Origin of the sequence: Paenibacillus sp. (genome assembly GCF_048976745.1) — a bacterium.
Classification (GTDB): domain Bacteria; phylum Bacillota; class Bacilli; order Paenibacillales; family Paenibacillaceae; genus Paenibacillus.
Genome location: NZ_JBHGUU010000012.1, coordinates 230,686 through 288,356 on the forward strand (window position 1 = coordinate 230,686; position 57,671 = coordinate 288,356).

Below are 57,671 nucleotides of genomic sequence, written 5' to 3' on the forward strand. Positions count from 1 at the left end.
TGAATAGGTTAGTGTATACAGGACATCCTTTGACGAAGTGATCAAAGGATGTTTTTTTTTCGTTTATAAATGGAGTATTCCTGTATTTTGACCGGTGGGTCATTTTTTGGTTTACAAGGTCGTATAATATTTGTATTATATTTGTATAATGTTTTTGCTAGTTACCGCTTAAAGTGTTCTTGGGCGGTTTAATAATAGGTTAGGGGCTAGAGAACTATAGGAATTCCCTACATAGAGAGGTGAGTGGCATGATACCGAATCAACAACGCAAACGTGCAGCTGTTATTGGCGCAGGTCCGGGTGGACTTGCAGCAGCGATGTTATTGTCCGGTCAGGGGTACGAAGTAGATGTGTATGAGAAACAGCCAGTCATCGGGGGGCGTTCTGCCAGATTGGAACTGGGTGAATATCGATTCGACCGGGGTGCTACATTTTTGATGATGCCTCAGCTGATTGAAGAGATGTTCGACGTGGTAGGACGCAAGTTATCCGATTATGTGCATATGAAAGAACTAACCCCACTGTACGCACTGAACTTTGGTGATAAGGTGTTCACGCCTTCTCGGAATCGGGAAGATACAGCTGCACAGATTAAGGAATTGTTTCCAGGCAATGAAGACAATTACCTTCGGTTCATGCAAGAAGAAGAAGTGAAATTTGGCAAAGTCATGCCTTTGCTCCGCCGTCCTTTTGGCAAGCTGACAGACTATTTGCGCAAAGATGCGGTAACAGCTCTACCCAAGCTTGATGTCCATAATACGGTCTACGGGATCTTGTCCCGCTATTTTACAGATGAGCGTCTACGCTGGGCATTTACATTCCAATCCAAATACCTCGGCATGTCTGCCTGGGATTGTCCGGGTACCTTTACCATACTATCGTTCATCGAGCATCACTACGGGTTGTTCCACCCCATTGGCGGTGTGAATCGGATCTTCCAGGCCATGGCTGATGTCGTGGAAGAATACGGTGGACGCATACATACGTCCACCCCGGTGAAACAGGTTATCGTTCGCAATGGTCGTGCAGAAGGTGTATTGCTGGAAAACGGTGAACGCATCGAAGCGGACCATGTGGTTGTGAACGCCGACTTCGCACATGCGGTGAACCATCTGTTCGAACCGGGCGTACTTAAGAAATATACCCCGGAGAAAATGAAACGCAAAAAGTACTCCTGCTCTACAGCGATGCTGTATCTGGGTGTGGATGGTGAAGTGGACCTGCCGCATCACTCGATTTATTTTCCAGAAGACTATCGGTTGAACGTTGATGAGATTACAAAGCACAAAATGTTGTCAGCCGATCCATCTCTATATATTCATAACCCTTCCAGACTTGATTCGACGCTGGCACCGGAAGGGAAATCGGCTCTATATGTTCTCATGCCTACACCTAACCTTACCGCAGACATTGATTGGGATGCAGAACGGGAGAATGTGCAGGAGGCCATGATGAAACGCATGGAGGGCATTCCTGAGCTGGCAGACATTCGCAGCCGGATTGAAGAATGTATGCTGTTCACCCCGCTAGATTGGGAGACTGAACTGGATGTGTACCGCGGAGCCACATTTAATATGGCACATAACTTGGGTCAGATGATGTACTTGCGTCCTCATAACCAGTTTGAAGAATTGAAAAGTGTATGGCTGGTGGGCGGCGGAACACATCCGGGCAGCGGGTTGCCAACGATCTTTGAGTCGGCTCGAATTAGCGTGAGGCTGATCCAGGAAGAGGACGCGCGCACACGCTCCAAACCATCCTCGTATGTGAAGACGGCAGAAGCTGGAGGACATTCATGAAGCGGGCCGCTATTGTAGGTGCAGGGATTGGCGGACTTACTTCTGCACTGTTGTTGAATCGTCAAGGGTGGGATGTCACTGTGTATGAACGGGGGTCCCGTGTTGGCGGACGCATTGGTTATGAGCAGGAAGGGGAGTATCGAATCGATCAGGGACCAACCATTGTGCTTTTGCCGGAGATGTTACTTGGCATATTGGAGGAAGCAGGCGTAGATCGTTCGAAGATTGAGTTGCTTCGCTGTGATCCGTTATACAGAGTGCATTACCACAGTGGTCGGGTCATGACCAAGATGACGTCACGTGAAGAGCAGACGGCGGAGATTGAACGTTTGTTCCCGGGAGAGAGCCGGGGATTCACACGATTCATGAAAGATATGGACACGTTGTTTCCGGCAGGACGTGCAGCGTTCCTGGAAAGGTCTTTTCCGCGCAAAAGAGATTTCTTCACACCATCTCTCATGTCACTCATGGGTAGATTGCGTGCACACAAAAGTGTCCGGAAAGCGGTAGGCGATTATTTTCAGCACGAGGAACTGCTCGACGCTTATTCTCTGCAAAGTCTATACATCGGTGGGTCACCGTTCGGGACCCCAGGCATCTATTCCCTTTTGCCTTATGCGGAGCATGAATATGGTATCTGGATGGTCAAAGGTGGATACGCAGCATTGCCGGCTATTCTGGAGCAGGAACTGATATCACGTGGTGGACGGGTCGTGTTGAATGCGGAAGTTACCGGGCTCACGATTAAAAATGGTGTATGTGAAGGTATAGAAACGGCAGCAGGCGCAGAAAATGTGGATGCAGTTATCTACAATGGTGATTTCCCCCATCTGTCAGGTTTGCTTGGACAGTCATCAGAGGTAGCGCGCAAAAGAAAGCCGTATCGTCCCTCCTCCGGATGTGTATTGCTCTATGTGGGCGTAGACAAAACCTGGGAAGACGCAACGACGCACCAGTTCTTCCTGCCACCGAGTCTTGAAGGCAGTTTACAGGAAGTGTTTAATCAGCGAAGCATTCCGGCAAAGTCGTCATTTTACGTATTTAATCCGGTCGCATTGGATGAAACTGCAGCCCCTCAAGGGCAGAGTGTATTATATTTCCTCATTCCGGTGCCCGATGCTCAAGGTGTCGACTGGGACCAAGAGAGCGAAGCATTGGCAGAACGAGTACTGGAAGAAGCGGAGCAACGTGGATTCCCGGGACTTCGGGCAGCGATCAAATGGAAAAAGGTGCGTACACCCGCTGACGCAGAGCGAGACGGGCTCTATGGGGGCGGAAGCTTCGGAATTGCGCCAGTATTGTTCCAATCCGGTGTATATCGACCACAACCCAAACCATTCCCCAATATACAGGGATTATATGCCGCAGGAGCATCTGTACATCCTGGAGGCGGAGTGCCAATTGTGATGCAGAGTGCACGTATGGCTGTCAATCAACTCATGAAGGAGATGGGAACATGAATGAAGCGATTTTGAGCAGGTGTGAAGAATTGATGCAAAAGGGTTCTTCCTCTTTTTATCAGGCTTTTAGAGGGCTGCCTAGTCCACGTCGGGAAGCGGTATATGTCATTTATGCTTTCTGCCGCATGATTGATGACAGTGTGGATGAACCGGAACAATCGGCTTATACGATTCACGAGATCCATGACTTATTTGATCGTCTGGATGAAGCGGAAGGACACTTTATCTGGCCAGCACTGAGATGGTTGTTCAGCAGTTTCCCTCATCTGGATAAGGGACCATTCTTCCGTCAGATGGAAGGTCAGCTCACGGATCTTAAAGTGACGCATTATGCAACGATGCAGGAACTGGAGCATTATTGTTATCTGGTAGCGGGCACTGTAGGCGAGATGTTGTTGCCTGTATTGCGGGATGACAACGGCGCGGAAGTAGCCGTAAACGGGATCGCGTTGGGTAAAGGGATGCAGATCGTTAATATTATTCGGGATGTTGGTGAAGATCGGGCCAGAGTGCGCCGGTATGTTCCGCTGGAAATCATGGAGAAGCATGGTTACTCCGAGCAAGATTTTGAAGACGGGGTCGTGGACGAACGTTTTATTGCCATTATTCATGAATTAAAAGCTGCAGCATTGAACTGGTTCCGTATTGGCATGGATCGTCTGGATACGTACCCAACGGAAAGTGCGTTTTCCATCGAGCTGGCAGCAGCCTTTTACTCCACCATTCTCCACGCGGTTGAACGCAACGACTATGACGTATATACCAAACGGGCATATGTTAGTGATGAATTGAAACTGGAGATGCTGGGTGCGATTATGAAACGTTACCCGATGCTGGCCTATCAAGCCTCCCGAACGGCGGTATCCTGATGATCCAGTGGCTCTACTGGGCGTGGTATGTCATTGGAGCAACCTTGATGCTGACAATCGGCGTGCCGGACGTGTTGTCCTTTTCCAATGGTTTATTCTTAATTTTCTATGCGTTGTATGTGCTGGATCTGATCTATCAGGGGCGTAATCGGACAGTTCTGTCCGACCAGTCAGTCATCTGGATGAAACCCGGACTCTGGATTTCTTCCGTAATTATCTGGCTGGGAGGCATGGGCGTGGAGTGGGTAGGGGTTCATACGCATTGGCCTTTTGGTGAGTATGCCTACTCTGACTTCTTCGGAATACATCTGTTCAGTGTACCAGTTACGCTAGGGTTTGCCTGGATCGCAGTGGTTGGTAACTCGGCACTGTTAAGTGGTGGTGGTTCAACCTGGACTGGCAAATTGCTTCGAGCAGTGAAGACCGGGTTCTGGTCGATTGTACTCGATCTGGTACTTGATCCTGTTGCACATGCGAGAGGATTCTGGGAGTGGCAGGCTCCAGGTGGATTCTACGGTGTTCCGTGGACCAATTACATAAGCTGGTTTATCATGGGTGCATTCCTGTCCCTCTTCCTTCCGGCCATGCCTAATGACCGTAGCTCATTACTGCGTGCAAAATGGCTGTATCAGCTGTTTATTCTCCTGTTCGGCCTGCTTGCCCTAAAGGAAGGGATTACGGGCAGCTTTATCATCGCTATTGCTGGTGTGCTTCTTGCCGAAGGGAGCTGGCTCTATGATTCGCGCCGTAAAATCAAAACCGTTTAATCGTATTTTTGCCTTATACAATCATTATTATCTGCTGCGTCGGCGCTTCCGCTCCTTCACGCTCACGGGTTCACTGGACCCGCAGGCGGACATCAGGGACAACTCCCCGATTGATCCGGCTCGTCCGGTGATCTACTTCATGAACCACAGCTCCTGGTGGGACGGTCTGCTGCTCTATCATGCGGCCAGGCAGACATCGCGGGGGGATCATTATGTGATGATGGAGGAGCAGCAGCTTCAGCAATATGCTTTTTTTCGTAAATTGGGTGCGTATTCGATCAATAAGGAGAGTGCGTCCGGTATTCGGACCTCTCTACAGTACACCAGTGAATTATTGGATTCAGGCAAAAGGGTATGGATTTTTCCGCAAGGAGAAATTCTGCATCAGGAGGCCAGACCGATTCAGTTCCGTTCAGGCATCGGATTGTTGCTTCGACGTTCCCCAAATGCCATCGCCGTACCCGTAACCTTGTGCCATGGGATGGTCCAGCATGATCTGCCGGAAATATCGATGCAGGCAGGCCCGCCTGTGATAGAAGATTGGAAAGCGTTGAAGAGTGAAGAGATTGCCTCCAGACTCGGCCTTATGTTGGAAAAGCAGTTAGACGATCACAGATCAGCGCTTGTACGGATGGGGCAGGGAAGTTTGCCAGATGCGCTTCCGCTAATTCGTCATGTACGTTCAACAAGTGAAAAATACGATGCCACGCGAAAGCGGGTGAACCGTTAGGATGAATGCATCTGAAATATTCTGGATTGTGCTTACATGCATACTGGGCATACAGTTGCTGTTCGCTCTATGGAACGTCTCCTGTCTGCCCAAAGTACGTTCATTCCGACCAGACAAGATACAACCACCGGACCTGCTGGTCTCGGTGCTGATTCCGGCCAGAAATGAAAGACTACATATCGAAGGATGTCTGGAAAGTGTGCTCGCGAGTGATACAACGGGATTCCGGATGGAAGTACTGGTGCTGGATGATCGCTCCGAAGATGAGACAGCGGCCATGGTACAAGCGATTGCGGATCGAGATGCACGTGTTCGTCTGCTGCATGGCGTCGATCTTCCCGAGGGCTGGATGGGGAAATCACATGCGTGTCACAGGCTGGTTCAGGAGGCCAAGGGAGAATGGTTTATGTTTGTGGATGCGGATGTGCGTCTCGAGCCAAGTGCCATTAGGCAGACTCTTGCGGCAGGATGTGAGCAGAGCGGGGGTCTGGTAACCGGTTTTCCTTATCAGGTAACGAAGACATGGATGGAAAAGCTTGTCGTACCGATGATGGTCTTTACCATCATCAGTCATCTGCCCATTTTCATGATCCGCAGATCATCCAGTCCGATGTTTGTGGCCGCTACGGGGGCTTTTTTGCTGATTCATCGCTCCAGTTACGAGGCTTCCGGCGGTCATGCTGCCATTCAGGCGCATCTGGTGGATGACATGAGTCTCGCCAAAGCAGTCAAGCGTGCAGGTCATCCGGTCATGCTGACCGATGTGCATGACGTAACAAATACCCGCATGTATCAGAACGGGGCAGAAGTATGGAACGGATATAAGAAAAACATGTACGAAGGTATGGGACGCAAAGACGTACTGCTGCTTGGTACGATGTTGATCTATACACTGATGTATATTGTGCCTCCGCTTGGCTTGATTATTGGACTCATAACGGGAAGTACGATGTCCATTCTGTATGGATTGTTAGGCACATTATTGGGTATGGCTGTGAAAAGAGTAGCGGATCATGCTGGCGGACAACCCTGGTGGCTTGCCCTTCTGCAACCGGTCAGCATGGCCTGTGTCATTGCCATCGGACTTGCTTCCTGGCAGGCAGGCCGCTCCGGCAAGGGGTATGTATGGAAAGGTAGGCGGTACAGTTGAGAGGTAACGTCATTATTATCGGTGCAGGATTTGGAGGTCTGTCGTGTGCAATAAGACTGGCTTCACAAGGTGTGCAGGTGACCATTCTGGAACGGCAGCAACATGTAGGTGGCAAGCTGCAGCAGATTGAGCGGAGCGGGTATCATTTTGACCGGGGACCAAGCACGATCACAATGCCATCGACCTTTCGTTCAGTCTTCGACCATGCGGGAGTAACGATGGAAGACTACGTACAGCTATATGAGTTAGAGCCGCGCACGCGTAATGTATTCGCAGATGGCACAGTGGTAGATTTGTCAGGTGATCGCGGGTGGATGAAAGAGCAGATCGCGGCGTACAGTCCAGAGGATGCGGCTCGTTATGATGCATTTATGGATGAGTCTGCTGCACTGTATGCGGAAGCCAATCGTCATTTTCTCGGTAAGTTGCTGCTATCTCCTTCTGACAAATACAATCTTCAGATGCTGCGCAGTCTGCTCCGCGTGCGGCCAACGGTGAAGCTGGATAAACTGCTGCGTTCGTATTTCCAACATCCGCATACGCTGGCTATGTTCGGACGGTACGCAACCTATGTGGGATCATCGCCGTATCAGTCGCCTTCGATCTTTGCCATGATGGGGCATGTGGAAGCGGAGGTGGGCATCTACGGAGTTAAAGGTGGAACCTATCAACTGATCGAAGGCATGACTCGGCTGGCACAGGAAAAAGGCGTACAGATCATTACCGGCGTAGAGGTCCGGCAGATTGTTGTGCGGAATGGGAAAGTGGCAGGCGTGGATACGGATCAGGGGTTCCGTGAAGCCGATCAGGTGGTTGCCAATGGAGATGTGCTTAGTGTGAACCGACTGCTGCTCGCACCGGAACACCGGAAAGAGATGAGCGATGCCCGCATACGGAAGTATGAGCCATCCATTTCGGGATTTGTGACGCTGGCAGGTGTGCGAAGACAATATGATGCACTGCTGCACCATACCGTCTTTTTTCCGGAACGGTATGAACCGGAGTTTGACCATATTTTCCGTGAACGTAAAATGCCCGACGATCCGACGATCTACATCTGTTATTCCGGTTATTCCGAAGCAGGCATGGCCCCGGCGGGAGCCAGTAATCTGTTCATTCTGGTTAATGCCCCCTACTTGTCGGATTCATGGGAATGGGAGCAGCAGACGGAGCGTTACGGGGAGTTTGTGTTGGAACAGTTAGCGGCCCGAGGGATTACCGGATTGAACCAATCCGATGTGCTGATCCGGTACACGCCGCGAGATATCGAACGGGATACGTTAGCGCATCAAGGTTCGATCTACGGCATCTCGTCCAACTCCGTGAAGCAGACCTTCATGCGACCGGGCAACCGAAGCAAAGATGTACAAGGACTCTGGTACGTCGGCGGAACCACGCACCCAGGAGGCGGAACCCCGATAGTGACGTTGTCCGGACAGCTTGTTGGTGAGCAATTGGCATCGGAAATTTTGAGATAAGCTCGTTGTGCAGGATGATGGAGTGAAATGTATTCTGTTGATCCATCTGCGTGTGCATCGTCTGTGCTAACCAGCTTTGAAGGTGCGACGGAAGATCCGTGTTTTTGAGTAGGCATGAATAGCGGTGCCCTGAGGATTAAGTGAGACATTTGGTAGCAGGGCATCCTTTCAATAGCTGGATTGGAACGTTATACTGGATAGAGTTATGCTGTAATGCTTATAGGATTAATGTTTTTGTCTTTTGCAAAAAGACGTATACATAGAAGTAAGGGACGGGCAGGTTATCCTGTCGATCCGCACGATTCTCACATAGGAGGTCTCATCATGAATGAACAAGAGCGAGCCGGCGAACGGCTGCTTCCCGAAGTGGCTACGGGAGAACGGAAGCTGGAACACGTGCGCCTCTGTCTTGAGGAGAATGTGGCAGGAGAAGGGGTAACCAGCGGCATGGAGCGGTATGCGTTTCGTCATCACCCACTGCCGGAACTGGATTTTGAAGAGGTGCATCTGGAGACTTCGTTTATTGGCAAAAAAGTACGTACACCCTTGCTCATCAGTTCGATGACGGGTGGAAGCAAAACAACGGGCGCCATCAATGAGCGCCTCGCGCGAGTAGCAAACGCCAGAGGCTGGGCGCTCGGCGTAGGTTCAATCCGGGCTGCCGTAGAACAGCCGGTACTGGCAAGTACCTTCGATGTGCGGCGCTGGGCACCGGACATCCCGGTCATTGCCAACCTGGGCGCGGTGCAGCTGAACTATGGCTTCACCACGGCTGATTTCCAGCGTGCCGTAGACATTGCGGGAGCGGACATGCTCGTGCTTCATCTGAACACGTTGCAGGAAGTTTTCCAGCCGGAGGGCAACACCAACTTTAGCGGACTATTTCAGCGGATTGAGAACTTGTGTCGTGAGTTAGACGTGCCTGTTGGCGTAAAAGAAGTAGGTTTTGGTATCGATGGCGTGACGGCTCAACGCCTATATGAAGCAGGTGTCGCGTTTATCGATGTGGCTGGTGCAGGCGGTACAAGTTGGGTACAGGTAGAGAAGTACCGCAACAATAACCCTGTACGCCGGGCAGCTGCTGAAGCTTTTGCAGACTGGGGCATTCCGACAGCGGAGTGTATTCAGGAAGTACGAGCGCTGAACCCTACTGGTGCCTTGATCGGCAGCGGTGGACTGTACACGGGTGTGGATGCAGCCAAAGCCCTCGCGCTCGGTGCCGACCTGGCAGGTTTTGGGCGATCTCTGCTCGAATCCGCAGTCGCTTCCGACGATGCGCTGAATGAGCGGTTGGAACAGGTGGAGTTTGAACTTCGTACCGTGATGTTTGGTATTGGCGCAGGGCGGATTGAGGATTTGAAGCAGACGGAGCGACTGGTGGAGCGGCGTTAGGCGCGGGGTTAAAATGAAGATGATATAAACTTCATTGGAATTATTTAATTATATAATTTGAGTCGACTCATATTACTTCCTATATAATCTGGAACAAAAATAGAGTAGAGGATACTTCATTAAGAAATATCCTCTACTCTATTTATTATATTAGAATTTTCGAGCGCTGATACTCATATCCATTTTATGACCTGTTGAACTGTAGATATAAAGTTTGACTTTGGTTGTACCTATGACACCTATTCTTGTTGTTTTATGAGTCCCTTTTTTGATTGGAATATCAATTGGAGAAAGATTGCCTACAGTAATCTTGACATAAATAGTATCCGTACTAGTGTTGTTAATCCAAAGATTAGAAGTCTCTCCGTTCTCAGAATTCAATGTGAATGATTTTTCATATGCATTGTAACTACTGTAGTTGAATGGTTCTATAAGTTGTATATCCAATGGAGTAACAATTGGATCATTAATGTTCTCCACAGTGATTGGAGGATTAATATAAGCATTTTTCACTCTATCCTCTAATTCAACAACACTAGCTGAATTTGCAGAAAGTAATATAGACAGAGCTAACCCTGCACCTAAAATTACGTTGAAGATCAATTTGATTCCCTCCTCTATGATAGTCGTATGTAATTATATTCCAATTTCTTACATAATCGTGTTTCTAAATTATTACATACATTCCTCTTTCACGGTGACATTCTCATTGGTTACAGTAACGTAGGAGTTACCAGACAAATATTCCGTATAACCGCAAACCGTTTTATTATAGGTTTTTCCGCGGCTGTCCGTAAACGTTAAGGAGACTGCGCCCTCCCCGGAAAGTTTCAGCTGCGGGGCGAATTTCACGTTTGATCCGCTGGAAACATCCTTATCGAATATGTAGGTGGAGCCACTCTCGTTGGTGTTATACGATTCGCCTTGAACGAGGCTAGCCTGAATATCGGTGAGATTATAGTCGGACTGATTGTGGATTGTGATTCTCAAGTGACGATAGGGATCGACTGCATTCAGCAAGCTCTTAAAGGCGACGATACCTATGACGAGTACGATGGCGGACAAGATAATGATTTTCTTTTTTGAGAATCGGCGATGTGTGTTCAATATGATCCACTCCTTTCCTTCATGAGGTATAAACGATGGGAAGAGATCAAAAGTTATAATTAAAATGGTTAAACACGAAAATTGAATTTTGAATTGTCAGAATTACTTCATGCGCCAAGCGGGAGAACAGGATACAATAATATACTAGCAGTGCAAAAAGGACTGCACAGAGATCCTACATAATGAAGATCACTCAAAATAAGGAGGGGATTAGATTGAAACTATCTCCAATGAATCAGGAAGATTATGCGAGTTTCCGCATTCGATCCATTAAGGATTTTGCACAGGAAAAAGTAGAAGCAGGCACTTGGGCGGAGGAAGAGGCGCAGCAACTGGCGGAGGAATCTTATGAACGTTATCTGCCAGAAGGCTTGGATACACCCGGAGCGTATCTCTACAATCTGGCGCATCCTGTGGATGGCAATGTGGGGTATATCTGGTTTAATATCACGGATAATCGCCGTGGGAAGGATGCCTTTTTGCTGGATATTGTAGTTGAAGAAGCGCATCGTGGTAAGGGATACGGCACAGAGACGATGGAGGCGCTGGAACAGACGGCCTTGAGTCTTGGCGTGGATCGCATTGGTTTGCATGTGTTTGGACATAATGTGCGGGCGAGCAGCCTGTATCGCAAGATGGGATATGAGGTAACGGATCTGACGATGTACAAGGAAATCAAAGGGTAAACCAATAGCGGATGGGACGCTGGTCGAATTGGCGAAGTTCCTTGATGCCTTGAGGTTTGTCATATATAATGTATAGGATTATCCATACCGAACAAGTAATCAATGAGGAGTTGTCATATACATGGCTTTGAAAGCTGGAATCGTGGGTCTGCCGAACGTTGGTAAATCTACATTGTTTAATGCAATTACACAAGCAGGTGCCGAATCGGCAAACTATCCGTTCTGTACGATTGACCCTAACGTGGGGATCGTTGAAGTACCCGATGAGCGTTTGGACAAATTGACAGAACTCGTTGTACCTAAGAAAACAGTACCAACTGCGTTTGAGTTTGTAGATATCGCTGGTCTGGTTCGCGGTGCGAGCAAAGGCGAAGGTCTGGGTAACAAGTTCCTTGCCCACATTCGTGAAGTAGATGCAATTGTACACGTGGTACGTTGCTTTGTAGATGAGAACATCACACACGTCGATGGCAAAATTGACCCGGTAAGTGATATCCAGACGATCAATCTGGAGCTGATCCTGGCCGATATCGAGAGTGTTGAGAAGAAAATCGATCGCTCCAAGAAAAACATGAAGGGCGGCAACAAGTCTGCCTCTCAAGAAGTAGAAGTGTTGGAGAGAGTGAAGGCTGTTCTGTACGATGACAAGCCAGCACGCAGCATGGAACTTACGGATGACGAGCTTCTGATTATACGCGATCTGCACTTGCTTACCCTGAAGCCTGTTCTGTACGCAGCCAATGTAGCTGAGGATGAAATCGGTGACGTGGCGAACAATGCTTACGTGCAAAAAGTAAGAGAATTCGCAGCTGCTGAAAATGCAGAAGTGGTGCCGATCAGCGCGAAGGTTGAAGAAGAGATTTCCGAGCTGGAAGGCGAAGATAAACAAATGTTCCTGGAAGAACTCGGTATTGAGGATTCCGGTCTGAACTTGTTGATCAAAGCAGCCTACAAATTGCTCGGTCTGTACACATACTTCACAGCAGGTGTGCAGGAAGTTCGTGCGTGGACGATCCGTAAAGGAACCAAAGCGCCTGGCGCAGCGGGTGTTATCCACACAGACTTTGAGCGCGGATTCATCCGGGCAGAGGTTGTTTCTTACGACGATCTGGTTGCAGCGGGTTCCATGAACGGTGCCAAAGAGCGCGGACAACTTCGTCTTGAAGGTAAAGAGTACGTTGTAAATGACGGCGACGTTATGCACTTCCGTTTCAACGTATAATTCCTAAATCATTCACTATGTTTAAATAATGGTTATAGCGGCCCTGTTATCTTCTTTGGAAGATGATGGGGCTTTTTATGTTTTTGATCGCTGTATAATGTGTACAAGTACTAGATTGATCACACGTAGTGGATATAATAAAGGAAAAGGCACAATCCGATATATGTAAAATAGAAATATTTTTGTGTTGTGCGTCGATCAGTTACTATTCAGAACCATAAGAATATGCTATAATTAAGAGTCGTATACCATGTTAAAATTCGCGATGTAACAGATGAGCTGAAGCGGGTTTCACACAGGGTACACGATTTCTTGATATCACTTTAAAAGTAAAGGATTTGATGACGTTGTAGCGATGTTATACGTCGATCATACATGAATGTGAATACATGCTGCGGTCAGGGGATTCAATGAGAATCCTGTGCGTTGTGGAATATAGATTATAGATGCAATTAATGATGAATTGAAATATTAATTGAGAATGTGATGTGTTTGGACAAAATAATGCGTGAGGTGACTATACATGTTGGATAAATTACAGGCGTTAGCCGACCGTTATGACAAATTGAGCGAGCTTTTGTGTGACCCGGATGTGGCAAGTGACAACAAAAAGCTGCGGGAATACTCCAAAGAACAATCCGATCTCCAACCAACTTATGAAGCGTACAATGAATATAAACAGGTAAGTCAGGATCTCGAAGCTGCGAAGGAAATGCAGGGGGAGAAACTGGATGATGAGATGCGCGAAATGGTCAAAATGGAAATTGACGAACTGAGCACTCGCCAGAAGGAACTGGACGAATTGATTCGTGTACTCATGCTGCCAAAAGATCCGAATGACGATAAAAACGTTATTGTGGAGATTCGCGGAGCAGCTGGTGGAGATGAAGCAGCATTGTTTGCGGCAGATCTGTATCGGATGTACACACGTTATGCAGATGCACAAGGCTGGCGTGTAGAGCTGATGGATGTTAACACCAATGATCTCGGTGGATTCAAAGAGGTTGTTTTCCTGATCAACGGACGTGGCGCTTACAGCAAAATGAAATACGAAAGCGGCGCACACCGTGTGCAGCGTATCCCAACAACCGAATCGGGCGGACGTATCCATACGTCAACTTCAACGGTTGCGGTTATGCCTGAAGCCGAAGATTTTGATATCGAAATTCATGACAAAGACATCCGTGTGGATACGTTCTGTTCCAGTGGTGCCGGTGGACAATCGGTTAATACCACAAAATCCGCAGTACGGGTAACACACGTTCCAACGGGTATCGTGGCGACGTGTCAGGATGGAAAATCACAGAACTCCAACAAGGAAAAAGCGTTGCAGGTTCTGCGTACACGTATCTTCGATATGAAACGTATGGAAGAAGAAGCAAAGATCTCTGTTGAACGGAAGAGCAAAGTGGGAACGGGTGACCGCAGTGAGCGGATTCGTACGTACAACTTCCCGCAAAGTCGTGTGACGGATCACCGTATCGGCCTGACAATGCACAAGCTGGACCAGGTGATGAACGGAGAGATTGAAGATATCTTGTCTGCACTGACCATTGCTCAGCAGACTGAAATGATGGATAGAGGAGAATAATCTGTGACCCGCGCGCAGTTTGTCATGACGCCGGAACAGAGCTGTCGGGAAGCCTTCGTGGAGGCTTCCTCTTTTTTGGAGAAGTGCGGCGTGTACGAGCCGCACAACAATGCCCGGCTGCTGCTGGAACATGTACTCGGCGTTTATGGCGCCGCGTACTACATGATGCAGCCGGAGCCTTTTCCCAGCGAGCATCGCAGCCGCTGGGAGGACGCCGTTACGCGCAAGGCTGCGGGTGAGCCGGCGCAATACATTATCGGCAGCCAGGAATTCTATGGGCTGCCGTTCGAGGTCACACCGGCCGTGCTGATTCCGCGGCCGGAGACGGAGCTGTTGGTCGAGGCTGTGCTGCGCGAAGCCGACCGCGTGTTTCCTGACGGCGCTCCGCTCGCCGTCGATATCGGCACGGGCAGTGGTGCCATCGCGGTGACGATGGCTTCACTGCGCCCGCGCTGGCAGGTCGGCGCCGGAGATCTCTCGGCGGCTGCCCTGCAAGTGGCCGCGCGGAACGCGGCCGCGAACGGGGTACAGATCGACTTCCGTGAAGGCGATCTGCTGGCCCCGTTCGCCGGGGCACGGGTGGACATCCTGGTGTCCAACCCGCCCTACATCCCGGCGGCAGATATCGCCGGGTTACAGCAAGAGGTGCGCGATCATGAGCCGCGCATGGCACTGGACGGCGGCCCGGACGGACTTGCACCGTACGGTGTTATGCTGGAGCAATTGGCGCTGCTGCCTGCGCCGCCGCAGATTATTGGTTTTGAGCTGGGCCAGGGGCAGGCTCGCGACATCGCGGCTCTGCTTGAATCGGCGGGACATTGGCCGGAAATAATCATTGTACCGGACCTTGCCGGAATCGAGCGGCATGTCCTGGGTGTTCGTACTTCGGAACAGGTGACGAAAATGTAAGGTTCCGCGGGTTTTCTTTTTACCGTGAAATCCTCTACAATGAGATATACCGAAGATTTCTGAATGCTTGGGGGAACATAATTACATGCTGCACAAATTTAAAAAGATAGACTATTCTATCGTGTTTATACTGGTTATTCTGATGGTTATCAGTATTTTGTCGATTTACAGTACAACGTTTGGTCGTCCAAAGCTGGAGGGACTCCCGAAAAGTGCAGTTATCTTTTATATTTTGGGATTCGTAGTCTTTTTTGGGATGTCGATGATCAACTATAAATTCATAATCAAAAATTATTTATATATCTATGGCGTGGGTATGCTGCTGCTCATTTTCGTAATGTTCTTTGGTAAAGAGTACTACGGGGCAAAAGGCTGGCTGTCCATCTTCGGGGTCAGTTTGCAGCCTGCTGAGTTGTTCAAGTTATGCCTGATTGTGTTTTTATCGGCCTTTTTGGCCCGAAAGAAGAATCGTCCGCTCTATTTTGGACGTGATGTTATTCCGATCTCACTCTGTGTTCTGCCGCCATTACTACTTGTATTACTTCAAAATGACTTGGGAAATGCGTTGAGTTATGTTGTCATTCTTGTGGGCCTATTATGGATCGGCAACATTAAATTTACGCATGCCCTCATTGGCTTTATTATTGCTGTGGCTACCTTTATCGGCGGTACACAGGCATATATTCATTATCATGATGAGATTGTTAAATTCCTGAATGACATTGGACGTTCGCACTGGGCGGATCGTTTTGACCCTTGGCTTGTACCAGAGCTGACCTCAAGAGATGTGCTCTGGCAGACGTATAATGCAAAACTTGCGATTGGTTCTGGCGGGATTACGGGCAAAGGGTATATGGAGGGTACGACGATTCAGTCGAATCGGGTGCCTCTGGCCTACGCTGACTCCATCTTTGTACAGATTGGGGAGGAATTTGGCTTCATCGGTGCCTCAGTATTGCTTCTCCTGTACTTTATCCTCATTCACAGGCTGGTGCTGATTGCACTGGAGTGTAAGGATCGTGCTGGCCCATATCTAATTGTGGGTATTATAGCGATGCTGCTCTACCAGATCTTTGTTAATATCGGCCCATTCATTGGTCTGATGCCGTTGACAGGGATTACGCTGCCGTTTATCAGTTCGGGTGGTACCTCCATTATGCTCAACATGATCAGTATGGGGATTGTGATGAGTATCAAGGTTCATACGGAAGAGAACGAGGATATTCTCGGCTCTGCGGAACAACCGAGTATTACCGATCTGGTGAGGAAATTGCTGAGACGCAAGCCAACCCAGCAGGAGCAGTAACGTTCTCGAATCGGAAAATCTGGGGATAACAGCGATTGGAAGGTTACTCTGTCATCGAAGTGTCAGTGTAAATAATCTGTAGTTCAACTTATATAGCTAACGATAGAACCCTGGAACAGATCAGCCCTATTCACTTAGGGATGAATGTTTTGGGGTTTTTATTGTTTTAACGGTGGGAGACAGGTCGTTGAATGATTTAATAGTCACCAGTCACCCTTAAGTGATCCGGATTTCCATTTTATTATCCAATTATATACAATGGTAATATTGAGTTCAATTGGAAATCATAGAATGTTAGATTCAGGGGGATGGACGGAATCATGGTGAGAATGTTGAAAAAGATGGACGGTGTGATTCTCTTCGTCATGCTGTTGCTTATGATTATTAGTGTATTTGCGATTTACAGCGGAACGCAGACAGATGCCAATCTGGCAAATCACCATGTCAAAACGATTTGTTTTTATGTGGCCGGGTTCATTGCGGTGCTTGTGATCGGGCTTGTGAATTACAAGTTGTACGTGAAATATGCGTTTTATTTGTATGGGTTGGGAATTATATTGCTGATTCTGGCTAATGTTCTGGGCAGTTCGATTAATAATGCTAACGGTTGGCTGAAGCTGAGCGAGAACTTTTCTTTTCAACCGGCAGAGCTGTTCAAGATGATTCTGATTCTGTTCCTCGCCCATTTAATTGTGAAGAGACAACGAGGCACGCTGCAATTTTGGAGAGATATTGTGCCGATTGGCTGCTGGGCGTTTATTCCGTTTGCCCTTGTGATGGCTCAGAATGACCTGGGAAATGCGCTGGGGTATGTGGTGATTCTGGCTGCGGTATTCTGGATCGGAAATATGAGGCTGAAGCACGTATTGATTACGATGGCGATTGTAGGAGTGGCGTTCTTTGGTTTTATTAAAGCCTATACGTTCTACCATGATGAAATATTTACTTTTCTTGAAAAGATAAAACGGGAGCATTGGGCCGAGCGAATTGATCCTTGGCTTGTACCGGAAAAGGCTACTTCCAAAGCTTCCTGGCATACCAAAAATGCAGGTTTAGCCATCGGATCAGGGGGCATCATTGGCAAAGGTTATATGCAAGGAACATCCGTTCAAAGTGGACGAGTTCCCTATACGTATTCTGATTCCATTTTTGTTGTGATCGCAGAGGAGTTTGGCTTTGTTGGTGCATCCGTACTGATTCTGCTGTACTTTATTCTGATCCACCGTATGGTGCTGATTGCTCTGAACTGCAGAGATCGCGCGGGACCCGTCATCATTGTAGGGATTATCGGAATGTTGTTGTATCAGGTATTTGAAAATGTAGGGGCTTTCCTTGGTCTGATGCCACTCACAGGTATTACGTTACCGTTCATCAGTTACGGCGGCACCTCTTTGCTCATTAATATGGCTTGTATTGGAGTGGTCATGAGCATTAAGTTGTATGGACAGGAAGAGGAGGATGAACTTCTCTTGGGGGAGCAGCAACCCCGGTTATCGGAACGTTTATGGAATATGCTCAAGAAAGAGAAAAGTGTTATGTAACGGTTGAGTTGGTGTTGTGAAAAGCATAGAGTTGGAGCGTCTAACGTAATCGTTTGTAGGAATGAAGAGGTTGATTTGCCCTGTAACCAGGTGCAGATCAGCCTTTTTAACATGATGGGTGAGAAATTATGAATGAGAGAATCGATTTAGTAGATTTATTGCAAATGCTAGGTTTACTTCCGGTTCTCCCGGGCATACTGATAGACATGAGAGAGTTGCAGGTAGCGTGATCAGAGAGCCGAGGGGGAGAATGGAATGAGCAGACGAATTGTAAAACAAATTGGACTTATTATTGTATGTCTTATGATGATTATCATGATGTGGGAAGGTCAGAAAACGGATGCAGCTGTGGCCGCCACAGCCATTCCTGAACAATCCATTCGCTTGCGTATTCTGGCAAACTCGGATGCACCGGGAGATCAATTGGTGAAACGCGAGATTCGGGATGCTGTTGTTGCTCAGATGGGCGATTGGGTAGCCGAACTGGAGAATCCGCAAAGTCTGGATGAAGCGCGCCAGGTCATTCGTGAACATTTGTCCGAGATTGAGAATAGAGTAGGAGAAGAGCTGGCGAGTCGTGGCTTGCATTATGCTTATCAGGTGGAACTGGGTTCTGTTCCGTTCCCGACCAAACTATATGGGGGTACCGTCTATCCTGCGGGAGATTATGAAGCGGTTCGGATTACACTGGGTGAGGGCAAGGGTCAGAACTGGTGGTGTGTGTTGTTCCCGCCGCTGTGTTTCATTGATGCAGGGACCGGGGATGCACTGGCGAAACCTTCAACCGTATCGGCCGCAGCCGCTGAACCCGGAGATGCAGAGGCATCTGTACAGGGAGGTACACCAGAGGCAAGATTCTTTCTGTGGGATATGGCTGTGAAACTGTGGAGTTGGGTAACTGGATTATTCGTATAACAACGTAATTATACTATATTTTAGGGCAACTTCGATTCAGGAAGCTGCCCTTTTGATATGAATGGGTGGCGAAGTTACAGTGAGACTCATGCGTAGAGCGAAGTGTGAAGGGCATCCGAAGCGAGACAGGTATGTTATAATTACTTATATTGAATATGGATATGAAGCGAAGTAAACATGGATGTGTATGGAGTGTGGGGTAGGGTCTATTTCTTACGTGCACAAGCAACCTATTATGAAGTTTAGGAATGATGGATATATGAATAGAGAGAACGAACAAGTGCAATTCACCTCAGCAATGGGAAATGACATGGAGCTTCACGACAAGGGAACTCTAGCAGAGATGGTTACAGCCAATTGGGATGTGCGCGTTTTGGTGAACGCTGATCATCATCATGAATTGGGTAATATTGAATTAGCAGATGTGAAAAAGGGGAGCGCCCACCAAAGGGCGCTCGACGACTTGCAGGCTGCTGCAGCCTGCCTTCGTCAAGGTCAGACGGTGGCCTTTCCGACCGAGACGGTCTACGGCCTGGGTGCTGATGCGCGTAGCACAGCAGCCGTGGAGGCTGTATTTGTCGCCAAAGGCCGACCTTCCGACAATCCACTGATCGTGCACATCGCGCATCGTGACCAGTTGGATGCTTTGGTCACGGAAGTGAACGAAACAGCCGAAGCGCTGATGGCGGCCTTTTGGCCGGGACCGCTGACGCTGGTGCTGCCGGTTAGGCCGGGGGCGGTGTCCCCGCGGGTCACCGCCGGTCTGGACACGGTGGCCGTGCGCATGCCGGACCATCCGGTGGCCTTGCAGTTGATCGCGGCGGCGGCATGCCCTGTGGCTGCGCCAAGCGCCAACCGCTCCGGGCGGCCAAGCCCGACACTCGCGTCTCATGTGCGCGAGGATCTGGATGGCCGCATCGGCGGCATCGTGGACGGCGGCCCCACCGGGGTGGGCGTCGAGTCCACGGTCGTGCAGGTCGGTGACGACGGTACCGTCACCATCCTGCGCCCTGGCGGCATTACGGCGGAACAGCTGTCCGCCGTTGCCGCCCGTGTCGCCACGGACCCCGCGCTACTCGCGGAGGGGGCCGATGGCGTGGGCAGCCCGGCGCCGCGCTCGCCGGGCATGAAGTACACGCACTACGCACCCGCAGGGGCGCTGTGCGTGGTGGAAGGGCCGCCCGCAGCGGTGGCGGCCTGGATCAGCGCCGCCCTCGCAGAGGCGGCGCAGCGCGGAGAGCGCACCGCCGTGCTGGCATTCGCCAAGCACGCGGAGCAGTACCGCGCCGATGCCGTGTTCTCGCTGGGAGACGCCAGCGAGCTGGAAGAAGCAGCGCGCCGGCTATACGCCGCGCTGCGCAGCTGCGATGAGCAAGGCGCCACATATATTGTGGCTGAAGCCTGCTCTCGCGAAGGAATGGGCGCAGCCGTCATGAATCGGCTGCTCAAGGCTGCGGGTAACCAACTCATACAAGTTGGCAACCAGCAGTCATCGTAACCTCTCCTGATCATACAGTCAGGAGAGCTACGTACTCTTTTCCGAAACAAACAATTAATTAAGTACCATATCGACTTACACGCCAATCTAGCTTTATGCACCTCAGATATCGAGTAGGTTCGTCGCCGTTTACCTTTCATCGGTCATGTTTGGGTCCTTGTCCGCATATCGTGTACAAGAACCTTTACGTGACTTGGGGGTATGGGGATGTGGGATGTGTCTGCCCATGTAGGGCAGTTGGTAACCATTTTGATCATGGCTGTTGCGCTGGGCCTCGATGCGTTCTCGCTCGGAATCGGAATAGGCATGAAGGGCATCCGGCTGAGGGATGTATTGCGAATCAGTACAGTAACGGCGCTATTTCATATCATCATGCCGCTCATCGGCATGTATATGGGCAAATACGTCAGCTCGCTGCTTGGTGACATTACGACGTATGCGGCAGGTGGATTGCTTGTTCTGTTGGGTGCTCATATGATTCTGAATGCATTCCGTGAAGGCGATACCAAGCTGGTGGACCACCGTTCCCTGCTCGGCGTTATTTTGTTCTCTCTCAGCGTAAGTGTCGATTCGTTCTCCGTTGGTGTTTCCTTGGGGATGTTTAGCAGTGATCTAATCATAACTGTACTTGCCTTTGGTATTTGTGGCGGGGTGATGTCGGTGATGGGTCTGCTATTAGGCCGCCGGGTGAGCCAGAATCTAGGGGATTACGGCGAAGCTATTGGTGGCGCAATCTTGCTTGCGTTTGGACTTTTGTTTATATTTTAAAATAAAACTTGAGATATCATATCATTCGCATCATATGTAAAATGGGGAGGCTATCACAATGAAACATATTTTATTCGTATGTACAGGAAATACGTGCCGCAGCCCCATGGCAGAGGGGCTTTTGAGAAAACTGGCATCGGAGCGCGGCATTCAGGTGGAGGTTCGTTCCGCAGGTGTGGCAGCAACGTCGGGTATGCCGATCTCTCGTCATGCGGAAGCGGTTTTGAGAGATCATAACGTTGAAGGTCCACCTCATTCCACGCAGCTTAGCTCTAACCTGGTAGGTTGGGCCGATCTGGTTCTTACATTAACACGGAGTCATAAGCAGCATGTCATGCAGGTATTTCCCGACTCCATCCACAAAACCTATACTCTAAAAGAGTATGTGGAAGACGACGAGCAGGTATTAAGAGATGTTCAGGAATTGGACAGCCTGTTTGCAACGCTGGAGATGAAACGTGCCCTTGGTCAAGAGATCCTGGCATCGGAGCGTGAGCGAGCCATCGAGATCAGACAACGAATTCCAAGTTTCGACATCTCTGACCCGTTTGGGGGAAGTCGTGATGATTACAATATCGCTGCGGCTGAGATTCGGACTGCGTTGGATCGGCTTTTGGATAAGCTGGGATAATTCTGATCGTGCGGGGCAGGTTATAGAAACAGGACATGTGATGTAAATTAACCGTTGATTTTAGACGCAGGTTGTTTTATGATGAAGGGGAAAACAGGGATCCGGTGTAACTGGCGACGAAGTGGGCATAACCACGATGGAGCACCGGAACAAACGGCCGGTCGCCTGGGCAAAAGAGCAATTCTGCGTTACCCGCAGACTGCTCTTTTTTTCGTCTTTCATCTGATTATTCGCTATAATAGTACCTGAGATGCCGTGCAAGAATACGAAGGACAGCCAAGAGACAGCGCGCATGATTTTATCGGGAGGCGATGATAGGATGACTATAGAGTTAGATTCAGAACAACCCGGATTGCAGGAACAGACCGCATCCATTCTGCATGAACTGGCGCTTGCCGGACAGCTTGGGCCTGGACAGATCGTTGTGATCGGTACAAGCACAAGTGAAGTCGCAGGTGCGCGGATTGGTACGAGTGGTGCCATTGAAGTGGCGCAGCAGCTTCTTGCGGGTATACGCGAGGTGCAGGAGGAATTCGGTTTCGACACGGTATTCCAATGTTGTGAGCACCTGAACCGTGCGCTGGTAATGGAACGTTCTGTACTCACTCGTCTTGGATTGACTGAGGTTGGTGCAGTACCCGTGCCCAAGGCCGGAGGTTCAATGGCATCCGCAGCATATCGTTCGCTGACCGATCCATGCCTGGCTGAACATGTGCAGGCCCATGCGGGACTGGACATTGGGGAGACGATGATTGGGATGCATCTCCGGCATGTAGCCGTACCTTTTCGTACAGCGCTCCGTTATGTTGGAGATGCACGTGTGACCACAGCGTTGACTCGTCCGAAGTTAATTGGCGGCGAACGCGCGGTGTATCGTATGGAAGAACAACCAGATTCGACATTTTGTGACTAACATATAAAGCGAGACTAATTGGGTTACACTCCTGACTTTGAATGCATCACCATCTTCCGATCGCTGTTATCCCCAGATTTTTTTATTCCCTATTAAAGGGGAAATCCGGTGATAAAGGCGACCACTTCGTTTCTTCAGATTGGTGTTGCACTCGCCGTTTTCGTGTAAACATTAGTTTCACTTTATAACTTCACTTATAACTGGGAGGAATTTAATCATGGAACAATTGCGCAAGAATGACCCGGCAGTACTGGAAGCGATGAATCTTGAACTGAAACGTCAACAGAACAACATCGAACTGATTGCATCCGAGAACATCGTAAGTGAAGCCGTAATCGAAGCATTGGGATCTGTACTGACCAACAAGTATGCTGAAGGATATCCAGGCAAACGTTACTATGGCGGTTGTGAGCATGTGGACGTCGTTGAAGACATCGCACGTGATCGTGCCAAAGAATTGTTCGGAGCAGAACACGTGAATGTTCAACCTCACTCCGGTGCACAAGCGAACATGGCAGTTTATCTTGCAGCGTTGAAACCTGGTGATACTGTACTTGGTATGAACCTTGCCCATGGTGGACACCTTACACACGGTAGCCCGGTGAACGCATCCGGTTTGCTGTACAACTTTGTCGCATACGGCGTACAGGAAGATACATTCCTGATTGATTATGATGAAGTACGCAAAGCGGCTTTCAAACACCGCCCTCGTCTGATCGTTGCAGGTGCAAGTGCATATCCGCGTACCATTGATTTTGAAAAGCTGGCTTCCATCGCCAATGATGTAGGTGCATTGTTCATGGTGGACATGGCTCACATCGCAGGACTGGTTGCTGCTGGTTTGCATCCAAACCCGGTTCCACATGCGCATTTCGTAACAACAACAACACACAAAACGCTGCGTGGACCTCGTGGTGGTATGATTCTGTGCCGCAAAGCATGGGCAGCAGCAATTGATAAAGCCGTATTCCCTGGTTCCCAAGGTGGCCCTCTGATGCACGTGATTGCTTCCAAAGCGGTAGCATTCGGAGAAGCTTTGCAACCAGAGTTCAAAACATATGCACAGAATGTCGTGAAAAACGCACAGGTTCTGGCTGAAACACTGATCGCTGAAGGATTGAACATCGTATCCGGTGGTACAGATAACCACTTGATGCTGATCGACACACGCAGTGTAAACATCACAGGTAAGGAAGCTGAGCATGTGCTTGATTCCATCGGTATTACCGTGAACAAAAATGCAATTCCATTCGACCCTACGAGCCCGTTTGTAACGAGCGGTATTCGAATTGGTACACCTGCTGCAACTTCCCGTGGCATGAACGAAGAAGCGATGGTTGCTATTGGTAAGATCATTGCCAAAACATTGAAAAATCCAAAAGATACAGCGAAGCTGGATGAAGCTCGTGCAGAAGTGACTGCACTGACAGACCAATTCCCGCTCTATACCGACCTTAAATACTAAAAAACTTTGCTCATGCTGTTTGTATTTGAGATGTTCTTAAAATGGGATACAAAAAAACGAAGCAGACAGAATGAGACCGCAGAAGCGAAGCGTTCGCCTTTATCCCCGGATTTTTCCCTTGTTAAAAGGAGAATAAAAAAATCTGGGGATAACAGCGATCGAAGGATCATTCTGTAGGCGGAGTGCCATTGTATTCATCATTTTCATTTTCTCAATGACATAACAACATGAGCAAAACAGGACCGGATGGATCATTTTCCGGTCCTGTTTTTTATAGGATTCGGTATTCTGTAATGATTGGGTGCCCTTTGATGGTGTAATTCGTTGTTGGTGATGATATAATATACAGGATTTATCGAGCCCATGAATGGTGGCTAGGTATATTTGGAAATGCTGAACATGAAGAACTTACCGGAGGGACAAATTAGATGGGAAAATTAGTAATATGTGATCACCCTTTGATTCAACACAAACTGACGTTTATACGCGACATGCGTACGAATACGAAAGATTTTCGTGAATTGGTGGATGAAGTAGCAACGTTGATGGCTTATGAGATTACAAGAGATGTTGAACTGGAGACGATTGATGTACAGACTCCTGTAGCTGCTACACAAGGTAAAGTCATCTCTGGACGTATGCTCGGACTGGTGCCGATTCTGCGTGCAGGACTCGGAATGCTGGATGGCGTTGTGAAATTGTTGCCAGCAGCAAAAGTTGGACATGTTGGTCTGTTCCGTGACCCGGAAACACTGCAACCGGTAGAATACTATACCAAACTGCCTACAGACGTAACAGAGCGTCAATTGATTGTTATCGATCCGATGCTTGCAACAGGCGGTTCAGCAATTGCAGCTATTGACGTGCTCAAAAAACGCGGCTGTACCCAAATCAAAATGATGAACCTCGTGGCAGCACCGGAAGGCGTAAAAGCTGTGCAGGATGCACATCCCGATGTGGACATCTATGTAGCAGCACTGGACGACCGTCTGGATGATCATGGTTATATCGTTCCAGGGCTTGGAGATGCAGGAGACCGTCTATACGGCACTAAATAAGCATATCGCATGCTTGTAATCGGAACTTATAGAAAAGGGGCTTTGCTCGAATGTCCAAGAAAATTAAAGTCATGACGATCTTCGGGGTGCGTCCAGAAGCCATCAAGATGGCTCCGCTTATTTTGGAATTGCAAAAACATCCTGAGTCTATTGAATCTATTGTTTGCGTAACTGCGCAGCATCGCCAGATGTTGGATCAGGTACTTGAGGTTTTCGACATTCATCCCGATTATGATCTGGATGTAATGAAAGACCGCCAGACATTGAATGAGATTACAATTCGTGTGCTTGGTGGTCTGGAGCCAGTGTTAGCGGAAGCAAAGCCGGATATTGTGCTGGTTCACGGGGATACATTAACAACCTTTGTAGCGAGCTACGCCGCATTCCTGCAACAGATTCAGGTAGGGCATGTGGAAGCGGGGCTGCGGACGTGGAACAAGCTGTCTCCATATCCGGAAGAGATGAACCGTCAGCTGACGGGCGTACTGGCTGATCTACACTTTGCGCCTACGGATTGGTCTTCTTCCAATCTTGCCAAAGAAAATAAATCCGAGTCTAGTACGTACGTCACAGGCAACACGGTAACAGATGTGTTTCAATATACAGTACGGGAGGACTACACACACCCGGTACTTGATTGGGCCCAAGGCAAACGCCTTGTGCTGATGACAGCTCATCGCCGTGAATCTCAAGGCGAGCCTCACCGCAACATTTTCCAGGCCGTCAAACGGATTGCCGACGAATTTGAAGATATTGCCATCGTGTACCCGGTGCATCCAAGTCCTGCTGTGAAGGAGCCGGCTCACGCGATCTTGGGGAATCATCCCCGTATTCAATTAATTGATCCACTAGACGTAGTGGATTTGCATAACTTTTACCCGCATACTCACTTGATTCTGACTGATTCAGGCGGTTTGCAGGAAGAAGCGCCTTCGTTTGGTGTGCCTGTGCTCGTATTGCGCGATACAACAGAACGCCCGGAAGGTATTGAAGCCGGAACGCTGGAATTGGTAGGTACCGAAGAGGAACGTGTATATGAACGGACCAAAGCTCTGCTCACAGATGAAACCCTATATGCAAGCATGAGTCAGGCTGCTAATCCATACGGTGATGGACATGCTTCGGAAAGAATTGTCAATGCGATTTTGCACCATTTTGGTGTAAATAGTGAGCGTCCGGAATCATTTCACAGAAAATTCAAAAAATAATACATTTTTTCTGACGGATTTATAAAGGGCATAGCATACAGTTAAACTGTACGGTTTACGCGGGTTTATGGGCTTTGAGGGTCTGTATTCCCGTCGTTTCCCCCTTTAAAACGCTAAAATCATTCAATTGACAAAGGCTCTCATCATTCAGTAAAATTAACTGGGATTGCAAGGGTGGCGTGGAAAATGGCCGATTCGAACAAACCAAATTCATCCCGTAACCATGACGATAATGTATGGAAAGCGATGGGGCTCGTGACAGCTTTTGGGATCGAGATTGCCATTCTCGCTGTTGCCGGATATTACGCTGGCTCCTGGTTGGACAAGACCATCGGAGGTAACGGAATATGGATCGCCGTAAGCGTTCTCTTTTTTCTTGCGGCAGGCGGTGTAAGCATCTACTTTATCGCGAAAAAATTCATGGGGGAAAGTGATGAGTGAACTAACCAGATACCGCAGATCGATGACTGTTTTCATCATGTACTTTCTTATGATTTGTTTTCTCGCAGCGGCCTTTATGCCACGTGTGGAGACAATTGCTTTGGGACTGGCCCTGGGTACAGGAATTAGCTGGATCAATGCATTTTACTTGGGCTACAAAGTAAGGAAAATGTCTGATGATGCGGCAGAAGGTAACTTGAAGCGTGTGAACCTGGGATTTTTGACAAGAGCGGCACTCGCTGTGCTCGGTATCTTCATATCGATGCGCTTTCCGCAGTACTTCAATACATATGCGGTTGCAGGCGGTCTCGTCATTGCACAATTTTCCTTACTGATTATAGGGATTGTCCATTCCCGCAGAGCAGAATGATGTTAAGGGCTGCAGCTTTCAAGTCGAGAAAGGGGTGAGAAAAATATGCATGAAGCTCCAATTATTATGCTTGGCGGATTTCGACTGGATCTATCGGTTCTGTTGATGCTGGTCGTTACAGGTGCAATTGTTTTTATTTTTGCTGTACTGGCAACACGGAGATTATCCGTTGAAAATCCCGGCAAGCTGCAAAATTTTATGGAGTGGGCAGTAGAATTCGTCCGCAATCTGATTTCCAGTACAATGGATATGAAGAAAGGTAAACATTTTATCTCTCTCGCTCTTTCCATGATTATGTTCATTTTTGTAGGGAACATGCTCGGTCTTCCGCTCGTAGCTGTATCTGAAGTAACGGATGTTAATCAGGCACAGGTATTCGGTAAGCCGATTGTTACAGCGGTGGAGGCGTTTGAAGAAGCGCATGCCAAGGACCCTGAAGCACATCCACACGTTGAACTGGCCTGGTGGAAATCACCGACAGCCGACTTGTCTGTAACGATGGGACTTGCTCTCGTAGCGTTCCTTGTATCTCATGGACTGGGATTGTTCCGCAACACAAAAGGGTATCTCCAGCATTACCTCAAGCCATTCGCCTTGTTCTTGCCAATCAACTTGATTGAGACGGCATCCAAGCTGTTGACACACGGTATGCGTCTATTCGCGAATATCTTCGCGGGTGAGGTACTGATTGCAACGATCCTGAAACTGACCACATTCAAAGTGTTTGGTGCTATCGCAGCAATCCCGCTATTGATGGTGTGGCAAGGCTTCAGTATCTTTATCGGCGCGATCCAGGCATTTGTGTTTGTTATCTTGATGATGGTGTACATTTCACAGAGCATCGAGACGCACGACGAGCATTAAGTTTCAAGCCCTACGAAGATTTCTTCACCAGGCTGAACAATAAAAAATTCGATTTATCATTTTAAGGAGGATATACAAATGGGAGCAATGGCATTAATCGCAGCAGCAATTGTTGCAGGACTGGGCGCGTTTGGCGCAGGTATTGGTAACGGTATGGTAATCAGCAAAACGGTGGAAGGTATTGCCCGTCAACCGGAAGCAAAATCCACTCTTCAAACAACAATGTTTATCGGTGTAGGTTTGATCGAGGTATTGCCGATCATCGGTGTGGTACTCGCGTTCATGTTCTACGGTATGGCTTAATTTAATTTTAAAGGTTTGGCGGGGAAGGCCATAGCCATCCGCGCCTTCTTTTTAGGTAATGTCCGTTCGAACGGATGACGTTTTAAGGATACCTCCAGGAAGGAGTGAACAGATTGAGTTTCATATGGGAAAATACGCTTCTTGCGATTGTTGCATTTGCAATTTTATACTGGCTGCTTAGCCGTTATGCCTTCGGGCCTTTGTTCTCCATTATGGAAAAACGTCGTGAACTCGTGATGACGCAGATGAATGAGGCTGCACAGACTCGGGAACAGGCCATTGCCTATGTGGAGGAACAAAAACAAGCTCTTGAGCAAGCGCGTCAAGATGCTTACGACATCATTGAACAATCCAAACAAACGGGTGGTAAACAAGCTGAATCGATTTTGGCTGATGCAAAAGCTGAAGCTAATCGTCTCAAAGACGATGCAGTACGCGAAATCGAGAGCGAGAAGAACAAAGCAGTCGCAGCACTTCGCAGCGAACTGGGTACAGCTTCCGTTCAGATTGCATCCAAGTTGATCAAAAAAGAAGTTGAGAACGGTCCTGCACAAGAAGAGCTTGTGAACCAATACCTCAATGAGGTAGGAGGCCGACAATGAGCCGCGATACGATTGTTGCCAAGCGTTATGCGAAAGCATTGTTCGAAGTTGCTCTTCAGCAACAGCAGGTGCTTGAGGTTGAACAGGAACTGGTTGCAGTAGTCAGTGCATTGACCGGAGATGCAGATATCGAGAAATTTATCGTATCCCCTAATATTTCTGATGAAGCCAAACAGAACGTGATTCACTCAAGTCTTGATGGCAAGGTATCCGATGTAGTCCTTCGTACAGTCTTGTTGTTGATTGAGCGCGGACGCGTTGAATTGCTGGGAGACTTGCTGAATGATTATCGGAAGATCCAGGGAGAGTCGCTGGGCATCGCTGATGCACGTGTCTACTCGACTTATGCGTTGAATGATGAAGAAAAAGAAGCGGTAGCCCGTGAATTCGGTGGCCGTGTGAATAAAAAGATTCGTATCGAGAACATTGTTGATCCGACTCTGCTGGGCGGATTGAAAGTCGCCATTGGCGATACGATCTATGACGGCAGCTTGGCTGGCAAGCTCGAACGTCTTGAGCAGTCTTTTAACAGACGAGTACAGTAGATTGGGGTGAGGACACTTGAGTATCAAACCAGAAGAAATCAGTACATTAATTAAGAGCCAAATCGAACAATACAAGACCGATATCGATGTAGTCGAAGTCGGAACGGTAATCGAGGTTGGTGATGGTATCGCTCGTGTTTATGGACTTGAGAACGTCATGTCCAACGAGTTGGTTGAATTCCCAAGCGGTGTTATGGGACTCGCCATGAACGTGGAAGAAAGCAATGTCGGTGTCGTTATCCTGGGACCTTACTACGATATTCGTGAAGGTGACCAAGTGAAACGTACAGGTCAAATCATGCAAGTGCCTGTAGGCGAAGCATTGATTGGACGCGTTGTGAACCCGCTCGGTATTCCTGTAGATGGCAAAGGGCCAATCGCTACAACGGAATTCCGTCCGGTTGAAGGTAAAGCACCAGGTGTAATGGATCGTAAATCGGTTCATGAGCCGATGCAAACAGGGATCAAAGCCATTGATGCCATGGTTCCAATCGGTCGTGGACAACGTGAGTTGATCATCGGTGACCGTCAAACAGGTAAAACATCCATCGCGATTGATGCGATTCTGAACCAAAAAGGTAGCGGCATGAAGTGTATCTATGTGGCTATTGGTCAGAAACAGTCTACAGTTGCTCAAGTTGTGGAAACTCTTCGTCGTAAAGGCGCAATGGAGTACACCATTGTTGTAACTGCAGCAGCTTCTGATCCATCACCACTCTTGTACATCGCACCGTATTCCGGTTGTTCGATGGGTGAGTACTTCATGTACAAAGGCGAGCACGTTCTGGTCATCTATGATGACTTGACCAAACAAGCCTCTGCATACCGTGAGCTCTCCTTGTTGCTTCGTCGTCCACCAGGCCGTGAGGCTTATCCGGGTGACGTCTTCTATCTGCACTCCCGTTTGCTGGAGCGTGCTGCGAAGCTGAATGATGAACTGGGTGGTGGTTCTTTAACCGCACTTCCGTTCATTGAAACACAAGCTTCCGACGTATCAGCATACATTCCAACGAACGTAATCTCCATCACGGACGGACAAATCTTCTTGGAAGCTGACTTGTTCAATGCTGGACAACGCCCGGCGATCAACGTAGGTATTTCCGTATCTCGTGTCGGTGGTTCTGCTCAGATCAAAGCGATGAAAAAGGTTGCAGGTTCCCTGCGTCTCGACCTCGCTCAATATCGTGAGCTTCAAGCGTTCTCCCAGTTCGGTTCCGATCTGGATAAAGCGACTCAGGCCCGCCTGAATCGTGGTGCACGGATGATGGAAATCCTGAAGCAAGGTGTTAACCAGCCGCTGCCTGTAGAACAACAGGTTGTCAGCTTGTACACTGCGGTTAAAGGATTCCTGGATGAGATTCCAACAGGTGATGTTACTCGTTTCGAGCGTGAATTCCTCGCGTTCATGGAGAGCAGCCATCCGGAGATTCTTGCATCCATCCGTGATACTAAAGAATTGACTGCAGACAACGAAAATGCACTGAAAGGTGCAATTGAGAAGTTCAGAAAGAGCTTTGCTGTCTCTGTCTAAATAAATGATTGCAGGTGCGGAGTTGTTTAACCGATTCCGCATGTCTGCATGTAATACTTTGACTCTGTCAAAAAAAGATGATGCTTACGATGTAGTTTTGACTTTGTCAAAACTATGTTATTGCTTACGAAGTAACTTTGGCTCTGCCAAAGTAGGGTTGTGCTTACGATGTAGTTTTGACTTTGTCAAAACTTTAAGGTGGTGAAATCATGGCAAAAGGCATGCGCGAAATTAAGCGGCAAATTAAAAGCGTACAAAGCACCAAGCAGATCACCAAAGCAATGGAGATGGTAGCTGCTGCAAAACTGCGTAAAGCGCAGGAAAAAGCGGAAGCGGCCCGTCCTTATTCGGAGAAACTGAAAGAAGTTGTAGCGAGTATTGCATCAAGCACGCAAGGCATACAGCATCCGATGCTGGAGAGCCGTCCGGTCAAAAAGACAGCTTACCTGATCATTACATCGGACCGTGGTCTTGCAGGTGGATACAATGCGAACGTTTTGCGTCAGGTTAATCAGACGCTCAAAGAGCGCCACAACTCCCAGGATGACTACGAATTGTTCGTCATTGGACGTAAAGGACGCGATTACTTCAGACGTCGTGAAATGGCGATGGCATCCACAACAACGGATCTGTCGGATTCGCCTTCATTTGCAGACATCAAATCCATCGCACACGAAGCTGTTCATGGGTTTGAACTGGCTGAATTTGATGAATTGTACATTTGTTATAACCGCTTTGTGAATGCGTTGACCCAGATTCCTACGGTAGAAAAACTTCTCCCGATGGAAACACCTGAGGTAACTGCTGCGGAAGGACCAACGGCAAGCTACGAATACGAGCCGTCTGCTGAGGCTGTACTGGAGGTTTTGCTTCCGCGTTACGCGGAAACGCTGATCTATGGTGCACTTCTGAACGGTAAGGCAAGTGAGCTGGGCGCGAAAATGACGGCAATGGGTAATGCAACCAAAAATGCATCGAAACTCATTAACGACTTGTCATTGACATACAACCGTGCCCGTCAAGCGGCGATTACGCAGGAGATTACGGAAATTGTGGCAGGTGCCAACGCAGCACAAGGCTAACCGTTTTTTTATTAATGAAGGCTTGCAGAGCAAAGATAAACGAACGGTACATTATTTTTGCAAAAGTAGCAGGCTTGTAGGAGGGGAACGTTAAGATGAACAAAGGACGCGTTGTGAGCATCATGGGTCCGGTTGTTGACGTCGAGTTTGATCGCGGCGGTCTGCCGGAAATCCTCAATGCCATTACGATCACTACAGTAAGTGAGAGCGGCGTTAGTGTAAACCTTACACTCGAAGCTTCGAAACATCTGGGTGACAACCGAGTACGTTGTATTGCGATGTCCTCCACGGATGGACTTGTTCGTGGTATGGAAGCTTTAGATACAGGAGCACCAATCTCTGTACCCGTCGGAGAAGCAACACTGGGTCGTGTATTTAACGTACTCGGCGAAGCAATTGATACTGGCGGTGCCGTAGCTGCTGAGCACAAGAACCCGATTCACCGTTCAGCACCTGCATTTGATGAACTGACTACCCAAGCAGAAATGCTGGAGACAGGAATCAAAGTTATCGACTTGCTTGCTCCTTACGCTAAAGGTGGTAAAATCGGTCTCTTCGGTGGTGCCGGTGTAGGTAAGACGGTAACCATTCAGGAATTGATCAACAACATCGCACAAGAACACGGTGGTATCTCCGTATTCGCGGGTGTTGGTGAGCGTACACGTGAAGGTAATGACTTGTATCACGAGATGAGTGATTCCGGCGTTATCAACAAAACAGCAATGGTCTTCGGACAAATGAACGAGCCTCCAGGCGCACGTCTTCGTGTAGCTCTCACAGGTCTGACGATGGCGGAATACTTCCGTGATGAAGAAGGCCGTGACGTGTTGCTCTTTATCGATAATATCTTCCGTTTCACCCAAGCGGGTTCAGAAGTATCTGCCTTGCTTGGACGTATGCCTTCCGCTGTAGGTTACCAACCTACGCTGGCAACAGAAATGGGTCAATTGCAAGAACGTATCACTTCAACGAAAAAAGGTTCTGTAACATCCATTCAGGCCATCTACGTGCCTGCGGATGACTACACTGACCCGGCTCCTGCAACGACGTTTGCCCACTTGGATGCAACGACGAACCTGGAGCGTAAAATTTCCGAGATGGGTATCTACCCTGCGGTAGATCCGCTGGCATCCAGCTCCCGGATCTTGTCCCCTGAAGTTGTAGGTGAAGAACACTACAGCGTAGCTCAAGGCGTTAAACGTATCTTGGCACGTTACAATGAATTGCAAGATATCATTGCAATCCTGGGTATGGACGAGTTGAGTGAGGAAGACAGAGCACTTGTATACCGTGCTCGTAAAATCCAACGTTTCTTGTCCCAGCCTTTCCACGTTGCTGAAGCATTTAACGGTATTCCAGGTAAATACGTACCGGTTAAAGAAACGGTGCGCAGCTTTAAAGAGATTCTCGAAGGTAAGTATGATGATCTTCCGGAAGCAGCTTTCCTCTTTGTTGGTACAATTGAAGAGGCAGTGGAGAAAGCCAAAACACTGGTTTAGTCTGAATCCAGGATTGTCCTTATGTGGGCTATCCTTCGGATAGTTTCAGGAGGGATGGAATTGAGCACCTTTTTGTTGGAAATTGTAACACCCGAGCGTCTGGTATATTCAGAACAAGTGGATAGCATTACAGCTCGTGGTATTGAAGGGGAACTGGGCATTCTGCCTGGTCATATTCCTATGGTTACACCTTTGCAGATTGCACCAATCTACATTCGTAACGGAAAAGAAAATAAACAAGTTGCTATCGGTGGCGGGTTTATCGAAGTACGTAAGGATAAGGTTGTTGTACTCGCAGAGAGTGCTGAATTCCCGGAAAACATTGATGTGGATCGTGCGCGTGCGGCGAAAGAGCGGGCAGAACGTCGGCTTGCAAGCCAAAGTAATCAGGACCACTTTGATCACCGTCGTGCAGAGATTGCGCTGCAAAAAGCGGTTAACCGGATTAATGTATTTGGCAAATAAATGATTCTTGGAAGCCCGGCGGCTTAATCTGCCGGGCTTTTTTGAGTTTGTTTGATAGAATTGTTTTATCGAATATATCAAATTGCCTGAGCGGAAATTCCATCATATCCCTTCAGTAAACAGAAATATTTTAAGCAAAATATTCACAGATGATGAGGATTTGAATAGAATGTAGGACTAAAGTAGTGGACGTATTTACCACTAAGAGAACCATTTTTTTCATGAGATAATTAAAATTATTTCCGAGGAAATGACAGAATCGATATCGAAATAGCGCTCTTTTATGTCGTTTTAGTCACAAAATCCCGGCATTTTAAAATTAAAATATTTGAGAAGTGGAAATCAATGTAATTGACAATGTATGATGAAAGAGCCTATATTCCATAGAGTCAGCAGAAGCAGGAAGCTGCGTAGTAGATTCCATAGTCATGCACAGCCTGATTGTTGCTGCTCGCCTAATGGGCATCAGGAGATTCCTGCCTGGCAGGAGTAAATCTGACAGTACGCTCAGTATGTTATGCTTAAGACATTCCAGTATACTAACAAGTTATGGGTGCCGGGCATATGATATGCTGATCGCTGCAACAAATGTGGAGGTAAAGAATATATGGATACTGATCTGACGAATCAGGTGAACCAGGCGTTGAGCACCAATGGCTTGGTCTCAATCATCGTCTCCCTTTTATGTATTGCGTTGTCTTGGTGGGCTTTGACAAATCTCAAACTGGATTTAATCATTAGACAACCACGAGGTGCTCAGGGAAGATTGTTACATTTGTTGCTCGCCATTATTTTGGGGCATGCCGTTGCTGGCTTTGTCATTGACTACTTGTCCTGGACTCAAATGTTGCGTAATTTGTTTTAATGTTGAGATGGTTGGTTAATCATCTGTTAGGATCTTGAAGGAGCTCATTGTCGAATAACATCGATTAATTGTGTTAACAATTAGAGTATGAGTTGTCGGTAAAGAAATTAAGAAAAAAATGTGACGTAAAATTGGATGAATTTGAGATGTTTTATGTAAAAATGCTTGTATCGTACAATTCAACAATGTTATGATGGAAGTTAGGGAATTCACAATTGTTCACTTATTTTGTAGTTATAAACGGGATATCCGGTTCATGCCGGCTAATAACCATCCCACTCTGTCTGTTCTGATGCTCTGCTGGCTTGTAAGACACTGATTTTACATGCTGAATAGCAAGATGCACGGCACATGGTATTATTGATATGGATTATAAAAACCAATTCTTTTCTGAACAGACATCTGTGGCAATATGCCAGAATATGTCGAAATTCCACACACAGCAACAGTCCTTTCTACCACAGTGGGGCTTACGTATTCCGGAATGAAGAAAAGGGAATAAAAGCGCGGAGGGAACCATGATGAGCAAATTAATCGTCCGCGGTGGCAAAAGGTTGACCGGAAGTGTCAAAGTTAGCGGCGCTAAAAATTCTGTTCTTCCGATCATCGCTGCCTCTCTCTTAGGGGAAGAAGGACAAAGCGTTATTATTGACGCGCCTCCTCTAGACGATGTGATGACGATTAACAAGGTGTTGGAATCGCTGGGAGCGGGAGTTACATACCGGGACGAAGTGATTACCGTAAATGCGGAGAAACTTACTTCCTGTGAAGCCCCGTATGAATGGGTTAGTAAAATGCGGGCGTCTTTCCTGGTCATGGGGCCATTGTTGACTCGAATGGGTCATACAAGAATCTCACTTCCTGGTGGATGTGCCATCGGTACACGGCCTATTGATCAGCATTTGAAAGGTTTTGAAGCCATGGGCGCAGAGATCAGCTTGGGCCAAGGTTATATCGAAGCTCGTAGCCAAGGACGGTTGCGTGGCGCGAAAATTTATCTGGATGTGGCTTCCGTAGGTGCCACTCAAAATATTATGATGGCTGCAACATTAGCCGAAGGCGTAACTGTTCTGGAGAACGCGGCGAAAGAGCCAGAAATTGTGGATCTTGCCAACTTCCTGAATGGAATGGGTGCCATTGTACGTGGTGCCGGTACTGGAGTGATCCGCATTGAAGGTGTGGAGAAACTGTCAGGCGTTACACACACGGTTATTCCGGATCGGGTAGAGGCTGGTACGTATATGGCTGCTGCTGCAATTTCTGGTGGTGACGTGTACATTGAAGGTGCAATCTCTGATCATTTAGGCTCCGTTATCGCGAAGCTTGAAGAGATGGGTGTAACCATCCAACCGGATGAGAATGGCGTGCGTGTAATCGCAGATCGTCCTCTTAAGGCTGTGGATGTGAAAACATTACCATACCCAGGATTCCCGACAGATATGCAATCCCAGATGATGGCACTCTTGCTTGCATCTGAAGGAACAAGTGTTGTGACAGAGACTGTTTTTGAAAACCGATTCATGCATGTGGATGAGTTCCAATTGATGAATGCGGAGATCAAAGTTGAAGGACGTTCGTCCATCATCACAGGTAATGCCAAACTGAAGGGTGCCAAAGTAACAGCTACCGATTTGCGTGCGGGTGCCGCACTCATTATTGCAGGTCTTGTTGCTGAAGGTACAACGGAAGTGGGCGGTGTTCATCACATCGACCGTGGCTATGTACATCTCGCTGAGAAGCTGAACGGACTTGGTGCTGACATCTATCGGATCTCGGTTGATGAGCCTAAGCTGGAAGCAATCAAAGCCCCTAGTGAAAAAGTGGAGAAAGAAGTACCGATGTTTAAGGTGCAACCAACTCTGGCTTAACACTGGATTGAATAGAAAAAATATGGTCCCCCTATGATGAGTCACACGATTGTGTGGATTATGAATGCGATGGAACGTATATTGTAAAAAATGATAAAGCTAAGCCATCCGGCTTGGCTTTTTTTGTATTTACTTTCAAGAAGATGAAGAGTCATTTGATACCTGATTCTATTAATAGCTGGTCCTAATTTATATAACATAACATTGTATTCTGCACCCATTCTGAACAAAATGAAAGAGCGTCTTTTTTAAAGGATTTGATATCGCGGTAAACACCTGGATTTGGCGACAGATCAACATTTCTAAGATGTGTATAGCAAAAGAAAACAGGAAGGGAAACGGGATGAAAAGGGACTCGTTTCTCTTAAATCAAGTTCTATCAGATCGAGCTAGCTCATAACCTAAACTATGGATTTGAACAACACGACCGGCACATGACCGGCCATAGATAACGGAGGGTTATAGTCGAATGAAAGAAGCTCGTGTACAGGTAAAGGTACCCCTTGTCCCACGTCCAGGTATGCAAGAAGCGGAGGAGAATACCGTTTCTGGAGTGGAAAGAGACAAGCCTGCCCCATTAAACCTGAGGACTGTTCCATCACAGCCTGCAAAATTATCAACTTCCGAACGGGTGTCGACAGATGAGCCGAAGCGGCAGGCAACCGATCATATTCATATACCTGTTGTTGAGCTGGACCATTTCCGTCGCGTGAAGCGTCGCCGAATGCGCACATTTGGACGAAAACCCCGATGGGGACACTATACGACGCGATGGCAACCTGCAGCCGCTGTATCTGCTTTATTGGCAATGGCACTGCTGATACCAGTAATTCTGGTATGGCCGCGGACAAGCGAATCACCAAAGCCGATCCCTGCTCCAACAGATGCCAGCAGTAGAAGAACCCCAGCTCCTGCGCCAGCCGTTCCTGTTACCTACCCTGAACCCCAAGTGCGTGTATACCTGTCTGCAACAGGGACAACGATGAATCTGCCACTGGAAGACTATGTTACCGGGGTGGTGGCAGCCGAGATGCCGGCGGCATTCAGGTTGGAGGCACTAAAGGCGCAGGCGATAGCAGCTCGCACATTTATCGTGCGAAGACTTGCTGCTAGTGATACAAGCGGTGTTCCATCAGGTGCGGCGGATGTGACGGATACGGTCAGCCATCAGGTGTTTATTCCGCCAGATCAGGTGAAAGCGGATTGGACTCGTCTAGGGAAGGCGAAGGAATGGGAGAAGCTGCAACAGGCTGTACGCGAAAGTCGAGATACGGTGATGACCTATCAGGGCAAGGCGATCACTGCATCCTTTTTTTCCACAAGTAATGGGTATACCGAGAATGCGGAGGATGTATGGGGGAACGCTGTACCTTATCTGCAAAGTGTAGACAGTCCGTGGGACAAAAACCTGGCACCAGGCTACAAGCAGACCGTAACCATGAAGCGTAACGAAATTCTGAAGAAACTGAACCTGGATGCCATTCCGGTTGCCACCCAGAAGAGTGGATCGTGGATGGAAGTATTGTCTACAACCAAAGGACATCGAATTAAGGAAATGCAAATCGCAGGTGAAACATTCAGCGGCCCAGAGGTTCGCAAGCTGCTCGGATTAAGATCCAGCCAGTTCAGTTGGAAAACCACAGGTGACGAGGTCCAGATTACAACGTATGGATACGGGCATGGGGTTGGCATGAGTCAATGGGGAGCAAATGGCATGGCGCAGGAGGGACACACGGCCACCCAGATTCTCAAACACTACTATACAGGCATCTCATTCGGACAGGCATCCAAGATGCTTGCATCGAAGTAGGAGAGATGAACATGGATGGCGAATTAATTTCGAATGGATACGCTAACGAATCTCAGACGCGTGGTATCTCAGTCACAACCTATATCATTTCGCTCTCTGCCGATAAACTTACTTCATAGAAGGATTGACCATCACAGCCAAACCAGCAATCCAGTCTTCTCTACCAGCCACCGATTCCGGAGCTTTCGAGATTTGGCTATATATGCCGAGAGTGCTAGCCGTATGGGGAGCGCAGGAGACAGAAAAGACCTGTAGAAGCAAAGCGTCCGCCTTTATCACCGGATTTCTCCATTGGGAGAAATAATCAGGAAATCCGGGGATAACAGCCGGTCGAAAGGTTTTCTGGCCCCGAAGCGGCGCACCAACTAACACTCACCCCTCACATATATAGCACTCTCTGAAACCTCCGTGAAAATAATTAGAGTCGCGCGTGTATAAAAGAGTTGCACCCGGTAACACTTGTTACTGAGGTGATCAATATGAATGAACAAAACAAAAAAACAGGCCAAGAAGAAACTCCTAAAACAACACAAGGAGTACCGGCTAGTCAGCCCTCTTCATGGAAAAGAGCAATGTCCAAACGCTGGGTCTTCCCGGCAGCCTACATCGCAGCAGCAGGCATTATACTAACCTTAGTGTGGGTCTATCAGGGCACAGGCGACAAAACGCTGAACTCGGACCCTGCTAGCGGGGTAGTAGAAACAGGCGCATCGGCGGGTACAGAAGGAACAGCAGTAGGCGAAGAAGAAAGTGTGGAAGTTGTTGCAAAGTCGGAGAATTTTGTATGGCCGGTAGCGGTACCGTCCGAAATTTCGGTAGTGAAACCTTTCTATGACAGCGAAGCTTCAACCGAGGAACATGAAGCGGCAATGGTGCAGTACAATGATACATTCATCCCGAACACGGGTGTGGATCTGGCACGTGGGGATAACAAAACGTTTGAAGTCAAAGCAGCACTTGCCGGTAAAGTTACCCGGGTTGAGCAAAACCCGCTCACAGGTCAAGTTGTGGAAATCACACACAGCGATAACCTGAAAACGGTATACCAAAGCCTGGCAGACGTCAAAGTGAAACAGGACGATGAAGTGAAACAGGGAGATGCAATTGCATCAGCTGGAGTCAATGAATTGGGTAAAACACTTGGCAACCACCTTCACTTTGAAGTGTACGAAGACGGACAGCCGGTTAACCCGCAAGGATATCTTCCGGAAAAATAAATGATTTTTACCGCAGCAACATGATGGGCAGAGGGGGTTAACCTCTGCTCTTTTTGTGCTTTTCAGAAAATAATGGGACCTTCGAAGCTTGTCACACCTCTAAACCGCGAATATATAGGCATGCTCCTCATATAATGTACCAAACTATCCACACAGTAGGGAGGCGGGAGCGTGCACGATTACATCAAGGAACGGACCATCAAAATTGGTCGCTGCATTGTTGAGACGAGGAATACGGTCCGTACCATAGCCAAAGAATTCGGCGTGTCAAAGAGTACTGTGCATAAGGATCTGACGGAGCGTCTGCCGGAAATCAACCCTGATCTTGCTGACCAGGTGAAACACATTTTGGAGTATCACAAGTCAATCCGCCATTTGCGGGGCGGTGAAGCGACCAAAATTAAATACAAAAAAACGAGTGGCAAGAAACGTGAGGTGTTGGCTTCCGCCAAATCGTAAGCATCTTCACAAAGACGTAGGCCAAAAAGCTCACACATGCATTGAATCCCTCCCCTGAAGTATGATATGTTAAAAGCTGGTACAGGATCGAATTATGACATCTTATCAGCCCGATTTTTACATATATATGTTGCACTTTGTCGAACGAGCGGTGACGTGATAAGGGACTCTTTTTCACAGGATACGCTGACCAAATAATATCACTTTGGGGGCTCTTTTATGTTTAGCAAGGATATCGGTATTGATCTTGGCACGGCCAACGTGCTTATTCACGTGAAAGGAAGTGGGGTTGTCCTCGATGAACCTTCCGTCGTGACCATTGAAAGAGATACGAAGCGTGTCCTTGCTGTTGGGGAAGAAGCGCGTCGTATGGTGGGGCGTACTCCAGGTAACATTGTTGCCATTAGACCGCTGCGTGACGGCGTTATTGCGGACTTCGAGATTACGGAAGCGATGCTCAGACATTTCATTAATCGTGTGGGTGCAAGAAGCTGGTACAGCCACCCTCGAATTTTGATCTGTGCACCAACGAACATTACTTCTGTGGAACAGAAGGCCATCCGCGAGGCGGCAGAACGCAGTGGTGCCAAAGAAGTGTTTCTGGAAGAAGAGCCGAAAGCGGCAGCGATCGGTGCGGGAATGGATATTTTTCAGCCGAGCGGCAATATGGTCGTGGATATCGGCGGCGGTACGACTGACGTTGCAGTCCTGTCTATGGGCGACGTGGTCACCGCCTCTTCTATTAAAGTCGCAGGGGACAAGTTCGACGAAGCTATTATCAAGTTTATCAAAGCCAAGTACAAGCTTATGATTGGTGAACGGACCGCTGAAGATATCAAAATTGCGATTGGTTCCGTACATCCGGGTGGACGTCAAACGGAGATGGACATTCGCGGACGTGATATGGTATCCGGTCTGCCTGTTACCGTAACGGTATCGGGAAATGAAGTACAGGAAGCGCTTTGGGATTCCGTACAATCCATTATCGTGGCAGCGAAGTCGGTATTGGAGCGTACACCGCCTGAATTGTCAGCGGACATTATCGACCGTGGTGTTGTATTGACTGGTGGAGGTGCATTGCTGAACGGACTGGACGAGCTTTTGTCCAATGAATTGCATGTACCGGTATGGGTTGCGGAAGATCCAATGCACTGTGTCGTGAAGGGGACAGGCATTATGCTTAATAATTTGGATCAGGTGGTTAAGAAAAAGTTCTAATCTGCCGATATAAAAAGCAAAGGTTCGCCATGCTCGGAAAGCAGAACGGACAAGCAGCCAACCTGCAAAGCAGGTCAAGCGCTTGAGGAGAGGGGTTAATTCATGTTAAGAGGTCTGTACACCGCTACTGCGGGAATGATTACGCAACAACGCCGCCATGACACAGCAACACAGAATATCGTAAATATGAACACCACGGGATACAAACAAGTGAACAGCGTAAGCCGTTCCTTCCCGGAAATGCTCATTACCTTGGTAGGCGGAGATGCAAATCTCCCGACAAAGCGGCTGGGCAAGCTGAACACGGGGGTGTTCGCGGAAGAGAGTTTGTCCATGAATTTGCAGGGGACCATTATGGAGACTGGGCAGAAAAATGATTTTTCCATTTCATCCAATATGACGGTCAATGATCCGCAGACTGGACAACCTGTCCCGTTTGACGCGTCAGGCAAATTTGTACGGGCCGATGGTACGGTGACTTACCAGCCTCAGGCGTATTTTACAGTTCAGGATGCAGATGGTAACACCAGATATACACGTGATGGTCACTTCGAGATTACAGGAACGGGACAATTGCTGAGTTCAACAGGTTCACAAGTGTTGGATAATAACGGACAACCTGTTGTGTTGACAGGTTCCGTAGAGCAATTTAAAGTGGATGAGCAAGGCCGATTGATGGATGCAGCAACGGGTGAACCGACAGGGGTTACTCTTGGCATCAGTGTCATTGACCAGCCGAATCAACTGGTTCGTCAAGGTGATGGCAATTTCAGTTTGAGTGATCAAAATGGGGCAACTGCCCGGATGATGGCTGCCGGTGATAATGTGCAGATCCGTCAGGGATACCTGGAAGGCTCGAATGTCGATGCCTCACAGGCAACGGTTGATATGAACGCGGCATACCGTGCGTATGAAGCGAACCAGAAGGTCGTACAATTTTACGACCGCAGTTTGGATAAAGCCGTCAATGAAGTCGGGCGTGTATAACGCCGACGTTTAAATATAACCGCGCAGCGGGAGGGTAACCACCAATGAACAATTCCATGATTAGTGCCAAGGTTTCCATGACTGCCATACAGCAACGACTGGATGTCATTGCCGATAATATTGCCAACGTGAATACGGCAGGCTATAAGAGCAAGCAAGCGGCCTTCGAGGATGTGCTGACCCGGGTGCAACAACAACCGGACAAGTACAAACTGGATGGACGCTCCACACCGATGGGATATAACCTCGGTTTTGGTGCTCGTTTGGCGGATGTGACGAAGGATATGTCTCAAGGCCCCTTGAACGAGACAGGTCTTCCGACCGACCTGGCTATTGAGGGAAATGCGATGTTTGCGGTTGAAGCGAATGGGGAGAAAATGTGGACACGTCAGGGTGCATTTCATTTTGTACCGGATACAAGACCGAAGCCTACTCCGAATTCACCAGATATGATGGTGATGGTTAATGGCGAAGGTCACTTTGCCCTGGATCGTCAAGGCAATCGTATTACGGCACCGAATAATAGCAAGGTTGCTTTTGATGAAAATGGCAACTTGTTAATCCGACGTGGTAATGAGGCAAACGCCACCATTGGGGCACAACTACAAGTGGTAGACATTGAACGCCCTGAAGGTCTGGTACAATATGCGGATAACCTGTTCGGCCTGGATGCGGGATTAACCGAGGATGATGTATTTGGCGCGAATGCAGCTACAAGTCAAGCAGCTGCCTTAATCCGTCCAGGATTTCTGGAGCAATCCAATGTGGATATGACACAGGAGATGACTCTGCTTATGCAAGGACAGCGGACATATCAACTGGCGGCCAAGGCGCTAACTTCAAGTGATTCCATGTTGGGTCTTGCCAACAATATGAGAGCGTAAAAGGTGAATGTGATGACAGAAACACAGCAGCAGAACAGTAAGCCAGAGAAAAAGGAAGTCAAGAAGAAGAGTGGATGGCGCATCGCTAGATGGTTCCTGGTTCCGGTCCTGCTTGTTCTTGCCCTCGCTGGCGGAATGGTAGCTGGATATGTGGTACTGGGCAAACAGGATATCGGTTCCGTATGGCAATGGAGTACATGGGAACATGTATATAATCTGGTGTTCGCTCCATAATGTAACGAGTTAAGCGAAAACTCCTGCGCAGGCAGGAGTTTTCTTTTTGACGTTGAAAACAGTATAATGATGGATGACGTTTGACGTCACAAAAGAGGCCTCCCCTGCGAAAGACATTTGTCATCGCGAAGAGAGACCCCTTATCTTAACCTTCACTACTGCAGTCATGAAGGATATAACTAGTGTTAACCGAAAATATGCTTTCCATACAACAATTTAAATTAAAACATTTTATATGAGCTTCGATTTGATCATAAAGGTTTTCCGTGTCCGCACCGAAGTAAGTGGAGGGAACGGAATCGTTCGAAAGAAGCGAAGCGTTCGCCTTTGTTTCCTAATGTTATCCATCTGAGATATAGTTCAGAAACATTAGGAAACAACAGCGATCGAAAGAACGATCCGTAACCGTAACGGTCATCTATGCGCACATGAGAATTTTATGATGAAGAACGCTCATATAAACATCCCGAGAGGAGATTACACTGTGCTCGATATCAAACAGATTCAAGAGATCATCCCGCACCGCCCGCCGTTTCTGCTGGTGGACAGAATTTTGGAGATGGAAGATGGCAAACGTGCGGTTGGTTTGAAAAATGTAACGATTAATGAACCATTCTTTATCGGTCATTTCCCTGAGTATCCGGTAATGCCGGGTGTTTTGATCACCGAAGCATTGGCTCAGGTTGGTGCTGCGGCTATGTTGAACCTGGAAGCGAACAAAGGCAAAATCGGCTTTTTGGCGGGACTGGACAACTTCCGATTCCGTGGACAAGTTGTGCCTGGAGATACGTTGATCCTGGAAGTGGAGATTACACGCCTGAAGGGTTCGATTGGTAAAGGTAAAGCAACCGCCCGTGTGGACGACAAAGTAGTCGCTGAAGGCGAGATTATGTTTGCACTGTCTGACCCAAGCTGATTACCATACGTGAGCATTTACATCATGCAGGGACGTAGAGGGACCGAATGATGCAATATGCTGAAGTAACTCAGCACACCTGAATTTATATAGACGGAAGGGGTTTATCGGAATGGAACAGTTAAGCACAGCAGCAGCAGAGACGTTGCAGCAATGGTTGGAGGATGCTTCGATTGATGAAGCAACGAAACAGGAGCTTCGTGACTTGCAGGATCAGCCGAAAGAGTTGGAGGAACGTTTTTACAGAAACCTGGAGTTTGGTACAGGGGGATTGCGCGGGGTCATTGGTGCGGGAAGCAACCGGATGAACCGTTACACCGTAGGTCGGGCAACGCAAGGATTTGCGCGTTATTTGCTTGAGCAGCATGGTGACCAAGAAGGCAAACCTTCTGTTGTCATAGCTCATGATTCCCGTCATTTCTCACCTGAATTCACACTGGATGCTGCGCTTGTACTGGCTGGAAACGGCATTGTAGCCAAGCTGTTCCCATCCCTGCGTTCAACTCCTGAGTTGTCATTCGCGGTGCGTCATCAGAAGGCAACTGGCGGAATCGTTGTAACAGCGAGTCATAACCCACCGGAATACAACGGATATAAAGTGTACAATCATGAGGGCGGTCAATTGGTACCGGATGAAGCGGAAAAAGTCATTCAGTACATCCAGGAAGTGCCTTCCCTTGCCGACGTGAAGAAACTGACCCAAGAAGAAGCAGAAGCTCAAGGCCTCCTGATCTGGCTGGGTGAAGACCAAGACCAAGCGTTCGTGGATACCGTAGCAAGTCGCAGTCTGAGCCGTGAACTGATTCAATCCGGCATTGGCCGTGATTTCAAAATCGTATACACACCTCTGCACGGAACAGGCAACATCCCTGTACGTCGTGTGCTGGAGCAGATCGGATTCGAGCAAGTGCACATTGTAGCGGAACAGGAACAGCCGGATGCTGAGTTCTCTACCGTGAAATCTCCTAACCCGGAAGAACGCGAAGCGTTTACGCTTGCGATGAAGCTGGGAGAATCCGTGGGCGCTGACATTCTGATCGGTACAGATCCGGATGCAGACCGTATGGGTGCTGTCGTGAAAGACAACGATGGCAAATATTTCGTCTTGTCTGGTAACCAGTCTGGTGCCATTATGGTACATTACCTGCTCAGTCGCCTCCAAGAGACTGGAACGCTGCCAAGCAACGGTGCAGTTGTCAAAACGATCGTAACAAGTGAGATGGGTGCTGTTATTGCTGAACATTACGGTGCAGAAGTGATGAACACACTGACAGGCTTCAAATATATTGGTGAAAAAATGAACCAGTTCGAAGCAACAGGCAGTCATACCTTCTTGTTCGGATATGAAGAGAGTTATGGCTACCTTTCAGGCAACTATGCCCGTGACAAGGATGCTGTCCTTGCCTCGATGCTGATTGCTGAAGCAGCTGCGTATTATAAGAGTCAAGGCAAGACCCTCTATGATGTCTTGCAGGAGTTGTACAACCAATTCGGATATTTCCTGGAGAAGCTGGAGTCCCGTACGCTGAAAGGCAAAGACGGCGTAGCTCAGATTCAAGCCAAAATGACGGACTGGCGTTCGAATCCACCACAAGAAGTAGCGGGAATTGCGGTACAAGATGTACTGGACTACTCCCTTGGTCTGGACGGTCTTCCGAAGGAGAACGTACTGAAGTTCATTTTGGCAGACGGATCATGGTTCTGCTTGCGCCCTTCAGGAACAGAGCCAAAGATCAAAGTATACTTCGCCGTACGTGGAGAGAACTTGGAAGATGCGGAAAGCCGGATCGAGCGTCTTGTGACTACCGTGATGTCACGTGTAGACGCACAATAATACGAATGCAACAATGAGCAAGAACATGAGAAGGCCTCTCCGCACCGTAAGGTTGGTTGGCGGAGGGGTTTTTCTTTGAAATAATATACAGATGGATCTATATAAATTGAACTGAACAGTTACACGAGAACGTAGAGGGCAGAAATAACCTGAAGAAGTGGAACGTTCGCCTTTATCACCAGATTTTCACCTTTATTAAAAGTGAATCAAAAAATCTGGGGATAACAGCGATCGGAAGGTTGTTCTGTCATCGAAGTGGCAAGTGTAATTATTGCTTTAGTTCAATCTATATGGCATATAACAGGGCTTGTTGACACAAGCTGTTTGTAACCTATTGTATAAATGTTAAATGAACGAATTACTTGAGCTGAACGTGCATTTGGTTCCAACACTTGAGGAGGTACATGTAGTGCGTCAAAAATGGCTTTATTGGAATAACGCTTCTCGGAAGTGGTTGTGGCTCGTCGTTATTATCGGTCTGGTTGCGTCCATCCCTGTCATCAGTGATCGGGTGCAGACAGAATCTTCTGCCAAAAAGGTAGAGCTTGTCTTCAACTATCGGGGTCTGTTGGATATCTCCGCGTATCAGGCACATCCGCAAGATTTCATGAATGAACAATTGACTCGTCTAAAAGACGCAGGCGTAACAACGATGGCTGTGTTCGAAAGTACATTGGACGAGCTGAGAAAGACACGCCGACTGATGGTGTACAATGGCCAGGATCTCGCGAACCTGACCAAAGATGTGATTCCTTCTAACGCAAATTACACGTATGTGTTATTTACATCGGAGGAAAATGCACTGACGTATACCCCTATTATTGAACGAACGTTCGCTGATCGGCAGATTCCGGTAGTACCATGGGAATATGAAGGTCGTAGCGGCTTAATATTGCAGACTCCTCCGGAGAATGCCAACATGCAGCCTTTGCAGCCCGATCCGGTTGCCGTGAAGATGCTGCGTGATAAAGGTTTTTACATTTTGCCGCGGATCTCGGACAGTGTGCCATACAGCCAGGAATCGATGGAGCGCTTGCTTACCTTCTTCGAAGAGAATGGCGTAAAGCGCATCTTGTTTGATGGTGATGCTGTGAAAGGGTACAATGATAATGCAGAGATGAAAAGTCTCGACCAATTTGCACAGTTGCTGAACAAGCACAATATTGGTCTAGCAGCCATCGAGAACTTGAAGAAACCGCAGTCTGGATTCCAGACCCTTGCTTATAAAACGGATTACAACGTTACGCGTCTATACTCACTTAGTGATGGAGATGCCAATCTGGATGTGGACACGATTGCTGACCGTTTTGTTCTCGCAACCAAGGATCGCAACATTCGTATGCTCTATATGAATGCATCGCCAAGCCGGAATACAGCAAAGGCTATGATTACAGATCCAATTGAGAATCTGATCAACAGCCTGGGTGAACCTGGTCATGCGGTAGAACGTATGGCGAAGCACGGATTCGAGCTAGGACAAGCTGAAGCATTCACAGTTAAGGATTCGTCGATTCAGCGTTATGCCAAACTGGTTGCTCTCGTTGGTGCGATTGCCATGATTGCACTTATGGTTTCTTATTTCATCCCACTGCTGACCTTGATCGCATTTGTAGTTGCTCTGGTGGGCAGTGCAGGATTGTTCCTTTTGAAACCAACGCTGCTGGAGCAAGGAATTGCCTTGCTTGTGGCCATAGCGGCGCCGACCATAGCGATGGTGCTGGCTGTTCGTACCGTGAACTATCAGCAACAGCGTCAACCCGACGCATCTGCGGGTCAGCGTTTGAAGCAGACTGTAATTTTATATGTAAGAACGTCAATTATTTCGTTCCTGGCAGTACCTTTTGTCATCGCGTTGCTTAACAGTATTACGTACAGTCTGGTGATTAACCAGTTCCGCGGCGTAAGTCTATTGCACTTTGCACCTATGGCACTGGTAGCGATCTATATTGTGTTTTATCGTGGTTCGGGTTCATTCTCTATTCAGAAAATTAAAGAAATGCTTCGTATGCCAATTAATGTTTTGATGGTTGTTTTGGCACTTGTTGCTGCCGTTGTTGGATACTATTACTTGAGCCGTACAGGCAACTCGGGTTCAGTAACACCATTTGAGATGTTCCTTCGTACCACGTTGGAAGATACGTTCGGTGTACGTCCGAGATTCAAAGAATTTATGCTGGGACACCCGCTGTTTATCGTTGGCGTGTTCGCCGCTTTAAAATATCGTAAAGTCATCTTTGTGCTCATTATTGCAGCAATTGGACAATTGTCCATGGTGGATACGTTCGCGCATATCCATACGCCGGCTGTATTGTCACTCATTCGTGGAGTGATGGGATTGGGACTTGGCTTAATCTTCGGTATCATTGCTGTGGGTGTGTGGCAAGTAGCGGAAGGATGTTGGAAAAAATGGTCACCACTTCTCAAAAGTTAGTCATCTCGGGGTATTACGGATTCCGCAATAGCGGAGACGAAGCGGTGCTAAAGTCGATTTTGACAGCGCTGGAAGAGGAAAGCCAAAGGTCGAACATAACCATTGAACCTATTGTTCTCTCGGGTGATCCCGAGTCAACAACGGCCATGTACGGTGTGCGCTCCGTGCATCGTATGAAATTGAAGGAAGTCCGTGAAGCACTCAAGGAGAGTGACGGGTTAATCAGTGGCGGCGGAAGTCTGTTGCAGGATGCAACTGGACTGAAATCCATTCCTTATTATCTGGGTGTAATCAAGCTGGCCCAGTGGATGAAAAAACCAACGTTTATCTATGCTCAGGGGATTGGCCCTGTGAATCGTAAGATTTTTAATCCGATGATCAAATCGGTCTTCAAGGCCTGCACCTATGTATCCGTTCGGGATGAACAATCTGCAGACTACCTGCGTGGGCTCGGGCTACAGTGGAATCAGATTCATGTTGTACCCGACCCGGTAATGGGCCTGCCATTACCTGAAACAAAAGTTGAGAGTGGTGCAGGTGCTATCTCAGCCGATGCTGCTACTCAAGCTAATCGCGTGGAAACAACATCTGGAGCACACACCAAGCTTCCTGTGATCGGTATATCGGTACGCTTCTGGGAGTCTGATCGTAAAGAGCTTACTGCTATTGCTGCTGGATTGAAAAAGTTGTGCTCCAAAAGAGCCGTGCACTTGCGCTTTCTGCCATTCCATTTGCCAGTTGATGAACAGGCTTCACGATTCCTTATGGAAATGCTCGGTGATGTGACCAGTAAAGGCAGTGAGATTAGCATTACACCGGATATGACCGATCCTCAGCTTATGCTGGAGGAAGTCAGCAAGTGTGATCTCGTGATCGGTATGCGTCTGCACAGTCTGATCTATGCTGCTTCGCAGTATGTGCCTCCGGTGGGCATTTCGTACGATCCGAAAATTGATCAATTTCTGCTTCGATTGGACAGTGAACCAGCAGGCGATACGGATACACTCGATGGCGACAAACTCGCCAAGACTGTCGTTGGACTGCTGGATCAACGTTCACAGTGGCTGAAGGAACATGAAGAAGGTATCACTCAACTGAAGCAGGAAGCCAGAGTACCTGCACAGCAGATAATTAACTATTTAGGCCGCAAAGGATGAGATAAAGATGAGTCAGACCGGATCAATACCTACCGTTTCGATCTACGGCATTCCTTTTTCCAAACTGACAATGAAAGAAACGGTAAAGGTTCTCCAGGAAGCTGTGCTGTCCAAGCAGACACCCCATCAAGTCATTACAGCCAACCCAATTATGGTGATGGCCGCATTGGAAGATCCCGCAATCATGGAAGTTATGCAATCTGCGGAATTAATTGTTCCTGATGGAACAGGAGTTGTATGGGCGGCGAACTATTGTGGAGATCCAGTAGCTGAGCGAGTGCCGGGATTTGAGCTTTTACATGAATTGCTGCGTGTTGGAGAAAACTATCGATGGGGCGTATATCTGTTAGGTTCCACCCCTGAGGTGATTCAAGAAACGGCAGTTCGGTTACAACAGCAATATCCGGCGATTCGAATTGTGGGTTATCGCGACGGTTATTTTGGTCCGGCTGAGGATGAACAGGTCATCGCTGCCATACGTGAAGCGGCACCTGATCTGTTGTTTGTAGCACGTGGGGCCGACACACAGGAACCGTGGATTCACAAGCACAAAGACGCACTACAGGTTCCCGTTACCATGGGCGTCGGCGGCAGTTTTGATGTGATTTCGGGTAAAACCAAACGTGCGCCTATGCTGTTCCAAAAGTTAAGACTGGAGTGGTTCTATCGCTTATTGCGTGAACCAAGCCGGGCTGGCCGGATGCTTGCGCTTCCGAAATTCGCTGTTAAGGTGATGCGTGACAAAGAAAACGTGACAAAAGCCCGTTAAAAACAGGTAATTAAGAGATAATTGCTTGTTTATGCTAGAAATTGAGGATAGCTTTTCGGGTGGGATCGGCGTATAATTCATTCCGGATTACATGTGTGCCACTCCATGAAAGCAGAAGCTGTGTCACAACACGAAAACAGAACCGTTACACTTGCCACTACGATTACAAGGCAACCTGTCGATCGCCGTTATCCCCAGATTTCCTTTTACCTTTTTCAAAAGATGAAATCCGGTGATAAATGCGAACGTTACACTTCTCTAGGTTTTCCTTGCACTCTCCGTTATCGTGTAACATGTAACATGATTTTTCATCAAAAGTGACTAACAATAATTTTTTATATATAAAAAGAGATCAGGGGATTTATAATTTCGTACAGGTATTATAATTGGGGGTCGAATGTTCAAATGGTAGCGATCTTTATCATTGGATTTATCGTGTCAATGGGACTGGCTCTTGCCCTGACACCGCTTGTCAAAAAGTTCGCAGTCCGCATTGGCGCAATGGATACGCCGAATGCACGTAAAGTACACACACGGATCATGCCGCGTCTTGGTGGTCTGGGGATATTCCTGGCCTTTATTATTACCGTTGCTGCATTGCTTCCGTTTGTATCGGCATGGTTTACCACTCGGGACATGAGTTTTGTCAGCGCGTTTCTGATTGGTGGAAGCATTATCGTTCTAATCGGAGCACTCGATGATCGGTTTGAACTGTCAGCCAAAGTGAAGTTGCTTGGTCAGATCGTTGCTGCTTCTGTTGTTGTATTCGGATTTAACATCCGCGTAGATTTCGTTAACATTCCTTTTCAGGATTCATATTCTTCACTCGAAGCTTGGGTATCCATTCCGCTGACGATCTTATGGATCGTTGGTGTAACCAATGCGATTAACCTGATTGACGGTCTGGATGGTCTGGCAGCCGGTGTATCTGGTATTGCAATTGGTACCATTGCCGTGATGTCCTTCCTGATGGGTAACATGATGATCGCCTTGATGTGTCTTGTATTGCTGGGTAGTATAATCGGATTCCTGTTCTTCAACTTCCACCCGGCCAAGATCTTCATGGGGGATACCGGATCACTCTTCCTTGGTTTCTCCCTGGCGATGCTGTCCATGCTCGGATTCAAACAAATTGCTGTCGTGTCCTTCATTACACCGCTGATCATCATCGGTGTGCCGCTCTCGGATACCTTCTTCGCGATCATTCGTCGTGCGGTACAACGGAAACCGATCTTCTCACCGGATAAAGGTCACCTGCATCACTGCTTGCGTGAACTTGGATTCAGTCACCGTCAGACGGTACTGATCATTTATGGAATTGCCGCATTCTTCGGAGTTCTGGCAATTATCCAATCTTCTGCTGCCATGTTTGAAGCGAACTGGGTAACGTTTGTGGTCATCTGTATCATGATGTTCTTCCTCCAAGTAGGAGCAGAAGTCATCGGACTTGTTAGCAAAACAAGAAGACCGGTTATTAACTTCCTGATGCGCATGCGCGTCAAGATGAGCCCAGAGACTCGTTCGAAATCATAAATAGATAAATGTAATGCTTATAGCTATTCTTGAATATTATTCCAGACCCAACCTTATCCCTTGTGGATAAGGTTTTTTGTTTATTTTGAGATTTTTACTAAATAATTGGAACCTTTTGCCGATATATAAAGGTAACTGACTTAAAAAGAGGAGAGATGATACGTAATGCAACAAAAGAAACGGCCGTTGGTCTGGATCATGTTGGTCACCATGGTGTTCTCATTGTTCCCGCAGGGTCTATTCGGTGGGGCTGTTGCTTCGGCTGCAGACGGTGATCCGGTAACTCCTGGATCTAATGCTTATACCACATATTTTACGCCAGATCTTAGAACATTGCGGGAGACCGCTGCTCTATCTATAGTTCAAGATGCAACCAAGGCTTTCTTGACACGTTCGAATGCATATACAACCTCAACTTCAGCAATTACAATTTCAGGTTCTTATGCATTTGTATCCAATACGAGCTTAAAGGTTAAGGTTGAACAACTGAACTTGGTTACAACCGGTTCAGATAGTAAATGGGTTCCAGACTCGACTAAATCAATCACAACTGCGGTTACTGCTGATCCAAGTGGTAATAACAAATTCACAGCCAATAATCTAAATCTGTTCCCGGGGTTCAACCGAGTTACTTTCTCTGGTAACCAGGGATCAGTTGAACGGTCAGATACATTTTATGTATTGTACGATCAAGCTCCATTTATTGAAAGCTTCCAAGTATTTACGGACAGTTCCGCTACTGGCGGTAACAAATCCTATAACCTGAATGAGGGTTCCAACACGGTTGTAGATACACAACGTGTGTCCATTCAAGGTAAAGTACAGAACTCCACCCTAGTTAGTGTGAAAGTTAACGGTGGGGATGAAATTAATGCCTCCATGCTGCAAGATGGATCATTCTTCTTGCCACAGCTAGCATTAAAAGCAGGACTGAATAATTTGAAGTTCAAAATTTCAAGTGCATCCAATGCCATTGAAACTGAACGTTCGATTTACTATTTTGATAAAGACCAACCATTCACAGATTTGAAGGTACAATTGGGGGGCCAGAATAAATCTATTCTGGACAGTAATCCGGTATTTACGGGCACAGCTGAAGCAACAGCAACGTTAACAGGACAGGTGCTGCTTCCGTATTCAGCGAGCCCTAATCCCTTTAGTCCGACGAATGGTGAGATCACGTTGTCTAATGGCAACTTGACGCAACCAACTAATTTTGTGTTTGAGTCGGACCCGGCTGAAGAAGTACTAATCACGGGTTCCGATGGTGTAACCATTGAGTACCGATTGGTGAAATTTGAGGTCACAACACCGTATAACTTGGAACTTGCCGCAGATGGCACATCTCCCAAGAAGGATCAAACGCTTCGTCTCCGTCTCGCATACGGTAATTTCAGTGCAGGATATAACGCAAGTTATACCTTCTCCCCAGGGGCACAGGATATCACAGAGATCTACTATTTGCCTGATTATAAAGAAGGCGAAGCCATTGATTCCCAAACGAAACTTGATGGAACTAAGCTGCAAACCGATCAATTCTTCATCTTGGTAGAATCCAGCGAACCTATCTCAGGAACGCTTGTAGGTGAATATTTACCAACAGGTACTACAAAGCTTAAAATTGACCCGGTTGCTACTGTTGATGCGATGAAACTGAAAGATAACCAAAAAATCTATAAAGTCTCCGGTTTCCTTGGTGGGGATCAACAAGTACGCTTTTACTATGGTAGTCCGACGAACTTGCCTAAGATTGTAAAAATTTCTTATGTAACAGCGAGCTCTATTTATGTGGAGAGTCTTCAAAACGGACAAACCTACACCTTTAACTCCAAGAGTAGTTCGCAAAAGCTTACGTTAAAGGGACGTTTTATTGGTTTCAAAACCCTAGGCGGTAATAACTTTGTCGCTGAAATACTTGTAAATGGTAAAAAATATACAACGACAGAAGCGTTCCCGAAACCTGATGATGGAACGTTCAGTGTAGATCTTCCGGTCTTGAAATCAGGACCGATTGTATATGGTGAGAATACGATCTTGATCCGTGCTACGGACGAGGATGCGAACAAACTCCCAATCACCATCTCGACAACGTTGAAGATCAATGTCATTGACCAAAATCAGTCGACAGTGACATCATTCATGCCTACGCTGATTCCTAAGGACTCACGTCAGCAGTTTATTAACAAACCGATTACGCAATATGAAGATGACGAGATGAAGCGCATTTTCTCGGTTACACCTGAATTTGCGTTCAAAGAAGATAAGTATGTAACAAGTGAAGAGAATTATGACCTCGTCATTAATGGCGGTGGTGCAGATATTGTGAACGTCTACTTTGGTTCCGATAAAATTTTCACTAAAGAACTGACAAGTACAACGATTTTCGAAGTAAATCAACCAGCTACAACCGGATTGCCAAGCTATGATATTACAGGTAATAGTGACCTATTTATCGCACGGATTCAGAATCTGAAGTTTGATGTACCAGGAACACATGTGTACACACTCGAACTGATCAACAGCACAGGTGCGAGAACGACACAACGTTTGGAGATTGTACGCGAACCTTCTTCTTACCGCATTTTGTCTCCACAACCTACGGTAGGTAATAACATTGTTGTGAACAAAAACTTTGTTCGTTTCGATATTGAAGCTGAGGGAGCATCCCAAGTATTAATTGGCAAAGAGCCTGCAGTTAAACGTACGGATATGAATAACCGTTTTGTATTGGATTATGTAGGACTCAAAGCAGACAAGAATAATGCAATCAAGATTCAGATTATACGCGAGGGCGGCACGATCAACGATACGATTAATGTGTATTATACAGGTGCGATCGCAATTGATTCACAGTACATGGCTCCTAAAGTAGCTAACAAATATACTGTGTTTAACAAAAATGTAGTGCTTTCATTCCCGAAAGGGACTGTACTGCAATCGACAACAACAAGTGGCATGGTGAAGTTCTATCCAGACAATAAACTGTTGTTTGGTATCGCTGATCCTAAAGATGGCGTTGTAGAACGTAAGAATGACTACGGTAATGTTATCGGAGTTAATGCAGATGACAGAAGTACCAATGGTGCCAGCGTAATCCGTATTCCTACCGAGTTGTCGAGCTTCTTCGCCTCGGTGATCAATACAGCCAACTTTACTCAAGTATCTGATATTTACTGGATCAACGGTGGTCTGGGTGAACTGGGTGATCGTGGTACAAACGGATACAAAGCAGGAACAAACGGAATTACGCCTTATTCCATTGATGGAGAGTTTACAAGATATGCTCAAGAGCGTATTCTGACCCCATCCCAACGCGGAACGTTAACGCTGAACTATGATCCATCCATTGTTGACGATGTAGGGTCTACAATTACGGTCTATCGTTATTCGGATGATTCAAATGTAGGTAAATGGGTTTCCATAGGCGGTGCAGTGGACACGAAGAGTCACACCATCACCGTACCGTTTGATGAATTTGGTTATTACAAAGTCATGAAGCAAAGTCAAAGCTACCCGGATATCACGAATCATCCATGGGCACGGAACTTGTTAAATGCGATGTATTCCAAAGGAATTATGAATCCGCTCAGAACCAATGCATTTGGTGCGGATGATCAGACAACACGTGGCGAATTTGCCACTTTGCTTGTCAAAGGTATGGATATCCAACTGGTTAAACCAAGCAAAACAACCTTCACAGACGTTTCGGAGAACACCAAATCGGATCGTTGGACCTATGAAGCGATCGAAACAGCAGCACGCGCAGGTATTGTTCAAGGACTTAGTGATGGTTTCTTTGGACCGGACCAGCCGGTTACACGGGAGCAGGCAGCTGTTATGATTGCGCGTGCGATGAATGCCAAGCTTGCTGCCAATGACAGTAAGCTGACGGCTACGTTGGCCAAATCGTTCCTGGATTCAACTTCTATCGATTTCTATGCACGACCAGCTATTGTGGCGGTTACCAAAGCAAAAATCATGGAAGGAAGCCCTGTAAACATTCCAGGTGCAGCCAAAACGCAATACCAATTCAATCCAAAAGGTAATATGACACGTGCAGAAGCAGCCAAGATTGCAGTAGAACTGCTTAAGAAGAGCACGAAACTATTCCCTAAAACATTGAGCTAATCTAACAGTATTGAGATGATTTTAGGAAGGACCTGTCCCTTTTACTAAAGGGGCGGGTTCTTTTTATGACTCTAGAATAGCTTGTATAGAATTCATTTATAATAGAAGAAATCTGTTTTTTACCAATAACTATTTTTGTAATTTGCTAGAGATTAAGATACAATAACGGTAAATACACAATGATCTAGAGGGTGAAGTTAGCTAATGAAACCGATTTATTCGAGAGCCCAGCTGGGCTACATGAAGGCAAAGACACAGTTCGAGAAGCAGGCAGTCATTCTGGAGAAAAAGTTGGAAGATACACGTAAGACAGAAGAGATCTCTCAGGAAGTTATGGAAGGACTTGTACAGTCCACCGGCTTCCATGATGCGTATAACAGTCTGGTTCTGGCCGAGAATGAATTGATTGAATGGTCTCACACCACGATGAAGCATGAGAAGACATACCGGGAGAACAGACAACCAATTGACGATATGTATCTGAGATTGAATAGTGATCCGAATATGCGTGCTCAGATTATTGAGTTGGCGATGAAGATCCGCTAAGTTAGTCACTTATTTAAGAAGAGGGCCCTGAGGGCCCTCTTTTTTTATTTTCGATTTTGTAGAATTTGTCGCTTCATTGTGGAAAATTACGGGTATAAATAAACGTCCACATCAATCCTTACGCAGATTGGATTCGGAGAATACGTCATGAATTCAACTTCACTAAAGGTTTTGAATCCGTTAAAGACCCGCACTGCATCAATACATAAATAAATTCAAAACTTTTTTTGAGGAATCCGCAACTTTTTGAAATCTACTGCGTTTAAGATGTAGAGTCGAAAACATTGGGCAACTTACCAAGAATGACCTCGTGAAGAATCTTGTCTATTTATTAGAAAAAATTGCTTTACGGCACGAGAGACCCATTGTATAATACGTAAGGTAGGATTAGGAAACTACTCTATTTACGTATGATTCTATCTTTTACTCTTGTTTACAAGTTTCTGTGATATGCTCACAGACATCATTTATATTAACTTGCTCATAACTCTGGAAAGGGGGTGCGACAATAGAATGAGGAATACGAGCGACCCTATTAAAGAAAATTCCAATGTTATGAACGCCCAAGGAGGAGACAAAAAGGTTATGAAGAAAATTTTATCCGTAGCACTGTCTACAGCAATGGCATTCTCAATGTTTGCATCTGTAGC

The 57,671-nt window shown here is 47.4% G+C and carries 52 protein-coding genes and 1 riboswitch (1 of these 53 running past the window's edge); of the genes, 50 read left to right on the forward strand and 2 right to left on the reverse strand.

Going from position 1 to position 57,671, the window contains the following annotated elements:
• Positions 1-248: 248 nt before the first annotated feature.
• The 8 genes from ACE3K2_RS20170 to fni all read left to right on the forward strand — a co-directional run bounded on the left by ACE3K2_RS20170 (position 249) and on the right by fni (position 9,645).
• A complete protein-coding gene (locus ACE3K2_RS20170) occupies positions 249-1,799 on the forward strand; it encodes a phytoene desaturase family protein (protein WP_421894195.1) in 1,551 nt (516 codons plus the stop codon).
• Positions 1,796-3,259 (forward strand): phytoene desaturase family protein, encoded by a 1,464-nt coding sequence (locus ACE3K2_RS20175; RefSeq protein ID WP_421894198.1) that lies wholly within the window; start codon positions 1,796-1,798, stop codon positions 3,257-3,259. Before ACE3K2_RS20170 ends, ACE3K2_RS20175 begins: the two co-directional genes overlap by 4 nt.
• Positions 3,256-4,128, forward strand: coding sequence for a phytoene/squalene synthase family protein (locus ACE3K2_RS20180; protein WP_421894201.1), 873 nt, complete (start codon positions 3,256-3,258; stop codon positions 4,126-4,128). Before ACE3K2_RS20175 ends, ACE3K2_RS20180 begins: the two co-directional genes overlap by 4 nt.
• Positions 4,128-4,895, forward strand: a complete 768-nt coding sequence (locus ACE3K2_RS20185; protein ID WP_421894204.1) for a carotenoid biosynthesis protein — start codon at positions 4,128-4,130, stop codon at positions 4,893-4,895. The genes ACE3K2_RS20180 and ACE3K2_RS20185 overlap by 1 nt, the downstream gene beginning before the upstream one ends.
• On the forward strand, positions 4,864-5,625 hold the full coding sequence (locus tag ACE3K2_RS20190; RefSeq protein WP_421894207.1) for a lysophospholipid acyltransferase family protein: 762 nt from the start codon (positions 4,864-4,866) through the stop codon (positions 5,623-5,625). The genes ACE3K2_RS20185 and ACE3K2_RS20190 overlap by 32 nt, the downstream gene beginning before the upstream one ends.
• A 1-nt stretch (position 5,626) precedes the next feature.
• Entirely contained in the window at positions 5,627-6,775 is a 1,149-nt protein-coding gene (locus tag ACE3K2_RS20195; RefSeq protein WP_421894209.1) for a glycosyltransferase, read from the forward strand.
• Positions 6,772-8,253 carry a phytoene desaturase family protein gene (locus tag ACE3K2_RS20200; RefSeq protein ID WP_421894212.1) on the forward strand — a complete coding sequence of 494 codons (1,482 nt, stop codon included), beginning with the start codon at positions 6,772-6,774 and terminating at the stop codon, positions 8,251-8,253. The genes ACE3K2_RS20195 and ACE3K2_RS20200 overlap by 4 nt, the downstream gene beginning before the upstream one ends.
• A 324-nt stretch (positions 8,254-8,577) precedes the next feature.
• A complete protein-coding gene (gene fni, locus ACE3K2_RS20205; protein WP_421894215.1) occupies positions 8,578-9,645 on the forward strand; it encodes a type 2 isopentenyl-diphosphate Delta-isomerase in 1,068 nt (355 codons plus the stop codon).
• Between the two features lie 150 nt (positions 9,646-9,795).
• Here the strand turns inward: fni and ACE3K2_RS20210 are convergent, their stop codons facing one another.
• Both ACE3K2_RS20210 and ACE3K2_RS20215 read right to left on the reverse strand, forming a co-directional pair.
• Positions 9,796-10,248 carry a hypothetical protein gene (locus tag ACE3K2_RS20210; protein ID WP_421894218.1) on the reverse strand — a complete coding sequence of 151 codons (453 nt, stop codon included), beginning with the start codon at positions 10,246-10,248 and terminating at the stop codon, positions 9,796-9,798.
• A gap of 72 nt (positions 10,249-10,320) precedes the next feature.
• A complete protein-coding gene (locus ACE3K2_RS20215) occupies positions 10,321-10,752 on the reverse strand; it encodes a hypothetical protein (RefSeq protein ID WP_421894221.1) in 432 nt (143 codons plus the stop codon).
• Between the two features lie 215 nt (positions 10,753-10,967).
• Between ACE3K2_RS20215 and ACE3K2_RS20220 the strand changes: the two genes are divergently transcribed.
• The 42 genes from ACE3K2_RS20220 to ACE3K2_RS20425 all read left to right on the forward strand — a co-directional run.
• Positions 10,968-11,438 carry a GNAT family N-acetyltransferase gene (locus tag ACE3K2_RS20220; RefSeq protein WP_421894224.1) on the forward strand — a complete coding sequence of 157 codons (471 nt, stop codon included), beginning with the start codon at positions 10,968-10,970 and terminating at the stop codon, positions 11,436-11,438.
• Positions 11,439-11,559: 121 nt separating this feature from the next.
• On the forward strand, positions 11,560-12,660 hold the full coding sequence (gene ychF / locus ACE3K2_RS20225; RefSeq protein WP_076332544.1) for a redox-regulated ATPase YchF: 1,101 nt from the start codon (positions 11,560-11,562) through the stop codon (positions 12,658-12,660).
• Positions 12,661-13,183: 523 nt separating this feature from the next.
• Complete coding sequence (gene prfA / locus ACE3K2_RS20230) at positions 13,184-14,251, forward strand: peptide chain release factor 1 (protein ID WP_091036276.1); 1,068 nt, start codon at positions 13,184-13,186, stop codon at positions 14,249-14,251.
• Between the two features lie 24 nt (positions 14,252-14,275).
• The gene (gene prmC, locus ACE3K2_RS20235) at positions 14,276-15,160 is read left to right on the forward strand and encodes a peptide chain release factor N(5)-glutamine methyltransferase (protein WP_421894324.1); all 885 of its coding nucleotides are present in this window, start codon (positions 14,276-14,278) and stop codon (positions 15,158-15,160) included.
• An 85-nt stretch (positions 15,161-15,245) separates the two neighbouring features.
• On the forward strand, positions 15,246-16,466 hold the full coding sequence (locus tag ACE3K2_RS20240) for an FtsW/RodA/SpoVE family cell cycle protein (RefSeq protein WP_421894228.1): 1,221 nt from the start codon (positions 15,246-15,248) through the stop codon (positions 16,464-16,466).
• Positions 16,467-16,786: 320 nt separating this feature from the next.
• Entirely contained in the window at positions 16,787-18,007 is a 1,221-nt protein-coding gene (locus tag ACE3K2_RS20245) for an FtsW/RodA/SpoVE family cell cycle protein (protein ID WP_421894231.1), read from the forward strand.
• Positions 18,008-18,262: 255 nt separating this feature from the next.
• Complete coding sequence (spoIIR, locus tag ACE3K2_RS20250; protein ID WP_421894234.1) at positions 18,263-18,922, forward strand: stage II sporulation protein R; 660 nt, start codon at positions 18,263-18,265, stop codon at positions 18,920-18,922.
• A 298-nt stretch (positions 18,923-19,220) separates the two neighbouring features.
• On the forward strand, positions 19,221-20,420 hold the full coding sequence (locus ACE3K2_RS20255) for an L-threonylcarbamoyladenylate synthase (RefSeq protein WP_421894327.1): 1,200 nt from the start codon (positions 19,221-19,223) through the stop codon (positions 20,418-20,420).
• Between the two features lie 207 nt (positions 20,421-20,627).
• Entirely contained in the window at positions 20,628-21,188 is a 561-nt protein-coding gene (locus ACE3K2_RS20260) for a manganese efflux pump MntP family protein (RefSeq protein WP_421894237.1), read from the forward strand.
• 58 nt (positions 21,189-21,246) lie between these two features.
• Positions 21,247-21,819 (forward strand): low molecular weight protein arginine phosphatase, encoded by a 573-nt coding sequence (locus ACE3K2_RS20265; RefSeq protein WP_339305335.1) that lies wholly within the window; start codon positions 21,247-21,249, stop codon positions 21,817-21,819.
• Between the two features lie 96 nt (positions 21,820-21,915).
• A riboswitch (ZMP/ZTP riboswitch) is annotated at positions 21,916-21,997 on the forward strand.
• A gap of 141 nt (positions 21,998-22,138) precedes the next feature.
• Entirely contained in the window at positions 22,139-22,732 is a 594-nt protein-coding gene (locus ACE3K2_RS20270; protein ID WP_169479777.1) for a TIGR01440 family protein, read from the forward strand.
• Positions 22,733-22,949: 217 nt separating this feature from the next.
• A complete protein-coding gene (gene glyA / locus ACE3K2_RS20275) occupies positions 22,950-24,197 on the forward strand; it encodes a serine hydroxymethyltransferase (protein ID WP_253441329.1) in 1,248 nt (415 codons plus the stop codon).
• A gap of 428 nt (positions 24,198-24,625) precedes the next feature.
• Positions 24,626-25,255, forward strand: coding sequence for a uracil phosphoribosyltransferase (upp, locus tag ACE3K2_RS20280; protein WP_017691929.1), 630 nt, complete (start codon positions 24,626-24,628; stop codon positions 25,253-25,255).
• A 50-nt stretch (positions 25,256-25,305) separates the two neighbouring features.
• Positions 25,306-26,463 (forward strand): non-hydrolyzing UDP-N-acetylglucosamine 2-epimerase, encoded by a 1,158-nt coding sequence (wecB, locus tag ACE3K2_RS20285; protein WP_421894243.1) that lies wholly within the window; start codon positions 25,306-25,308, stop codon positions 26,461-26,463.
• Between the two features lie 186 nt (positions 26,464-26,649).
• Entirely contained in the window at positions 26,650-26,904 is a 255-nt protein-coding gene (locus tag ACE3K2_RS20290) for an AtpZ/AtpI family protein (protein WP_024632723.1), read from the forward strand.
• Positions 26,897-27,274 carry an ATP synthase subunit I gene (locus tag ACE3K2_RS20295; RefSeq protein ID WP_062836961.1) on the forward strand — a complete coding sequence of 126 codons (378 nt, stop codon included), beginning with the start codon at positions 26,897-26,899 and terminating at the stop codon, positions 27,272-27,274. The genes ACE3K2_RS20290 and ACE3K2_RS20295 overlap by 8 nt, the downstream gene beginning before the upstream one ends.
• A 45-nt stretch (positions 27,275-27,319) precedes the next feature.
• Positions 27,320-28,138: a F0F1 ATP synthase subunit A gene (gene atpB, locus ACE3K2_RS20300; RefSeq protein WP_124116536.1), complete on the forward strand. Its 819-nt coding sequence runs from the start codon at positions 27,320-27,322 to the stop codon at positions 28,136-28,138.
• Between the two features lie 78 nt (positions 28,139-28,216).
• On the forward strand, positions 28,217-28,441 hold the full coding sequence (gene atpE / locus ACE3K2_RS20305; RefSeq protein ID WP_017691934.1) for a F0F1 ATP synthase subunit C: 225 nt from the start codon (positions 28,217-28,219) through the stop codon (positions 28,439-28,441).
• A 113-nt stretch (positions 28,442-28,554) separates the two neighbouring features.
• Positions 28,555-29,043: a F0F1 ATP synthase subunit B gene (gene atpF / locus ACE3K2_RS20310; RefSeq protein WP_036612568.1), complete on the forward strand. Its 489-nt coding sequence runs from the start codon at positions 28,555-28,557 to the stop codon at positions 29,041-29,043.
• Complete coding sequence (locus ACE3K2_RS20315; RefSeq protein ID WP_421894250.1) at positions 29,040-29,588, forward strand: F0F1 ATP synthase subunit delta; 549 nt, start codon at positions 29,040-29,042, stop codon at positions 29,586-29,588. Before atpF ends, ACE3K2_RS20315 begins: the two co-directional genes overlap by 4 nt.
• A 16-nt stretch (positions 29,589-29,604) precedes the next feature.
• Positions 29,605-31,119: a F0F1 ATP synthase subunit alpha gene (gene atpA / locus ACE3K2_RS20320; RefSeq protein ID WP_047840700.1), complete on the forward strand. Its 1,515-nt coding sequence runs from the start codon at positions 29,605-29,607 to the stop codon at positions 31,117-31,119.
• A 209-nt stretch (positions 31,120-31,328) separates the two neighbouring features.
• Entirely contained in the window at positions 31,329-32,201 is an 873-nt protein-coding gene (gene atpG / locus ACE3K2_RS20325) for an ATP synthase F1 subunit gamma (RefSeq protein WP_076209796.1), read from the forward strand.
• A 95-nt stretch (positions 32,202-32,296) separates the two neighbouring features.
• Complete coding sequence (gene atpD / locus ACE3K2_RS20330) at positions 32,297-33,700, forward strand: F0F1 ATP synthase subunit beta (RefSeq protein ID WP_047840699.1); 1,404 nt, start codon at positions 32,297-32,299, stop codon at positions 33,698-33,700.
• Positions 33,701-33,760: 60 nt separating this feature from the next.
• Entirely contained in the window at positions 33,761-34,165 is a 405-nt protein-coding gene (locus tag ACE3K2_RS20335) for a F0F1 ATP synthase subunit epsilon (protein WP_062836965.1), read from the forward strand.
• Positions 34,166-34,772: 607 nt separating this feature from the next.
• Positions 34,773-35,030, forward strand: coding sequence for a DUF1146 family protein (locus ACE3K2_RS20340; protein WP_017691941.1), 258 nt, complete (start codon positions 34,773-34,775; stop codon positions 35,028-35,030).
• Between the two features lie 521 nt (positions 35,031-35,551).
• Positions 35,552-36,898 carry a UDP-N-acetylglucosamine 1-carboxyvinyltransferase gene (gene murA / locus ACE3K2_RS20345; protein ID WP_421894330.1) on the forward strand — a complete coding sequence of 449 codons (1,347 nt, stop codon included), beginning with the start codon at positions 35,552-35,554 and terminating at the stop codon, positions 36,896-36,898.
• A gap of 469 nt (positions 36,899-37,367) precedes the next feature.
• Positions 37,368-38,708, forward strand: a complete 1,341-nt coding sequence (gene spoIID, locus ACE3K2_RS20350) for a stage II sporulation protein D (protein ID WP_421894256.1) — start codon at positions 37,368-37,370, stop codon at positions 38,706-38,708.
• A gap of 479 nt (positions 38,709-39,187) precedes the next feature.
• Entirely contained in the window at positions 39,188-39,925 is a 738-nt protein-coding gene (locus ACE3K2_RS20355) for a peptidoglycan DD-metalloendopeptidase family protein (RefSeq protein ID WP_421894259.1), read from the forward strand.
• A gap of 171 nt (positions 39,926-40,096) precedes the next feature.
• Positions 40,097-40,384 (forward strand): sporulation transcriptional regulator SpoIIID, encoded by a 288-nt coding sequence (gene spoIIID, locus ACE3K2_RS20360; protein WP_024632710.1) that lies wholly within the window; start codon positions 40,097-40,099, stop codon positions 40,382-40,384.
• Positions 40,385-40,603: 219 nt separating this feature from the next.
• A complete protein-coding gene (locus ACE3K2_RS20365; RefSeq protein WP_253441322.1) occupies positions 40,604-41,602 on the forward strand; it encodes a rod shape-determining protein in 999 nt (332 codons plus the stop codon).
• Between the two features lie 102 nt (positions 41,603-41,704).
• Positions 41,705-42,589 (forward strand): flagellar hook-basal body protein, encoded by an 885-nt coding sequence (locus tag ACE3K2_RS20370; RefSeq protein WP_421894264.1) that lies wholly within the window; start codon positions 41,705-41,707, stop codon positions 42,587-42,589.
• 44 nt (positions 42,590-42,633) lie between these two features.
• Positions 42,634-43,473: a flagellar hook-basal body protein gene (locus ACE3K2_RS20375; protein ID WP_421894268.1), complete on the forward strand. Its 840-nt coding sequence runs from the start codon at positions 42,634-42,636 to the stop codon at positions 43,471-43,473.
• A gap of 12 nt (positions 43,474-43,485) precedes the next feature.
• A complete protein-coding gene (locus ACE3K2_RS20380; protein ID WP_047840694.1) occupies positions 43,486-43,707 on the forward strand; it encodes a DNA-directed RNA polymerase subunit beta in 222 nt (73 codons plus the stop codon).
• Positions 43,708-44,191: 484 nt separating this feature from the next.
• Positions 44,192-44,623 (forward strand): 3-hydroxyacyl-ACP dehydratase FabZ, encoded by a 432-nt coding sequence (gene fabZ, locus ACE3K2_RS20385; RefSeq protein ID WP_105406857.1) that lies wholly within the window; start codon positions 44,192-44,194, stop codon positions 44,621-44,623.
• Positions 44,624-44,735: 112 nt separating this feature from the next.
• On the forward strand, positions 44,736-46,457 hold the full coding sequence (locus ACE3K2_RS20390) for a phospho-sugar mutase (protein WP_091036315.1): 1,722 nt from the start codon (positions 44,736-44,738) through the stop codon (positions 46,455-46,457).
• Positions 46,458-46,866: 409 nt separating this feature from the next.
• Complete coding sequence (locus tag ACE3K2_RS20395; protein WP_421894274.1) at positions 46,867-48,888, forward strand: DUF5693 family protein; 2,022 nt, start codon at positions 46,867-46,869, stop codon at positions 48,886-48,888.
• Complete coding sequence (csaB, locus tag ACE3K2_RS20400; protein WP_421894277.1) at positions 48,864-50,045, forward strand: polysaccharide pyruvyl transferase CsaB; 1,182 nt, start codon at positions 48,864-48,866, stop codon at positions 50,043-50,045. Before ACE3K2_RS20395 ends, csaB begins: the two co-directional genes overlap by 25 nt.
• A gap of 7 nt (positions 50,046-50,052) precedes the next feature.
• Positions 50,053-50,814 (forward strand): WecB/TagA/CpsF family glycosyltransferase, encoded by a 762-nt coding sequence (locus ACE3K2_RS20405; protein WP_421894280.1) that lies wholly within the window; start codon positions 50,053-50,055, stop codon positions 50,812-50,814.
• 405 nt (positions 50,815-51,219) lie between these two features.
• The gene (locus ACE3K2_RS20410) at positions 51,220-52,347 is read left to right on the forward strand and encodes a glycosyltransferase family 4 protein (RefSeq protein WP_421894283.1); all 1,128 of its coding nucleotides are present in this window, start codon (positions 51,220-51,222) and stop codon (positions 52,345-52,347) included.
• Positions 52,348-52,512: 165 nt separating this feature from the next.
• Positions 52,513-56,475, forward strand: coding sequence for an S-layer homology domain-containing protein (locus ACE3K2_RS20415; protein ID WP_421894286.1), 3,963 nt, complete (start codon positions 52,513-52,515; stop codon positions 56,473-56,475).
• Positions 56,476-56,679: 204 nt separating this feature from the next.
• On the forward strand, positions 56,680-57,021 hold the full coding sequence (locus ACE3K2_RS20420) for a hypothetical protein (RefSeq protein WP_076332560.1): 342 nt from the start codon (positions 56,680-56,682) through the stop codon (positions 57,019-57,021).
• 585 nt (positions 57,022-57,606) lie between these two features.
• On the forward strand, positions 57,607-57,671 hold the 5' end (the start) of the coding sequence (locus ACE3K2_RS20425; RefSeq protein ID WP_421894289.1) for an immunoglobulin-like domain-containing protein. 3,217 nt of this gene lie beyond the right edge of the window; the window shows 65 of its 3,282 coding nt (coding positions 1-65); its start codon is at positions 57,607-57,609; the stop codon falls past the right edge of the window.

Excerpts from the sequence above, each read along its gene's own strand:
- ACE3K2_RS20170 (WP_421894195.1), top strand. The coding sequence starts at position 249 with ATGATACCGAATCAACAACGCAAACGTGCAGCTGTTATTGGCGCAGGT.
- ACE3K2_RS20190 (WP_421894207.1), top strand. The coding sequence starts at position 4,864 with ATGATTCGCGCCGTAAAATCAAAACCGTTTAATCGTATTTTTGCCTTA.
- ACE3K2_RS20270 (WP_169479777.1), top strand. The coding sequence starts at position 22,139 with ATGACTATAGAGTTAGATTCAGAACAACCCGGATTGCAGGAACAGACC.
- ACE3K2_RS20355 (WP_421894259.1), top strand. The coding sequence starts at position 39,188 with ATGAATGAACAAAACAAAAAAACAGGCCAAGAAGAAACTCCTAAAACA.
- ychF (WP_076332544.1), top strand. The coding sequence starts at position 11,560 with ATGGCTTTGAAAGCTGGAATCGTGGGTCTGCCGAACGTTGGTAAATCT.
- prfA (WP_091036276.1), top strand. The coding sequence starts at position 13,184 with ATGTTGGATAAATTACAGGCGTTAGCCGACCGTTATGACAAATTGAGC.
- prmC (WP_421894324.1), top strand. The coding sequence starts at position 14,276 with ATGACGCCGGAACAGAGCTGTCGGGAAGCCTTCGTGGAGGCTTCCTCT.
- ACE3K2_RS20405 (WP_421894280.1), top strand. The coding sequence starts at position 50,053 with ATGAGTCAGACCGGATCAATACCTACCGTTTCGATCTACGGCATTCCT.
- ACE3K2_RS20340 (WP_017691941.1), top strand. The coding sequence starts at position 34,773 with ATGGATACTGATCTGACGAATCAGGTGAACCAGGCGTTGAGCACCAAT.
- ACE3K2_RS20420 (WP_076332560.1), top strand. The coding sequence starts at position 56,680 with ATGAAACCGATTTATTCGAGAGCCCAGCTGGGCTACATGAAGGCAAAG.
- ACE3K2_RS20295 (WP_062836961.1), top strand. The coding sequence starts at position 26,897 with ATGAGTGAACTAACCAGATACCGCAGATCGATGACTGTTTTCATCATG.
- upp (WP_017691929.1), top strand. The coding sequence starts at position 24,626 with ATGGGAAAATTAGTAATATGTGATCACCCTTTGATTCAACACAAACTG.
- ACE3K2_RS20315 (WP_421894250.1), top strand. The coding sequence starts at position 29,040 with ATGAGCCGCGATACGATTGTTGCCAAGCGTTATGCGAAAGCATTGTTC.
- ACE3K2_RS20390 (WP_091036315.1), top strand. The coding sequence starts at position 44,736 with ATGGAACAGTTAAGCACAGCAGCAGCAGAGACGTTGCAGCAATGGTTG.
- ACE3K2_RS20245 (WP_421894231.1), top strand. The coding sequence starts at position 16,787 with ATGGTGAGAATGTTGAAAAAGATGGACGGTGTGATTCTCTTCGTCATG.
- spoIID (WP_421894256.1), top strand. The coding sequence starts at position 37,368 with ATGAAAGAAGCTCGTGTACAGGTAAAGGTACCCCTTGTCCCACGTCCA.
- ACE3K2_RS20265 (WP_339305335.1), top strand. The coding sequence starts at position 21,247 with ATGAAACATATTTTATTCGTATGTACAGGAAATACGTGCCGCAGCCCC.
- wecB (WP_421894243.1), top strand. The coding sequence starts at position 25,306 with ATGTCCAAGAAAATTAAAGTCATGACGATCTTCGGGGTGCGTCCAGAA.
- atpB (WP_124116536.1), top strand. The coding sequence starts at position 27,320 with ATGCATGAAGCTCCAATTATTATGCTTGGCGGATTTCGACTGGATCTA.
- ACE3K2_RS20410 (WP_421894283.1), top strand. The coding sequence starts at position 51,220 with ATGGTAGCGATCTTTATCATTGGATTTATCGTGTCAATGGGACTGGCT.
- ACE3K2_RS20380 (WP_047840694.1), top strand. The coding sequence starts at position 43,486 with ATGACAGAAACACAGCAGCAGAACAGTAAGCCAGAGAAAAAGGAAGTC.
- ACE3K2_RS20255 (WP_421894327.1), top strand. The coding sequence starts at position 19,221 with ATGGGAAATGACATGGAGCTTCACGACAAGGGAACTCTAGCAGAGATG.
- atpG (WP_076209796.1), top strand. The coding sequence starts at position 31,329 with ATGGCAAAAGGCATGCGCGAAATTAAGCGGCAAATTAAAAGCGTACAA.
- csaB (WP_421894277.1), top strand. The coding sequence starts at position 48,864 with ATGGTCACCACTTCTCAAAAGTTAGTCATCTCGGGGTATTACGGATTC.
- ACE3K2_RS20375 (WP_421894268.1), top strand. The coding sequence starts at position 42,634 with ATGAACAATTCCATGATTAGTGCCAAGGTTTCCATGACTGCCATACAG.
- ACE3K2_RS20195 (WP_421894209.1), top strand. The coding sequence starts at position 5,627 with ATGAATGCATCTGAAATATTCTGGATTGTGCTTACATGCATACTGGGC.
- ACE3K2_RS20415 (WP_421894286.1), top strand. The coding sequence starts at position 52,513 with ATGCAACAAAAGAAACGGCCGTTGGTCTGGATCATGTTGGTCACCATG.
- atpD (WP_047840699.1), top strand. The coding sequence starts at position 32,297 with ATGAACAAAGGACGCGTTGTGAGCATCATGGGTCCGGTTGTTGACGTC.
- ACE3K2_RS20290 (WP_024632723.1), top strand. The coding sequence starts at position 26,650 with ATGGCCGATTCGAACAAACCAAATTCATCCCGTAACCATGACGATAAT.
- ACE3K2_RS20370 (WP_421894264.1), top strand. The coding sequence starts at position 41,705 with ATGTTAAGAGGTCTGTACACCGCTACTGCGGGAATGATTACGCAACAA.
- spoIIR (WP_421894234.1), top strand. The coding sequence starts at position 18,263 with ATGAGCAGACGAATTGTAAAACAAATTGGACTTATTATTGTATGTCTT.
- ACE3K2_RS20260 (WP_421894237.1), top strand. The coding sequence starts at position 20,628 with ATGTGGGATGTGTCTGCCCATGTAGGGCAGTTGGTAACCATTTTGATC.
- ACE3K2_RS20240 (WP_421894228.1), top strand. The coding sequence starts at position 15,246 with ATGCTGCACAAATTTAAAAAGATAGACTATTCTATCGTGTTTATACTG.
- atpE (WP_017691934.1), top strand. The coding sequence starts at position 28,217 with ATGGGAGCAATGGCATTAATCGCAGCAGCAATTGTTGCAGGACTGGGC.
- murA (WP_421894330.1), top strand. The coding sequence starts at position 35,552 with ATGAGCAAATTAATCGTCCGCGGTGGCAAAAGGTTGACCGGAAGTGTC.
- ACE3K2_RS20175 (WP_421894198.1), top strand. The coding sequence starts at position 1,796 with ATGAAGCGGGCCGCTATTGTAGGTGCAGGGATTGGCGGACTTACTTCT.
- ACE3K2_RS20180 (WP_421894201.1), top strand. The coding sequence starts at position 3,256 with ATGAATGAAGCGATTTTGAGCAGGTGTGAAGAATTGATGCAAAAGGGT.
- fni (WP_421894215.1), top strand. The coding sequence starts at position 8,578 with ATGAATGAACAAGAGCGAGCCGGCGAACGGCTGCTTCCCGAAGTGGCT.
- ACE3K2_RS20365 (WP_253441322.1), top strand. The coding sequence starts at position 40,604 with ATGTTTAGCAAGGATATCGGTATTGATCTTGGCACGGCCAACGTGCTT.
- ACE3K2_RS20185 (WP_421894204.1), top strand. The coding sequence starts at position 4,128 with ATGATCCAGTGGCTCTACTGGGCGTGGTATGTCATTGGAGCAACCTTG.
- glyA (WP_253441329.1), top strand. The coding sequence starts at position 22,950 with ATGGAACAATTGCGCAAGAATGACCCGGCAGTACTGGAAGCGATGAAT.